The sequence below is a fragment of the Chryseobacterium gwangjuense genome, assembly GCF_021311115.1.
GTDB classification, from domain to species: domain Bacteria; phylum Bacteroidota; class Bacteroidia; order Flavobacteriales; family Weeksellaceae; genus Chryseobacterium; species Chryseobacterium gwangjuense.
On sequence record NZ_JAJTNP010000005.1, the window covers coordinates 173,015 to 230,685 of the forward strand.

General features: G+C 33.9%; 56 protein-coding genes, 2 tRNA genes and 1 riboswitch (2 of these 59 running past the window's edge). Of the genes, 31 read left to right on the forward strand and 27 right to left on the reverse strand.

Features of this window, described 5'->3' with window-relative positions; translation table 11 throughout:
* The 3 genes in view from LV842_RS11375 to LV842_RS11385 are tightly spaced (at most 59 nt apart) and all read right to left on the reverse strand, a layout consistent with a single transcriptional unit that may run on beyond the window.
* On the reverse strand, nt 1–393 hold the 5' portion of the coding sequence (locus tag LV842_RS11375; protein WP_233111579.1) for a uracil-DNA glycosylase. Its footprint begins 249 nt before the window's first position; only the first 393 of its 642 coding nucleotides appear in the window; it begins with the start codon at nt 391–393; the stop codon falls past the left edge of the window.
* A 23-nt stretch (nt 394–416) separates the two neighbouring features.
* Entirely contained in the window at nt 417–1,253 is an 837-nt protein-coding gene (locus tag LV842_RS11380) for a T9SS type A sorting domain-containing protein (protein ID WP_233111580.1), read from the reverse strand.
* Nucleotides 1,254–1,312: 59 nt separating this feature from the next.
* Entirely contained in the window at nt 1,313–1,831 is a 519-nt protein-coding gene (locus tag LV842_RS11385; RefSeq protein WP_233111581.1) for a GNAT family N-acetyltransferase, read from the reverse strand.
* A gap of 246 nt (nt 1,832–2,077) precedes the next feature.
* Between LV842_RS11385 and LV842_RS11390 the strand changes: the two genes are divergently transcribed.
* Nucleotides 2,078–4,225, forward strand: a complete 2,148-nt coding sequence (locus tag LV842_RS11390; RefSeq protein WP_233111582.1) for an endonuclease MutS2 — start codon at nt 2,078–2,080, stop codon at nt 4,223–4,225.
* 6 nt (nt 4,226–4,231) lie between these two features.
* Complete coding sequence (locus LV842_RS11395; protein ID WP_233111583.1) at nt 4,232–4,723, forward strand: YcxB family protein; 492 nt, start codon at nt 4,232–4,234, stop codon at nt 4,721–4,723.
* A 33-nt stretch (nt 4,724–4,756) separates the two neighbouring features.
* Here the strand turns inward: LV842_RS11395 and LV842_RS11400 are convergent, their stop codons facing one another.
* Nucleotides 4,757–5,830: a GEVED domain-containing protein gene (locus tag LV842_RS11400; protein WP_233111584.1), complete on the reverse strand. Its 1,074-nt coding sequence runs from the start codon at nt 5,828–5,830 to the stop codon at nt 4,757–4,759.
* A gap of 85 nt (nt 5,831–5,915) precedes the next feature.
* Nucleotides 5,916–7,469, reverse strand: coding sequence for a T9SS type A sorting domain-containing protein (locus tag LV842_RS11405; RefSeq protein WP_233111585.1), 1,554 nt, complete (start codon nt 7,467–7,469; stop codon nt 5,916–5,918).
* Nucleotides 7,470–7,929: 460 nt separating this feature from the next.
* Between LV842_RS11405 and LV842_RS11410 the strand changes: the two genes are divergently transcribed.
* From LV842_RS11410 to LV842_RS11420, 3 genes are all read left to right on the forward strand, one after another.
* Entirely contained in the window at nt 7,930–8,592 is a 663-nt protein-coding gene (locus LV842_RS11410) for an ATP-binding cassette domain-containing protein (RefSeq protein ID WP_233111586.1), read from the forward strand.
* Between the two features lie 41 nt (nt 8,593–8,633).
* Nucleotides 8,634–9,431 carry a hypothetical protein gene (locus LV842_RS11415; protein ID WP_233111587.1) on the forward strand — a complete coding sequence of 266 codons (798 nt, stop codon included), beginning with the start codon at nt 8,634–8,636 and terminating at the stop codon, nt 9,429–9,431.
* Between the two features lie 43 nt (nt 9,432–9,474).
* Nucleotides 9,475–9,656, forward strand: a riboswitch (cobalamin riboswitch).
* 114 nt (nt 9,657–9,770) lie between these two features.
* Complete coding sequence (locus LV842_RS11420; RefSeq protein ID WP_072952759.1) at nt 9,771–10,154, forward strand: acyl-CoA thioesterase; 384 nt, start codon at nt 9,771–9,773, stop codon at nt 10,152–10,154.
* 144 nt (nt 10,155–10,298) lie between these two features.
* Here the strand turns inward: LV842_RS11420 and LV842_RS11425 are convergent, their stop codons facing one another.
* Nucleotides 10,299–10,889 (reverse strand): HD domain-containing protein, encoded by a 591-nt coding sequence (locus LV842_RS11425; protein ID WP_233111588.1) that lies wholly within the window; start codon nt 10,887–10,889, stop codon nt 10,299–10,301.
* Nucleotides 10,890–11,203: 314 nt separating this feature from the next.
* Here LV842_RS11425 and LV842_RS11430 point away from each other — a divergent pair, with 314 nt between their 5' ends.
* From LV842_RS11430 to LV842_RS11470, 9 genes are all read left to right on the forward strand, one after another.
* Nucleotides 11,204–11,533, forward strand: a complete 330-nt coding sequence (locus LV842_RS11430; RefSeq protein WP_233111589.1) for a PadR family transcriptional regulator — start codon at nt 11,204–11,206, stop codon at nt 11,531–11,533.
* Between the two features lie 11 nt (nt 11,534–11,544).
* Entirely contained in the window at nt 11,545–13,272 is a 1,728-nt protein-coding gene (locus LV842_RS11435) for a PspC domain-containing protein (protein WP_233111590.1), read from the forward strand.
* 312 nt (nt 13,273–13,584) lie between these two features.
* Entirely contained in the window at nt 13,585–14,181 is a 597-nt protein-coding gene (locus tag LV842_RS11440; RefSeq protein ID WP_233111591.1) for a 1-acyl-sn-glycerol-3-phosphate acyltransferase, read from the forward strand.
* Between the two features lie 107 nt (nt 14,182–14,288).
* Entirely contained in the window at nt 14,289–14,723 is a 435-nt protein-coding gene (locus LV842_RS11445) for a PaaI family thioesterase (protein WP_233111592.1), read from the forward strand.
* 115 nt (nt 14,724–14,838) lie between these two features.
* A complete protein-coding gene (locus tag LV842_RS11450) occupies nt 14,839–15,294 on the forward strand; it encodes a hypothetical protein (RefSeq protein ID WP_233111593.1) in 456 nt (151 codons plus the stop codon).
* Nucleotides 15,295–15,355: 61 nt separating this feature from the next.
* Nucleotides 15,356–16,426, forward strand: coding sequence for a hypothetical protein (locus LV842_RS11455; RefSeq protein ID WP_233111594.1), 1,071 nt, complete (start codon nt 15,356–15,358; stop codon nt 16,424–16,426).
* 4 nt (nt 16,427–16,430) lie between these two features.
* Entirely contained in the window at nt 16,431–17,531 is a 1,101-nt protein-coding gene (locus tag LV842_RS11460; RefSeq protein WP_233111595.1) for an RNA polymerase sigma factor, read from the forward strand.
* Between the two features lie 13 nt (nt 17,532–17,544).
* Nucleotides 17,545–18,438 (forward strand): hypothetical protein, encoded by an 894-nt coding sequence (locus LV842_RS11465; RefSeq protein WP_233111596.1) that lies wholly within the window; start codon nt 17,545–17,547, stop codon nt 18,436–18,438.
* Nucleotides 18,439–18,460: 22 nt separating this feature from the next.
* Nucleotides 18,461–19,429: a chorismate-binding protein gene (locus tag LV842_RS11470; RefSeq protein ID WP_233111597.1), complete on the forward strand. Its 969-nt coding sequence runs from the start codon at nt 18,461–18,463 to the stop codon at nt 19,427–19,429.
* Between the two features lie 141 nt (nt 19,430–19,570).
* Here the strand turns inward: LV842_RS11470 and LV842_RS11475 are convergent, their stop codons facing one another.
* The 10 genes from LV842_RS11475 to LV842_RS11520 form a co-directional block, all read right to left on the reverse strand.
* On the reverse strand, nt 19,571–19,765 hold the full coding sequence (locus tag LV842_RS11475) for a hypothetical protein (RefSeq protein ID WP_233111598.1): 195 nt from the start codon (nt 19,763–19,765) through the stop codon (nt 19,571–19,573).
* A gap of 5 nt (nt 19,766–19,770) precedes the next feature.
* Nucleotides 19,771–20,373: a MarC family protein gene (locus LV842_RS11480; protein WP_233111599.1), complete on the reverse strand. Its 603-nt coding sequence runs from the start codon at nt 20,371–20,373 to the stop codon at nt 19,771–19,773.
* 44 nt (nt 20,374–20,417) lie between these two features.
* On the reverse strand, nt 20,418–22,160 hold the full coding sequence (locus LV842_RS11485; RefSeq protein WP_233111600.1) for a BatD family protein: 1,743 nt from the start codon (nt 22,158–22,160) through the stop codon (nt 20,418–20,420).
* Nucleotides 22,160–22,894: a tetratricopeptide repeat protein gene (locus tag LV842_RS11490; protein WP_233111601.1), complete on the reverse strand. Its 735-nt coding sequence runs from the start codon at nt 22,892–22,894 to the stop codon at nt 22,160–22,162. Before LV842_RS11490 ends, LV842_RS11485 begins: the two co-directional genes overlap by 1 nt.
* A gap of 99 nt (nt 22,895–22,993) precedes the next feature.
* A complete protein-coding gene (locus LV842_RS11495; RefSeq protein WP_233111602.1) occupies nt 22,994–24,001 on the reverse strand; it encodes a vWA domain-containing protein in 1,008 nt (335 codons plus the stop codon).
* Nucleotides 24,001–24,993 (reverse strand): VWA domain-containing protein, encoded by a 993-nt coding sequence (locus tag LV842_RS11500; protein WP_233111603.1) that lies wholly within the window; start codon nt 24,991–24,993, stop codon nt 24,001–24,003. The genes LV842_RS11495 and LV842_RS11500 overlap by 1 nt, the downstream gene beginning before the upstream one ends.
* Entirely contained in the window at nt 24,986–25,882 is an 897-nt protein-coding gene (locus tag LV842_RS11505) for a BatD family protein (RefSeq protein ID WP_394801214.1), read from the reverse strand. The genes LV842_RS11500 and LV842_RS11505 overlap by 8 nt, the downstream gene beginning before the upstream one ends.
* Before the next feature lie 118 nt (nt 25,883–26,000).
* Nucleotides 26,001–26,864, reverse strand: coding sequence for a DUF58 domain-containing protein (locus tag LV842_RS11510; protein WP_233111605.1), 864 nt, complete (start codon nt 26,862–26,864; stop codon nt 26,001–26,003).
* A 64-nt stretch (nt 26,865–26,928) separates the two neighbouring features.
* Nucleotides 26,929–27,384 carry a GNAT family N-acetyltransferase gene (locus tag LV842_RS11515; protein WP_233111606.1) on the reverse strand — a complete coding sequence of 152 codons (456 nt, stop codon included), beginning with the start codon at nt 27,382–27,384 and terminating at the stop codon, nt 26,929–26,931.
* A complete protein-coding gene (locus tag LV842_RS11520; protein WP_233111607.1) occupies nt 27,384–28,388 on the reverse strand; it encodes an AAA family ATPase in 1,005 nt (334 codons plus the stop codon). Before LV842_RS11520 ends, LV842_RS11515 begins: the two co-directional genes overlap by 1 nt.
* 251 nt (nt 28,389–28,639) lie before the next feature.
* On the opposite strand from LV842_RS11520, the gene LV842_RS11525 reads away from it, so the two are divergent.
* The 6 genes from LV842_RS11525 (at nt 28,640) to LV842_RS11550 (ending at nt 35,274) form a co-directional block, all read left to right on the forward strand.
* Nucleotides 28,640–29,113, forward strand: coding sequence for a DinB family protein (locus LV842_RS11525; protein ID WP_233111608.1), 474 nt, complete (start codon nt 28,640–28,642; stop codon nt 29,111–29,113).
* Nucleotides 29,114–29,218: 105 nt separating this feature from the next.
* Nucleotides 29,219–29,971, forward strand: a complete 753-nt coding sequence (gene rlmB / locus LV842_RS11530; protein ID WP_233111609.1) for a 23S rRNA (guanosine(2251)-2'-O)-methyltransferase RlmB — start codon at nt 29,219–29,221, stop codon at nt 29,969–29,971.
* A 30-nt stretch (nt 29,972–30,001) separates the two neighbouring features.
* Nucleotides 30,002–31,054 carry a DUF6263 family protein gene (locus LV842_RS11535; protein ID WP_233111610.1) on the forward strand — a complete coding sequence of 351 codons (1,053 nt, stop codon included), beginning with the start codon at nt 30,002–30,004 and terminating at the stop codon, nt 31,052–31,054.
* 67 nt (nt 31,055–31,121) lie between these two features.
* Entirely contained in the window at nt 31,122–31,343 is a 222-nt protein-coding gene (locus LV842_RS11540) for a hypothetical protein (RefSeq protein WP_233111611.1), read from the forward strand.
* 34 nt (nt 31,344–31,377) lie between these two features.
* Complete coding sequence (locus LV842_RS11545; protein ID WP_233111612.1) at nt 31,378–33,909, forward strand: hypothetical protein; 2,532 nt, start codon at nt 31,378–31,380, stop codon at nt 33,907–33,909.
* A gap of 6 nt (nt 33,910–33,915) precedes the next feature.
* Complete coding sequence (locus LV842_RS11550; RefSeq protein ID WP_233111613.1) at nt 33,916–35,274, forward strand: glycosyltransferase; 1,359 nt, start codon at nt 33,916–33,918, stop codon at nt 35,272–35,274.
* A 52-nt stretch (nt 35,275–35,326) separates the two neighbouring features.
* Here LV842_RS11550 and LV842_RS11555 read toward each other — a convergent pair whose 3' ends face one another.
* Nucleotides 35,327–35,965, reverse strand: coding sequence for a hypothetical protein (locus tag LV842_RS11555; RefSeq protein WP_233111614.1), 639 nt, complete (start codon nt 35,963–35,965; stop codon nt 35,327–35,329).
* Nucleotides 35,966–36,113: 148 nt separating this feature from the next.
* On the opposite strand from LV842_RS11555, the gene LV842_RS11560 reads away from it, so the two are divergent.
* Nucleotides 36,114–37,076 (forward strand): YpdA family putative bacillithiol disulfide reductase, encoded by a 963-nt coding sequence (locus LV842_RS11560; protein ID WP_233111615.1) that lies wholly within the window; start codon nt 36,114–36,116, stop codon nt 37,074–37,076.
* 46 nt (nt 37,077–37,122) lie between these two features.
* On the opposite strand, the gene LV842_RS11565 is transcribed toward LV842_RS11560, so the two are convergent.
* The 4 genes from LV842_RS11565 to fbp all read right to left on the reverse strand — a co-directional run bounded on the left by LV842_RS11565 (nt 37,123) and on the right by fbp (nt 42,495).
* Entirely contained in the window at nt 37,123–38,301 is a 1,179-nt protein-coding gene (locus LV842_RS11565) for an MFS transporter (RefSeq protein WP_262909423.1), read from the reverse strand.
* A 154-nt stretch (nt 38,302–38,455) separates the two neighbouring features.
* A complete protein-coding gene (locus tag LV842_RS11570) occupies nt 38,456–40,129 on the reverse strand; it encodes a glutamine--tRNA ligase/YqeY domain fusion protein (protein ID WP_233111617.1) in 1,674 nt (557 codons plus the stop codon).
* A 345-nt stretch (nt 40,130–40,474) separates the two neighbouring features.
* Nucleotides 40,475–41,479, reverse strand: coding sequence for an o-succinylbenzoate synthase (gene menC, locus LV842_RS11575; protein ID WP_233111618.1), 1,005 nt, complete (start codon nt 41,477–41,479; stop codon nt 40,475–40,477).
* Nucleotides 41,479–42,495, reverse strand: coding sequence for a class 1 fructose-bisphosphatase (gene fbp / locus LV842_RS11580; RefSeq protein ID WP_233111619.1), 1,017 nt, complete (start codon nt 42,493–42,495; stop codon nt 41,479–41,481). The genes menC and fbp overlap by 1 nt, the downstream gene beginning before the upstream one ends.
* A gap of 314 nt (nt 42,496–42,809) precedes the next feature.
* Between fbp and LV842_RS11585 the strand changes: the two genes are divergently transcribed.
* From LV842_RS11585 to LV842_RS11615, 7 genes are all read left to right on the forward strand, one after another.
* Nucleotides 42,810–44,048, forward strand: a complete 1,239-nt coding sequence (locus tag LV842_RS11585; protein WP_233111620.1) for an aspartate kinase — start codon at nt 42,810–42,812, stop codon at nt 44,046–44,048.
* A gap of 22 nt (nt 44,049–44,070) precedes the next feature.
* Nucleotides 44,071–45,912, forward strand: coding sequence for a lysophospholipid acyltransferase family protein (locus LV842_RS11590; protein ID WP_233111621.1), 1,842 nt, complete (start codon nt 44,071–44,073; stop codon nt 45,910–45,912).
* Nucleotides 45,913–46,010: 98 nt separating this feature from the next.
* Nucleotides 46,011–46,083: transfer RNA gene (locus LV842_RS11595), tRNA-Phe, on the forward strand.
* Nucleotides 46,084–46,200: 117 nt separating this feature from the next.
* A tRNA-Phe gene (locus tag LV842_RS11600) sits at nt 46,201–46,273 on the forward strand.
* A 103-nt stretch (nt 46,274–46,376) separates the two neighbouring features.
* Nucleotides 46,377–47,552: a thioredoxin family protein gene (locus LV842_RS11605; protein WP_233111622.1), complete on the forward strand. Its 1,176-nt coding sequence runs from the start codon at nt 46,377–46,379 to the stop codon at nt 47,550–47,552.
* 11 nt (nt 47,553–47,563) lie between these two features.
* Nucleotides 47,564–48,220, forward strand: a complete 657-nt coding sequence (locus LV842_RS11610; RefSeq protein ID WP_233111623.1) for a DUF3575 domain-containing protein — start codon at nt 47,564–47,566, stop codon at nt 48,218–48,220.
* A gap of 5 nt (nt 48,221–48,225) precedes the next feature.
* Entirely contained in the window at nt 48,226–48,432 is a 207-nt protein-coding gene (locus tag LV842_RS11615; protein ID WP_233111624.1) for a hypothetical protein, read from the forward strand.
* Between the two features lie 53 nt (nt 48,433–48,485).
* On the opposite strand, the gene LV842_RS11620 is transcribed toward LV842_RS11615, so the two are convergent.
* Nucleotides 48,486–49,682, reverse strand: a complete 1,197-nt coding sequence (locus tag LV842_RS11620) for an exo-beta-N-acetylmuramidase NamZ family protein (protein WP_233111625.1) — start codon at nt 49,680–49,682, stop codon at nt 48,486–48,488.
* A gap of 4 nt (nt 49,683–49,686) precedes the next feature.
* Here LV842_RS11620 and LV842_RS11625 point away from each other — a divergent pair, with 4 nt between their 5' ends.
* A complete protein-coding gene (locus tag LV842_RS11625) occupies nt 49,687–50,916 on the forward strand; it encodes an ABC transporter permease (RefSeq protein ID WP_233111626.1) in 1,230 nt (409 codons plus the stop codon).
* Between the two features lie 68 nt (nt 50,917–50,984).
* Complete coding sequence (locus LV842_RS11630) at nt 50,985–51,968, forward strand: PLP-dependent cysteine synthase family protein (RefSeq protein ID WP_233111627.1); 984 nt, start codon at nt 50,985–50,987, stop codon at nt 51,966–51,968.
* Between the two features lie 55 nt (nt 51,969–52,023).
* On the opposite strand, the gene LV842_RS11635 is transcribed toward LV842_RS11630, so the two are convergent.
* From LV842_RS11635 to LV842_RS11645, 3 genes are all read right to left on the reverse strand, one after another.
* On the reverse strand, nt 52,024–52,551 hold the full coding sequence (locus LV842_RS11635) for a hypothetical protein (RefSeq protein WP_233111628.1): 528 nt from the start codon (nt 52,549–52,551) through the stop codon (nt 52,024–52,026).
* A 193-nt stretch (nt 52,552–52,744) separates the two neighbouring features.
* Nucleotides 52,745–53,047, reverse strand: a complete 303-nt coding sequence (locus LV842_RS11640; RefSeq protein WP_233111629.1) for a chaperone modulator CbpM — start codon at nt 53,045–53,047, stop codon at nt 52,745–52,747.
* Between the two features lie 3 nt (nt 53,048–53,050).
* Nucleotides 53,051–53,971: a DnaJ C-terminal domain-containing protein gene (locus tag LV842_RS11645; RefSeq protein ID WP_233111630.1), complete on the reverse strand. Its 921-nt coding sequence runs from the start codon at nt 53,969–53,971 to the stop codon at nt 53,051–53,053.
* Between the two features lie 94 nt (nt 53,972–54,065).
* Between LV842_RS11645 and LV842_RS11650 the strand changes: the two genes are divergently transcribed.
* Nucleotides 54,066–55,265 carry a dicarboxylate/amino acid:cation symporter gene (locus tag LV842_RS11650; RefSeq protein ID WP_233111631.1) on the forward strand — a complete coding sequence of 400 codons (1,200 nt, stop codon included), beginning with the start codon at nt 54,066–54,068 and terminating at the stop codon, nt 55,263–55,265.
* Between the two features lie 66 nt (nt 55,266–55,331).
* On the opposite strand, the gene LV842_RS11655 is transcribed toward LV842_RS11650, so the two are convergent.
* Both LV842_RS11655 and LV842_RS11660 read right to left on the reverse strand, forming a co-directional pair.
* Nucleotides 55,332–56,660, reverse strand: a complete 1,329-nt coding sequence (locus LV842_RS11655; RefSeq protein WP_233111632.1) for a hydroxymethylglutaryl-CoA synthase family protein — start codon at nt 56,658–56,660, stop codon at nt 55,332–55,334.
* Between the two features lie 211 nt (nt 56,661–56,871).
* Nucleotides 56,872–57,671 carry the end of a M1 family metallopeptidase gene (locus tag LV842_RS11660; RefSeq protein WP_233111633.1) on the reverse strand. 1,714 nt of this gene lie beyond the right edge of the window, so 800 of the gene's 2,514 nt are visible here — the last part of the coding sequence; its start codon lies off the right edge, out of view; it ends in the stop codon at nt 56,872–56,874.

Consider the following 57,671-nt stretch of genomic DNA (forward strand, 5'->3'; position numbering starts at 1 on the left):
ATCTTTATGAGAATTCGGAGTATGTGCACGAACCGTTAAAGTCGCATTTAACAATAAAACGCCCTGTTTTCCCCAGTCATCAAGCTCTTTTGAAATTCTCACCACTCCCAAATCATCTTTCAGTTCAATGAAAATATTTTTAAGAGATGGCGGTGCTGCAACCTGCTCGGAAACAGAGAAACACAAACCATTCGCCTGATAATCGTTATGATAAGGATCTTGCCCGATAATCACCACTTCAATATCTTCGAAAGGAGTGATTTCTAATGCTCTGAAAATTTGATTTTTCGGGGGAAAAACTTTTGTAGTTGTGTATTCTTGTTTTACTTTTTCCCAAAGATTGGTAAAATAGGGAGTACTTTTTATAGGGGCTAGTATTTCTGTCCAGGTCATTTTATTTTGCTAATATCAGATTTCTAATATTTTATTACTTTTTTATTAAATATTTGTCCATCCTTCAGCATATATTTAATTATATATACACCATTAGGTAATTGCGATAAATCCACTCTATCTTCAAACATTTCAATGTCAATTTTCGCTCCATTTAAATTAAACACCTCAATACTTTTTACATTTTTATAGTTAAAAAATACATTTCCTGTTGTAGGATTAGGATATATCTTTAATTCTTTGCTAGCTGGGTTATTTCCTAGATCATTTGTTGCTAAAGCAGATAATGTACAATTCTTAAAAATTGTGAGTTTTGTTTCCTCATTCGAAGAATGCCACGCATTATTATAAAACTTAGATACCCCATCAGCATCTGTTTTAAGAAACATTTCTTGATATACATTTTGATTATTAGCTGTTTTTAATTGATAACCAAACCAAACTTTCCCTCCAAAATTACTGCCTACCAAACTAAATGATAGAGGTATGGTAACTTTATAATAATATCCATACTGACCAGAATTACCTATAGATATTACTGAAGATGGTATTACATCAAAATTCGATATCAAATTTCCGGGAACTCCATTTTGATCTTGATAAAGATATATTTTAGCTTGATTCACAGGTTCCACGATCGAAGGAGTTATCAGCCTTACCTCAAATTCAGCAGAGTCAAAATTAGCTGTTGTGCCATTATCTAAATTCAGATCAATTGCATGTATAACATTATTTACTGCACTGACAGCCATAGAAGTATTTGGTGAGTATGGCGGTGAAAAAACATAATCACACGCATTTGCACTTTGTGAAAAAATAGGAATATAAGTAAGAACAATAAAAAATAACAGTTTTTTCATGGTGTATAAATTTTGATTCTACACAAAATTAATATTTAAATCTAAAGATCATAAAAAAATCACCATAACTCTTTCATTTTCTTCAAACTAAAAACCAAGTTATCAGGAAAACCTTCATCTTCTCTTCCCTCTTCCAATATAAAATCATGTTTTAGAAGAAGATCTTTAGAGTTTTCATTAAACTTATTGGTCATTGCAACAATTTCGTGTAAATGTAAATCATTAAAAGCAAAATCTAAAACGGCTTTCAACGCTTCCGACATGATACCTTGCCTGTGATAATTGGGTAATAATTCGTAACCAACCTCAGCAACAGTTCTGTCTTCAGAAAATTTCCAAAGGCAAATCGTTCCGATCAGATTCGGTTGATCTTTTAAAGAAATCCCCCAATAAAATGTTTGATTATTCTGAGTTCTTTCTTTAATGGTTAAAATAAATTGCAGTGCATCATAATTGTTTTTCGGAGAGTTTCTCTGCACAAATTGATTGATGACTTCATTACTTCGTATTTTCAGAATATCGTCAACGTAGCTTTCGTTGATTTCTTTTAGTTGTAGTCTTTCGGTTTCCAGTTTCATCTCTCAAATTTACTAATTAAACTAATCAATCCTAACCATAAAAAATCACAAAAGATTTTATTGAAAAATAAGTTGATCAAAAGTCCAAAAATCAAAGAGTAAAAAAAACTTTGTCTTCTTAATATTTATAGTTCAAATAAACTCAAATAATTCTCATTTTACTCTTTCGAAACTTTTGTGGTTAAATAAAATGTAAACACACTCACTTTCAAGTTAACATTCACATTTTCTCACTAAATTTGCAATGTGTATATAAATAAAGAAGATTTAAACGAATTAGAGTTTCCGCAATTGCTCGCGGAAATTTCTCCTTTTGCGTATTCTCCGAAAACGAGAGAAAAAATTCTTCAACTTCGTCCGATGGAAATTGACGAGGCAGAATTTTCTTTGAAAAAAACTTCCGAATATTTGTCGAGTTTTGAAAGTTCAAATGCGATTCCGTTTGATGAATATGAGGATATTGAAAGTGAGTTGAAGCTTATGCTGATTGAAAATTACCGTCTGGAAAACAGCGCTTTCATCAAAATCAAAACCCTCACGGAACAAATCGGAAAACTACAGAAATTCTTTCCGACCATGCCAGAAACCTTCCCAACTTTAATCGGAGATGTTTCTGTGTTGGAATTCAAAAAAGAAATTATTGATAAGGTTGATAAAGTTTTTAACCGTTTTGGCGAAGTAAAAAGTGAAGCTTCACCAATTTTAAAAGGACTGAGAACGGAAATTCAGCATGCCAGAAAAGCAATTACAGAAAACTTTAACAGAGCTTTGTTCAATTACGGACAAAGTGATTTTTTGGATGACATTCGTGAAACGATTATTGATGATCAAAGAGTGTTGGCGGTAAAATCTGCTTACAAGAAAAGAGTAGCAGGAAGAGTGTTGGGATTATCAAAAACAGGTTCTATCACTTATATGCAGCCAGATAGTGTTGTTAAGCATTATTTCAAACTTAAAGAAAGCGAAGAAGAGGAGAAAAAAGAAATTGATAAAATTCTGAGGAAATTAACTGCAGAATTAGCAGAATTCCAACCTCAGCTTTGGAGATATCAGCAATATATTTTTGATCTTGATTTAACGAGAGCCAAAGCAAAATTTGCAGAGTTAATCAACGGTGTTTTACCTAAAATCAACCGTCATAAAACGTTAAGATTAAGAGAGGCTTTCCATCCTTTATTATTTTTAAGAAATAAAGCAGAAAACAAAACGATCTTCTCTCAAACTCTGACTTTAACGGATCAGAACAGAATTATCTGTATTTCCGGACCGAATGCAGGAGGAAAGTCCATTACCTTAAAAACTGTCGGATTACTTCAGTTGATGATTCAGAGTGGAATTTTAGTTCCTACTCACCCGAAATCGGAAATGTTTTTCTTTGACAAAATCATGACCGATATTGGGGATAACCAATCCATTGAGAACCATCTTTCGACGTATTCATCAAGATTGAAGAAAATGTCGGGAATCATTCGTGAAGCAGATGCCAATACGCTTTTATTAATCGATGAATTTGGAACAGGTTCCGATCCTGAATTAGGGGGTGCTTTGGCAGAAAGTTTCCTTGAATTTTTCTACGATAAAAAGAGTTTTTCAATCATTACCACCCACTACACCAACATCAAATTGGTGATAGAGCAGCTTCCTCACGCAGAAAATGCGGCAATGTTATTTAATGAAGAAACTTTGGAACCGATGTACAAACTGGAAGTCGGACAAGCAGGAAGTTCATTTACTTTTGAAGTTGCTGAAAAGAACAAAATTCCAAGGTTTATTATTCATTCTGCCAAGAAAAAAGTGGAACATGATATTGTGAATCTGGATAAAACGATTGTAAAGCTTCAACAGGAAAAATTTGAGGTTGAAAAACTGAAATCTGATCTTGCCGAAAGAAAAGAATCCGTTGAAGATAAGCGAGATAATCTGCAAAAACTGAACGACCAGCTTCAACAAAAATTGTATAATTTTCAGAAATTATATGAGGAAGAGCATCGTAAATTACAGTTCGGGAATAAGATTGAGACATTCATCGACAGCTATATAAAAGGAAAATCCAGAAAGGATGTTGTGAAAGATTTTGTGAAGATTCTGGAACAGGAAAAATTCAGAAAAATTGGAGCAGATAAGGATGAAAGTAAACGACTTCAAGTGGTAAAAAGAAAAATCACTCAACAACTGAAGAAAGAGGAAGTCATTGAAAAAATAACTGAAACCAACGAAAAGCTGGAAGAAAAACGCAAAATTGACCGTGCTCTTTGGTTGAAAATCGGACAACGAGTTCGTATTTCCGGAAGTACGAGCGTTGGAACGATTGAAAAGATTTCCAGAAACAAGGTCATTGTGAATTACGGAACGTTCAAAACGACGATAGATGCGGATGAATTGGAAAGAATTTAATGAAGAATGATAACGGTAAAAACTCATATCACTTTTAAAGATTTCTTGATTTTTAATATTAAAAATTCTTTAAGCAGACTTATTATTTTTCCATTGCTGGTTTTGTTGTTTTTTATCTTGAAACAATTCATGGATGGCAGTTCGGAAAGGGATATTTTGCAGTCGGCTTCTATGTGGTTTGCCATTTTATTTTTATTTATTGTTATTCGATCTTTTTTCCGCCTAAGGTTTGCTTTTCATTCGAATAAAAAAATTCAGGAAAGTATTTCTTACACATTCACTCATGAAAAAATTCGCACAGAAGGCGAAACTTTTGACAGCGAGTTTATATGGAGCACAGTTTATAAAGTAAAGGAAAACAAAGATTGGTTTTTAATTTATCAAAGTGCCCAAACCATGAATATGGTTCCGAAAAAATATTTTACACAGGATCAAATTTCAGAGCTTAGAACGATTATTAGAAGTAATCATGTAAAAGCAAAACTTAGAAATGATTAAAAAAAGAGAGCGCCTAAACCGACGCTCTCTTTTTTATTTTTTGATGAATTTTAATTTTACAGAATTTTCTTTTTCCTTTATCTGAATAAAATAAACTCCTTTTATTAAATGACTTACATTTACCGTTTTGTTTTTAGTTCTTCCTTCATTTACTAGTTGTCCGGCTACATTATACATTTCAAAGTCAACATCCGCTGAAAGGTTCGAAAAGTGTAGGAGATCAGCAACAGGATTAGGAAAAATTGCAGTTTCACTTTTACTTACCATATCATCAGTTCCTAATTCGCTCCCTTTTGAAAAATAAACTGCATAATCTTCCACTTCACCGCTACTGAAGTTGCCACAAGCACTATTGATTGGTATTTGTGAATTGATCACTCTCATCACAACAGAACATTGTATATCAGAAATTACAGACCCTGGAACATTAAAAGGAATGGCTTGACAGCATATCGGAGTATTAACATCCACAATCACCTCCTGAGTTTCAAACAGTCCGTTTCCGTTAAAATCTATCCAGGCTTTTACATAACTATGATGGAATGAATTTAAAGAATTATATCCTGTCGTAAAGTTAAAATAATTATTTAGAGATCCTGAAAGAAGCGTAATCTTTCGAAGAGGATCATTTCTGTAATTTGAATAAGTTGATGCTCCGGAACTGCTTGTCATCATCGGAAAACCTCCTTGAGAAGGTACTACCTGAACTTTAAGCAACCAACCTCCACTAGCCTGCGAAGACGATGTGCAATAAGTGGGTTGTGTGGTAAAAAAAATGGATTCGGAAGTATCTCCTGTGAGATTTTCCATTACCTGTACCTCATATGTTGTACAAGCAGACAAAGCCGTAATTCCTTGTGCATTCAGATTGAAAACCGGAAAAAGCATCCACGTAACGGTTCCCTGTTCTCTTATTTTAATAGTAAACTGTGTAGAACCCGGTATTGCGTTCCAAGAAATTTGAGCGGAGCTGAATGTTATATTACTTGCAGCCACATTGGTTGGAATTGTCAATATATTCGTTTCATTCGAATCACTTTTCAGACTGTTACCGAAAATATGGAGAAATGAAAAAAACAACATGAATAGTAATAGATTTTTTTTCATATTTAATAATTTATTTTATGTTACCCTTAGCTGTAATTGTTATTCATATAAAATTAATATAAAAAATTAATACACAACATATATCTTATTTTTTGATGAACTTCTGCTTCTTATCTTTAATTTGAATAAAGTAAATTCCTTTCTGCAGAGCATTAACATATACAGCAGATTGTGAAGTTTTTCCGGTCGTTACTTTTTGTCCGGTCACTGAGTAAATTTCATAGTTTTCATCAAATGAAAGTCCTGAAACAAGAAGCTTATCTGTTACAGGATTTGGATAGATACTAAAGTTTTCTAACTTGGTTTCATTCGTTGACAAAACTTCAGGCCCTAGTTTTACCACCCAAATATCGGGATACGTTGGGATACCATAATGAAAAGAAACATCACCGTCGTTCGAATATGAAGATCCCATTATAATAAAGCCACCATCCGATGTCTGGCTCATAGACTGCCCAAAATCAGCTAAACTGCCTCCCATTGATTTTTGCCAGATCACATTTCCGCTAGTGTCAATTCTTACAATCCAAAAATTTGCTGAACCTGTAGGATTTCCGGCTGCATCTCCGTCATCTGATGAAGAATATCCTGCAAATACATATCCTCCATTTGGTATTTCCTTAATGAAACAGGTAACATCGTTACCTGTTCCTCCTTTAGATTTCTTCCATATAATATTCCCATTTCCATCCAACTTGATTAGCCATGCATCATTAGTATACAAACTCCCATAATGATCATGTACAAGACCGTTGCCCGATCTTGAAAATCCGGCAACCATATATCCTCCATCTGACGTTTGTATTACAGATTGTGCACTATCTGTGCCACTCCCTCCAAAAGTTTTCTGCCATTGTAAATTCCCAGCACTATCTAGTTTTAATACCCAATAGTCATATTCACCATAAAGTTGCGTTACATCACCACTATTAGAATCTGTAGCTCCTGCAACAATATATCCGCCATCAGAGGTTTGTTTGGCATCAAAAGCTACTTCTGAATTATACCCTCCGAATGATTTTTGCCATTGGATATTGCCTGTGCTATTAATTTTTACAATCCAGAGATCAGTATTATTATAAGGTAAATGACCAATAGCATCCCCATCTGTCGATGATGATTGACCTGCTACGATATAGCCTCCATCCGAAGTTTGCCGGATTGAATACGCTATATCTTCACTATTTCCTCCAATTGCTTTTTGCCATTGAATATTACCATTAGTACTTAGCTTAACAACCCAAAAATCAGAATAAACACTCCCATGATATCCGGTCACATCACCGTCGTTGAAGGATTGAGTTCTTCCTGCAACAATATAACCACCATCCAAAGTTTGCTGTATAACATGAGGGTAATCATAGCCACTTCCTCCTAATGATTTCTGCCATTGGATGTTACCATTATTATCCAATTTCACCACCCAATAATCACCACCTCCGTGATTTCCTGTTACATTACCATCTGTTGAAGGAGAATAGCCGACTATAATAGAACCACCATCTGTAGTTTGACAAACTGAGGAACCTTCGTCCCAGTTACTTCCTCCAAGCGTCTTCTTCCATTGAATTGCAGGTGCAGTTTGTGCAGTCATTGAAAGGGAAAACATCAATGCTAAAAGGGAAATTATTCTTTTCATTTTAATTAAGTTGTGGAAATTAGTTTTAAAAAGTTTTTTAATTAATCGAGTGTCAAAAATAAGCCTTTTTTACATTATTACTAAAGACTTTGAAAAGGATCATGATCTGAGGTTGATCATTTTTCAGTAAATTTCATTCAAAAGCGAGAGAATCTTATTTATATATTTGGATCACAAAAATCAAGAATGATAAGAAGCGTAAAGATTTTATGGATTTTCTATTTTAAATTATTAATCCCCACCGTTCTATTTTCTTTACTCATGAATACACAGCTTGGTTTTACCGTTGGTAATTTTGGATTATGTTTTCTTTTATTTTTACCTTCTTTTCATTTTTTGATTTATGAATTAAGATTAAAAGATGAATATTATTTTTATGCTAATTTTGGATTTTCAAGGCTATTCCTCTGGATTTTCACTGCTATATTAAGTTTAATTATAAATATGAGTTGTCAATTTTATGAGTAAATTACATGTAGACAGTCTCACAAAATCTTTTGATGGAAAAAACATCTTAAGAGACATTTATATTGGTTGCGAAACAGGAAAAATCGTTGGAATACTAGGAAGAAATGGGACTGGAAAGTCTACTTTACTCAAAGTAATTTTCGGAACCATGAAAGGAGATTATCAATATGTAAGAGTTGATGATCAAGTTCTTCAAAATCAATGGGACAGAAAAGGTAAGATTGCCTATTTGCCTCAATATTTTTTCCTTCCAAAAGGTATTAAGGTTAAAAAATTAATCCCCATTTTCTGTAATGAGGAAAATTCAAAGAAACTTGCTGAATTGGATATTATTAAACCTTTCCTTAATGAAACTTCAAAAAATCTTTCAGGTGGCGAAAGGAAAATTGTTGAAGCTTTATTGATTATTTTCTCCGGTTCAAAATTTATTTTGCTGGATGAGCCTTTCAACGGATTGTCTCCAAAAATGACAACGGAAATGCAGAAACTTATCAAGGGACAATCAAAAGAGAAGGGAATAATTATTTCAGATCATCGTTATCAGGAAGTACTAGATATTTCGGATGAAATTTACCTTCTTTCAAATTCTTATTTAAGACCTATTAAAGATTTAAAAGAATTGCAACATTATAATTATCTGCCGAAAAGTATTTAAGTATTTAATTTATATATTTGAACTATCAAAAAAATTTTAAGATGATTTCCGTGAATAAAGCATTGTATCTATCTATTTTTAGTCTTTTTTCTATGGCTTTTGTGAATGCACAAAACAAAATTCCTTTTGGGGTGGTAAAAGCAGAAGAAGGCTATGCAATGGTGCGTGTTCATAAAGATGATTATCGAAAAATCGTTGATAAAATCCGCATGAAAACAGGTGATGTGTTTGTCTATGTAAAACCTGCACCGGGTGAAACAGAATGGATATGGATCAAATATCCTGAAAAAGATGATACGGACAAACCTTTCGTAAGATACGACAGCATTACAAAGGAAGGAATGGTCAATAAAAACCGTGTTGTTTTTGTGGATCAATTGCCTAAATTCACTCCTTCTAAGTCTAAAAACGGAAAATCTCTAATTTTCACTGACGATACAAATCCTAAAATACCAGGAAATCAGAGAAGCAAAGTCATTATTGACATTTATCCTTCTTATGCCCATATTAAGAAACAGGAAAAAGATGCGGAAGGAAATATCATTAAAATTGACAAACAAAAAACCTGGGGAATCGGTAAAGAGCTTCCTGAAGGAATGACCGAAATAAAATCTATCCGAGTACAACAACCGGGAAGAGGCTCTGTTTTTGTAAGGGATGCCATAAAAAATTTGTTTCAACCTACCATGGACTTTGATAATGTAGGGGTTACCGCTTTAGATCAGGATCACATCTTCTTATATATGATCAACGGTTCCGGAGAAAACAGATATGTCACATTCTGGTCCATCAAGCAAGGATCAGCCATAAGCCAGATTATTTATAAAAACCCGGAATAATCTCCTAAATATTCTTATTTTTGTCCCGAAAAAGTTTTACAACTTTATTCATCATAGAAATTGGTTCTGCTTAACCGCTGATTAAAAGGGAATCGTGTGAAAATCACGGACTGTCGCGCAACTGTAAGTAACTAAAGTCTTTATTAAAAAATCCACTGTGCAAAAGCATGGGAAGGAAATAGAGATGTTACAAGTCAGGAGACCTGCCTTTTCTTTAAACAAAAAACTTTCGCGATCTGAAGTTTATTGATCTGATGGATTTTAACAGGAATACCTTATGTTCCTGCTATTCTTCTGTTATTTTAATCTATTTCATCTCGCTTTAATTAATAATGAAATATGACTACAGAAGAAAGAATTGAAGCATCGGAGACCAGAATTTTCAAAGCAGTTTTCCCCAACACAACCAATCATTACGATACACTTTTCGGAGGTACAGCGATGCAACTCATGGATGAAGTGGCTTTTATTGCGGCTACACGATTTGCAAGAAAACGTGTGGTAACGGTAAGCAGTGATAAAATTGATTTTAAAAGATCTATTCCTGCAGGAACCATCGTAGAACTCATCGGCAAAGTTTCTCATGTCGGAAAAACAAGTATGAAAGTAAATGTTGAAATCTATACGGAACAAATGTATTCTTACGAGAGAGAAAGAGCTATCGTAGGAGATTTTACTTTTGTAGCCATTGATGAGTTTAAGAAACCAATCTCAATACTATAAAAAGGTTCCGGCGACCTTCGGTCGCCGGAATTCTCTATTTTCAAAGTTTAATTAGATGGTTTCGGCGGGCTTTGCCCGCCGAAATTTTTATTCTATTATGTTGATTACGAGACAACATTAATAAACATACATTCTATATTATAACTATTTCAAAACCTTTTCAGATTCAAGACTAAGATTCAACAAGTGATGAAAAGCTTCACCCATTTCATCAGAAGCCCTTACAATGGCATTCTCCAGCATATTCCTGATTTGTTTTTCAGTAACTCCGGCTTCTGTCCAGCTTTTTCCTGAAGTATGAGAATTCAGAATAAAAGGCATAATTCTATCAATGGCACAAGCAAAAATAGCATCCGGAGTTTTTTCTTCCTCAAATTCTAACCAAAGATTAAAAAATTCGGTTTTTAAAGGTTCATCTAAAATTCCGAAGATTTTTTGAGCAGAAATTTTTTCCCTTTCAAATTTTCCAACCATCGCTGCTTCATCAAATAAAAATGTGTCTCCGGCCTCGATCTCTACCAAGTCATGAATAGAAAGCATTCTGATTACTCTTAGCAAATCAATATCAGTTCTGTTTTTTGCGTACGGGAAAAGAATTTGTGCCAAAATAATAATTTGCCAGGAATGTTCTGCTGTATTTTCTCTTCTGGAATCATCCGCATTATAATTTCTTCTCTGTACATTTTTTAAGGCATCCACCGCCAAAATAAAATCAATCTCCTTCTGTATTTTCATTCTTTATCTTCTTTATTGTATTCGTTTATTCGAATCAATTCATAGAATTTCATCAAAAAATTCTGATCTAAAAGTACGAAAATTTAAAATTTATGAGTCAAAATTGCACTTATCAAAATTACAACGGAAACCCAATTAAAAATTATTTAACTGATTTTCAATTATTTAAATTAAAAATAAAAATAATTTCACTACTTTGTATTGCATAATACCATTTTAATTATATATCTTTGTAATGTAAAATCGAAATAGGATCATCTAGCTAGGTTCCGAACTTCGAAAATTATATAACTAATTAACAAAACTTATTAAAGATGAATACTGAAAATACCAAAGCGCAAATGCGAAAAGGAATTCTGGAATTCTGTATTTTAAGTCTCATCAATCATCGTGAAATGTATGTTTCCGACTTAATAGATGAGCTGAAAAAAGGAAAACTGGACGTAGTAGAAGGAACACTCTACCCACTTTTAACAAGATTAAAAAATGGCGAGTTCCTTTCATACAGATGGGAAGAATCTACCGGAGGACCACCTAGAAAATACTACCAGATTACAGAAAAAGGTAAATTATTTTTAGATGAACTTCAAAATACCTGGAACGAATTAACAGATTCCGTAAACCAAATCACTCAAACACATTAAAAAACAAAGCTATGAACAAGACACTCTCAATAGGACTCGCAGGTTTTTCTTTTACAATAGAAGAACACGCATATATAAAGCTTAGCGATTACCTTAATGCACTGAGAAGCTCACTAGATGCTTCAGAAGCGGAAGAGGTAATGCATGACATAGAAATCAGAATGGTAGAAATCTTCAGAGATTCTTTAGGAAAACGTGAAGTAATAAACGATTCGGATGTAGAAAGAGTAATTGCACAGATCGGAAGCCCTGAAAAAATTGAAGAGCAGGAAGAAGCTTATTATTCTGAAAAAAATACTAAACAATCTTATTCTTCAGGAACTGAGCATACTGATAAAAAACAATTGTTCCGTGATCCTGAAAGACAAAAAATCGCAGGTGTTTGCGCTGGGTTAGCTCATTATGTAGGCATGGATATTACAGCAATGAGAGCCATCTGGTTAGGAATTTTCGTTTTAGGAATTTTCACAGCCGCTGTTTCATCAACGTTAGTTTTCTTGCTTTACGTAATCCTTTGGGCAGTATTACCAAAAGCAGAAACTGCAGCAGATTTCCTGAAAATGAAGGGAAAGCCTATGAACTTCGACAATCTTAAGAATGAGTCTAATAAATTGGTACAGTTCGCCAACGAATCTACTCAGAGGGTCGGAGAAATCTATAACGAAAACAAGCCTTACATCAACAACGCAGGAAGCGGACTTTGGAACATTGTAAGATATGTTTTGGGTGGAATCTTCGCATTCATGTCTTTATCTTGTTTAATCGGAGTATTTGTAGTATTCGGTTTCATGGGAGCAGACAGCGACTTCCCTCCTATCAGCGAAATGAATTTCTATTTCGACAATGACAGCATGAGATACATCATTATGGCATTGATCACTTTAGGAAGTTTAATCCCTGCAATGATCTTCGGATTATTAAGTATCAAATTAATTTCTCCAAAAACGAAATTAAGAAATACAGGTTGGGTAATCGGAGCTCTATTCCTAGCATTGATTTCTTTGGGTACTTATTTCGGATTCAGCATGGCGAAACAAGAAATGTTCTTAAAAGGTCATAAGGAAGATACGGAAGAAATTTCGATCAACACAAATTCAGATACTTTATATGTTGATTTAAAACAAGTAGCTATTCCTCAAAACTTTAAAGGGTACGATAATGATCTTTATTCCGATAAAATTTCAGTATATGAAAAAGATTGGACTCATGTAGACGTAACAAGAAAAGCGGATATCAAAACGCCTTACTTAATCATTAAAAAAGAAGCAAAAGGATATAATCTTCCATTGAATGTAAATATTCCTGTAGAAATTGTTGGTAATAAAGTAATTCTTCCTAATTACATTAAATATCCATACGAACACAGATTCAGAGACTACAGCATCGATTACGAATTGGTAATTCCTCAAAATACTATAGTAATCCCAGCTAAGAAAGACGGAATTAATTTCGACGGAGATTTGAACAACGACGGAATCAATGATAACGATCAGGAAAGAGATGAAGACGGAAATATCAAAATCGAAAAGAACAAAATCACAGTAAACGGTTCTACTATCGAATACAGTTCTGATGATAAAGACAGCGACAGCATAATCATCAACGGTAAAAAAGTTCCTAGTAACCAAGCAGATAAAGTAATTGACTCTATGAAACACAGCATCAAAAAAATGAAAGGCGGTAACGTAGATATCAAAGTAAACGAAGATAAAAACGAAATTTCCATACAAACTAAATAATTAACTGCAGAGAGTGGCAGAAGGTGTGAATGGATGGCAACAGTTTGAAATTCACACTCTTCTTCTCTCAAAAAGATTAAAAAAATTAACTTTTTAGCTTGTTTATCAAAAAAATAGCATACCTTCGTGAAGTTATTTTAATCCCCAAATCAATAACAAAAATATTTTTTAACCATGGTACAAGTAGCATTAGAAATTGTAATGAAAATCGTAGATTTAATCAGCGGTTTGTTTTAAGAGCGATAATATTTCAATATATTTGTAAAGTATAACCAATATTTGGTTATACTTTTTTGTTTTAATACGAAGATTATGAAAAAACTAATTGGCAAACTGATGCTGAAAATCTTAGGCTGGAAAGTCGTTTTACAAGGCGATAAAAGCAGCTTAGACAGGTGTATTCTTGTGGTAGCACCTCACACCCACAATATGGAATATATTTTGGGAAATCTTGCCTATTGGTCTTTAGAAAAACCGTTGAAAGTAATTATTAAAGATTCTCATACAAAAGCTTGGTATGGTGGAATTGTAAGAGGTTTGGGCGGAATCGGAATCGACAGAAGCCAGAAGAATGATCTAGTGAATTTCGTAGCAAAACAGTTTGAAAAAGATAATTTCAGTTTGGTCATCACTCCAGAAGGTACAAGAAGCTGGGTTCCTAAATGGAGAAAAGGATTCTATCATATGGCTTTGGCAGCAAAAGTTCCTATCGTATTAGCAGCAGGAGACTTTAAAAGAAATATAGTTTATTTAGGGTATACAATACCTTACGAAAGAATTGCCTCTGTTCCTTTTTCAGAAATTATGGAAGAAATCCAGAATTATTATATCAAAAACGATATCGGACCAAAAATTCCTGCAAACTGGAATCCCAATATTATGGGGAATGATTCAGAAGTTAGAAGTTAGAAGTTAGAAGTTAGAAGTTAGAAGTTAGAAGTTAGAAGCAAAATTACTTTTTACTTTTTACTTTTTACTTTTTACTTTTTATCAACAAAAAAATTACTCATCTCACTATGTACACGAAAGATAAAACCAAAGAAGAAATATTAGCATTCATCAATAACTGGGGTGGCGAAACATTTGCAAAAACGCTGGAAATAAAATTCACAGATATTGATCTTGAAAATGAAACATTAACGGCAACAATGCCCGTTTTACCTAGAATACATCAGCCATTCGGAATTATGCACGGCGGAGCCAGCTGTGTTTTGGCTGAAACAATGGGTTCTAGCCTGTCTAATATTTTTATTGATGGTGAAAAATACTATGGCGTTGGCACCAATATCAATACCAACCATTTAAGAAGTAAAAAAGACGGTATCGTAACAGCTGTTGCACGTTTTATTAGAAAAGGAAGATCTATGCATGTTTCTGAAATCGAAATTCGAGATGAAAAAGGTCAGCTGATAAGTCATACCACAATGACGAATAACATTATCAATAGATAAAATTTTATATCATCAAATATGATAAGACTCAAAAAATTGGGTCTTTTTTTATATACATAGTGCAACCTTTTTAATTTTCTGCATCATATAGATATAAAACTTTAAATTTATCTGTATGAAAAAAATTCTACTTTTAACAGTTATAAGCTCATTGCTTGTCATGTTTTCTTGTCATGAAAGTGAAGAAAATGCTGTCGCAAGCATTCCTATCAATATGCAGCTTATAGGAAAAGGTGTGATATCCTCTCATTCTATGCCCCAACAGAATATAGCGATCACCAACACCACACAATGGAATAGCTTCCTTACCTCACTAGACAACCCTTACAACGTTTCGGGAAGTTTTACAGAAATTAATATCGATTTTAATCAGTATATGCTGATTGTAGCTTTTGATCAGGTTTATAATAATGGAGGACATTCCATAGATATCATGACGATAGATGAATCTTCTCAAAGTATCAATGTAGATGTAGAAAAACTATTGCAGGGAAACACTACTTCGGTTATAACACAGCCCTATCACATCGTGAAAATTCCTAAAATTGCAAAACCTGTCGTATTTTATTAATTTTTTTACTTTTTACTTTTTACTTTTTACTTTTTACTTTTTACTTTTTATAACAAAAACCATGAGAAACTTAATTTTACCCTTTATTTTATTGTTGACATTTGTGATTTCTTGTAGTGATGATAGTAATACTGGCGAGGAACTTGAAAAAAAGAATACTTCTTACGATTTATACATCGCAGGTAGAGAGAATAGTAAAGCTTGCTATTGGAAAAACAACGTAAAAACGGATCTTACGAATGGAGACAATATAAATCCTTTAGAAATTTTAGTTCAAAACAACAATATATATGTAACAGGAAGTAATGGATCAACTCCAACTTCACTCAAACCAATTCATTATTTTTGGAAAAATGGAACGAGATATGAAATTAAGCAATATCTCAATCTTCCTAATACTGGTTTACATGACATTACGGGTTTTACAGTAAACAATGGAGATATTTATTTCTCTGGATATATTGAAAATCCAGCAGCTACTAGCACTTTTGATAAATATGAACTTTGCTATTGGAAAAACGGTGTAAAAACGATTCTTTATAAAAGTCAGTATACACCTGCAGCAGAGGGGATAGCAGTAACCAACTCAACAACAGGAACAGATGTTTATGTGTCTGCCAGAATTACTGACAATAATCAAAACACAGATCGAGGTTATTTCAAGAATATGACCTTCAATTCTCTAAATCAGTCAACTTATGTATTTAATTTTACAAAAAACACTGACGGATTACACATTTTATTTCAAAAAAATGCTAGTTTTTATTCTAAAAACATATCTACCAATGTAGAAACATCAATCGGATATTATATTCATCCGGTCCCTATTTTTGGTAAAATTACAGGCGATATTCATACTAGTGATTTATATACAATATACTACAACCAAGGAAACAATTATTATAAAAATACAACAACAGTTACTCCTAGTTTCTCTTCTTTAGCCTATATTCAGGATGTATTTGCATTAGACAATAATATCTATATAATTAAATATAATAACACAAATAATACCGCTTATACAGGAAAAGTATTTGCAAACGGTATCGAAGTACAAACTATTACGAGTACACAAAACAGTTCTCAAAACTTCACAGGAACTTTCAATGCAATCTATGTAGTAGAAAATTAAATCAATGTCAAAAACAAAGCTCAACTGGCAAAAAATCTATCTCGACCATTCCCCAAAACTCTTGGGGATTTGTCGCAGATATATTACAGATCTTCAGACTGCAGAAGATATTCTTCAGGACAGTTTTATCATGGCCATACAAAAAAATCATCAGTTGAAAGATGAAAAGGCCGTTTTTGCATGGCTGAAAAAAATTGTAGTTAATAATGCGTTACAATCTATCCGTAAAACCACTAAAGATCCTTTGATCAATATCGAACCATCAGAAATCCCAGATCCATTTACCGAAATGACAACATCTGCAATTGACGAAACAAAACACATTTTAGCATACAATTTCACAAGAGAAGAGCTCTTACAATCTATCGACAGCTTGCCTCCCCATCACAAATCGGTTTTCAACCTCTATTATATTGAAAACTATTCTCATGCAGAGATTTCAAGCTTATTAAAAATTCCTGTCAATACTTCGAAGTCCCATTTAATGAGGGCGAAAAAATTTGTTCAGAATTATTTGCTCACCCATTTCGTTAGTAAAGAAACTCAGAAAAACAAAACTGCTCAGCTTTTAGTGTTCTTAGGATTTGGAGGTTTATTGTGGGCACAAACATTTCAAAGTAAATTTTCAGATTTTTCAATTTCGCCATCTAAAAAATTTGAAATTCCTGCTGATTTTCCGATCAATACAATCACATTTTCCCCAAACAATTTCTGGAAACAAAAAATTGTCATCGGATCTACCCTTTTCATTATTATTGTCGGATCTCTTTTATTATTTAATCCAAAAAGCTCTTTAATTACAACATTTAATTCTAACACCTCAGATTCAAAATCAGAAGAAAAACACTTCTCAACTCATGAAGCTAAAACAGATAACGAAAAGAAGCTCTATCCGGAGGAAGCTTTAAAAGATGTATCAATTTCGCAGCAATCAGATTCAGAAACCAAGAAAAATTCAGAAACAGATAATCCCTCTTCTTTCAAAACAAAAAACTTAGTATCTTCAAAAACTATAATCAAAAAAGATTCTGCTGAATCCAGTTCTCACAAAGTGATTGTCGTGAAAAAGATTATTCAGAGAGACACCATTTATATTGAAAGATAAAACTGATCAAACCATGTTTTTAAAAAAGGTATTTTTACTCTTTTTCTGCATTTTAATTAACTTTTCATTCGCACAAAAAAAGAGAAAAGTTGATACGGTGTATGTTTATGAAAAAGTAGTTGTTTATGACACGGTGTATGTAGAAAAATCAATACCATTAAAACCTGCCAATCTACAAATCTCTTCTTTGGAAATTAAAGAAAAGGAAATCAAAGATTTGAAACACCAGAATATTGATACAAAAGAACTTGAAAAAAAACTAAAAAAACTTTCAAATACAAGGTTTCAATACGGAATTCAGGGCGGAATTGGTTTAAAAAATGTAAGCTGGGCAGAAAATATATCAGAGAAAAAACAACAATTCGGAGAAAATCTGGGAATCTGGATTTCAAGAAACGTTTTCACTCCTCAATTGTCATTATTATTTTCTGCAAATGTTTTTTATTGGCATTCCTCCTTCGATCTTGATGCTAATAAAGAAGACACTGCTTTCAACGGATTTTACTTCACTCAAGACCGGCTGCCGTTGCTTTTTCAAAGATTTAATAATAAACACTTTGAATACGTTTTGCAGTTAAAAGCACTCTATGAATGGAAAAAATTCCGCCCGTTTATAGGTTTTTTGGTTAATAAAAACACCTACAAAATGCAGTTTTTAGTTCCGGAAAATGCAGTTTTAAACAAACTGGATGACTTTAAAAGCGATCAGATCAATTTCGGTTTTTCATTGGGCCTGCAATATCGAATTTTCAGCCGTTTCCTGATTAATTTAGAATATCAACATTATAAAATCAACAATTTTACACTAAAAAACAAGTCGTTTGATTTTGACATTTTTAAGACTAATAATACCTTTGTAGAAAGCAAAATCAGCTTCGGGATTTCTTATCTTATTTCCAAGCCCTGATTTTTGAAAAAGCAGTATAATAATGATCTATTTCAAATTCCCCTTCGACGAAAGGCTGTATTCAACAGATGAAAATTCAGGTGAAAACAATATCAATTTTTATTCTTTTGATGGTTTAAGTCAAATTGATTTCAATGGGAAAATTATTGAAATAGATCCGGAAAAATTTAATCCGGTAACTATTTCAAGTCAATCCTTAGCCGAAGATAAAAATGGCTTTATTACAGAAACAAAAGAGGAATATTTGAATACTTTGTGCAAAGTCATTGAAGTGATCAAAAATAATCAGCTTCCTAAACTGGTTTATTCCAGAAGAAAAATTTTCACTGACTTTAATCAAATTGACCTTAAAGAAAGCTTTAAAAGCCTCTGCAATTCGTATCCAAATGCTTTCAGATATATCTTTGTTGATAACGAGAATTCTTGGATGGGCGCTTTCTCAGAAGTATTGGGAAAATTCAATAAAAAAACACATACTTTTGAAACGATGAGCCTTGCAGGAACACTTCCTGTTTCAGAACACTGGTCTGAAAAAGAAATTGAAGAGCAAAAACCGGTTTCCAGCTATATCAGAAATATTTTAAAGAACTATTCTGAAACCCTTGACGAATCAGAATCCTATGATCATATTTCCGGAAATATTAAGCATCTCAGAACAGATTTTAAGATCAAAATCCAACCGGAAGATTTAGATCAAATCATTAAGGAATTACACCCTACCCCTGCTGTTTGTGGGATTCCTAAAGCATTTTGTAAAGAGAACATTCAGCAACTGGAAAAATTTCCGCGCGAATTGTATGCAGGCTACATCAAAATAGAAACTGAAGAAAGCATTCAGTACTTTGTTAATCTTCGTTGTTCCAAGCTTTATAAAAATGCGGTACATCTTTTTGTAGGAGGCGGAATTACCGCTCAAAGCAGCCCCGAAAAAGAATGGATTGAAACTGAACTGAAATCTGAAGCGGTTTTAAAGAATCTTGTGGTTTCTTAAATTCACACTTTTATACAGCTGAATAAAGAGATTCTTCACTTCATTCAGAATGACAAGCATACTATTTTAGCTATAATGAAAAAATAAAAAACCTCCTTCAAAATTGAAAGAGGTTTATATTTGATAGTATAATTAAAACTATTATTTTCTTACTCCGATTTTACTCCAGGTATTCATTACAAAAAGCAATATTAATCCTATAATACCTGCTGCAATAGAGAATACAAACTTCAGATTGTCCTCAGATAAAAGATCTGTGTTAAAATCTATTGCATACACATTGATTCCGATAATGATAACGAAAACGACCAAAAATACTTTATAAAACTTCTGCATAATTTTTAAAAATTAATATAATTCTGCACCAATTGGGCAAAGTTTGCGGTAAATAATTTGATTGAAATTGCTAATAGAATAATTCCAAAAACTTTCTGTAAAATAGCCAATGTAGCTTCCCCCATTTTCTTTTCCAGCCAAGTCGCAGATTTCAGCACCAAATATACGAAAATTGTATTGAGAATGATTCCAAAAATAATATTAATATCATGAAATTCAGCTTTTAAAGATAGTGTAGTCGTTAAAGTTCCTGCTCCAGCTACCAATGGAAAAGCAATAGGAACAATAGATGCTGATTTCGCTTCTGAAGTTTTGTTGATCTCGATTCCTAAGATCATTTCCAAAGCGATAATGAAAATTACAAATGCCCCTGCAATTGCAAAGGAATTGACATCTACTCCAATGAACTTTAGTATCTTATTCCCTACAAAAAGGAAAACAAGCATAATTCCACCTGCTGTAAGGGATGCTTTTCTGGCTTCAATCTGTCCAAATTTTTGCTGCAGACTTACCACGATAGGAACGGAACCTATAATATCGATCACGGCAAAGAGAACCATAAAACAGGTAATGATCTCTTTTAAAGAAAAATGTTCAAATATTTCCATTATATTGCAATTAAGAATTTCGCAAAAATATGAAAAATAATTAATTATTTGCTAATACGAGAATATAAATTAACAATTGTATTGAAGAGTTCATCAATTCCCTCTTCAGATTTTACAGGAGTATATTTTTCAATCTGAATTTTCTGAGCCAGATTTCTATATTCTTCCGCAATATGTAAGCCTTTATAATTCTCTAAAAATACGTTGAAATCCTTTGATGAACTTTGAAAATATTGGTTTCTGACTTCAGAATCAAGCTCTTCTACGGTTTCAAAAAATTTGAAATACTCATTATTTTCTTTCAGATTTTTTAAATAGTTAAAATAGTCTGTAATATCCGTTTTCAGAGTAGCTCTGATTTCTTTTTCAGTTTCTGCAACAGAACCTAAAGAGTGGGGAGATACCGTTTTTTTAACCAAAGAACGTTTTTTTTGCCAATTTCTGAATACTAGATAAGTGATGACTAAACTTAATAGAATCGCAATATTCACAAACAACACATTCCAGTTAAACTTATTTTTTTCTTTTACTTTAAATGAAGTCGTTTTTAAAACCGGCGTATTTACCGTTTCCAGGAAATTATTTGTGTATTCGTTTACTTTTTCTACCGTTGTACGGGATTCTAATACCTGCTCATGAGAAAATGCATGAATACTTAATTGCTCAACAGGAACATCTATATATTCTTTTTCTTCAGGATCAAAAAATGAAAAATCTTCAGTTTTAATTACAATGTCCCCTCGTTTTTTTGGAACGACAATATAATTCGCAAAAATCTCACCCTTCATCCCTACTTTTCCCGGATAAACTTTTGAGGTAATTTTTGGAGTGAAAAATTCATAATCCGGAGAAGCTTCAATACCTGGAAGTATCATATCAGTAATATTCCCTTCTCCTGAAACTTTTACAACAACATGTATTGGTTTCTCTATTTCAGCTTTTTCTTTTGTCTCGCAATACACATCTACCTTAAAGTTCCCAACAGCATTTTTAAAGCTTTCAGGAGATCCTTCCGGAAGTTTTTTAACATTAAGCTTTACTTTATTTGAAAGTATTTTATTTTTATGAGCAAGCGTGTTTACAGAAGCTGAAACAGCAGGGACTTCTATATATCCGGCTTCATTAGGAAAAACCATAAAGACCGCAACCACCTGTGAAGCCATATTCCCTCCCATATCTGAAGGGTCTATCTCCGATTTTCTGAAATGTACCGGATGTACATTAATATTGTCTTGTTGAGGAAGCTGTATGTTTCTAACCTTTCTTAAATTATCTATATTTCTGGAATATACTTTTAATACAGCAATGGTAGGCTGATCCTGATAGATTTCCCTATCTTCAATTTCCATGTTCAGATAAACTTCATTCAGCGTTGTATTATGAGCAGAAGATTTTTTCTCGATATCTTTTACTAAAATATCAAAAGGCTCAGTTTTGTAGATTCTATTGCTAACTGTAACGAGAACCGAACCGATTTTAATTTTCCCTTTCTTTTTAGGCTCAAGTGCTAATCTTGTAATTTTTTCAGTAATCACTGTATTGGTAACAGGATCCATGAAACTGTTAGTCACTGAACCGCTACCTATTAGATTAAATTTAGAAAGATCTGGTAATTGGAATCCTGTTTGCTGCATTAATTCACTACCATTCAATTCCAACACGATAGTAAGATTTACAATTTCTCTTCCGTTATACTCAGTTTTATCAGGTTCCAGAGAAAGACTTACCTGTCCATAAGAAATTATGGAAATAAACAGTAATAATATGTAGATAAGCTTTTGCTTCATCACCAATCTTTCTCGTTGCTTTGCGGCATCGAATAAGAATTCTTGTTTAAAATTCTTCTGGCGGTTTCCTTTTCTTTTTCGCTTACTTTGTTTAATATGGCATTTTCAAGATCTTTTGGAATTTTGCCTTCATTATTCTGATTTTGATCAGGGTTGTTTCCTTCCCCTTTATTTTGTTGGCCTTTTCCTTGATCCTGTTTTTGATCTTTAGGATTTCCTTTCTGATCATCATTTTGTTTTTGGTTGTCACCGCCGCCTCCTTTGCCTTTATTCTGCTGGTTTTTCTTTTGTTGGTTTTCTTTTTCCTTCAGCTTAGCAATTTCAAAATTTTTTCTTGTTGCTTCACTTCTCGGATTCTGTTTTAGGGATTGCTTATAATAATCTGCAGCTTTTTCGGGCTGATTCATCTGCATATAAGTATTTCCTAAATTATGAAGAGCTGCTGCTTTATCCGGAAGAGTTTGAGAAAGCGATTGGGCTTTTTCAAATTCGGCTTTTGCCTCTTCATATTTTTTGCTCTTATACAATGCATTCCCCATATTATAATGAGCTGTAAAGTCTTTTTTATTTTGCTTTACCGCTTCCATATATTTAGAAGACGCACCGTCATAGTTTTTATCGTCAAATTTTCGATTGCCTTCATACACCAACGTCCTGTAGCTTTCCTGCCCGAATAAACAGCCTGAAAACATAAAAGCAAATATAAACGATAAAAAAATGACTTTAGTATTCATCCAATGCAAAATTATTCCTTTATATGTTAATAAACAGATTCAAATTTGTTAAAATTCGGTTAAAGTATGTTTTAAAATCCTGAGACACAATAAAGAAAATTAAACATTAAAATCTCTTTTAGGATTAAATATATAAATCAAAAAGAAAAATAAAATTGAAAAAACCAAGAAATACTGATAATAATGATTAGCATTTTGTGATTTCACCGTTGTCTCTGAAGAGAAAGATTTTTTACTCAAAATATCAAGTATCTTATCCGGAGTTTCATTGATATTATTTCCGTCGATATAATCTCCTCCTGTTGATTCTGCTATTTTATGCAACGCTTCTGTTTGTCGTTTAGAGATTACCGTTTCTCCGTTCGCATCAGATTTATATCCCATTAACTGTCCATAAGAGTATTCAGGAATAGGAGCTCCTTCTTCTGTCCCGATTCCTACAGTCGTTACCACAATTCCTTCTTTGTTTGCCAATCGTATTGCTGCGGCATCATTTCCTTCATTATCTTCTCCATCACTTAGCAAAACCACTTTTCTGGCTCCTTTATTTACATTCTTAAACTTTTCTGCAGCCACTTCCATCGCTTTTAAAAAGTCCGTTCCCTGAATCTGCACAGAACTTGTTTCAATCCCGTTAATATAAGTTTCCGCAGAAGAATAATCCGTCGTCAAAGGCATAATAGAAGTTGCTTCACCGGCAAAGATCACCACTCCTACTTTATCACTTTTCATTTTCTGCATCGTGTTTATCATCACATTTTTAGCCTCCATTAAACGATTCGGCTCAACATCTTCCACATTCATTGAATTAGAAACATCCAGCATAAAAATCACATTATTGAGCTTTTGTTTGGTCTGAACTTCATTCGAACCACTCAGAAGATCTATAATGGAAAAGATCAGAAACAAAGTTCCCAAAAGATATAATGCAGGGAAAAATTTTGTAAACCCCGAACTTTTTTCAAATAATTGTTCATGGAACTGATGTTCTGCAAATGCCTCTCTCCTTTTCTTTTTCCATTTAAAAAAACGGATCAGCAATACTGCCAGAAACGGTAAAAGTAACAGCAACAACAAATACCAGTAATTTCCTAAATACCAATCCATCAGCTTAAAAATTTATAAAACACCCATCTCAACAGAGCATCAAAAACAAGCATTCCTAATGCAATCCAAAGAAAAATTTTAAAGTATTCTTCGTAGTTGTATAATTTGGAAACCTTGATGTCTGATTTCTCCAGTTGATTAATCTCATCATATACTTCTTCCAGACTGCTGTTTGAGGTTGCTCTGAAATATTTACCTCCTGTCATCTGTGCAACATCTCTCAATACAGGCTCATCAATCTTAACTTCCGTTTCCGTAAAAACCAAATCTCCAAAAATATCCGTTTGTGTAGGCATTAAAGCATAGCCATTGGTTCCGATCCCGATAGAATATACTTTTATATTATTATTTTTAGCCAGTTCGGCAGCAATTTGAGGCGGCATCGCATTTTCAATGGTATTTACTCCATCTGTCATTAAAATAATGATCTTACTCTTTGCCTTGCTATTTTTAAGGTGATTCACCGCTACAGACAATCCTTCTCCAATCGCAGTTCCCGGTTGAAGCTCCATCGGATTTAAATTTTTCAGCTCGTCAATAACAACCTGATGATCAGAAGTTACAGGAACTTTTGTAAAAGCTTCTCCGGAATACGCAACCAAACCAATTCTATCGTTCGGGCGTTTTTGAACGAATTTAACTGCAATATCCTTTAAAGCCGTTAAACGATCCGGTGTTAAATCTTTTGCCAACATACTCAATGAAACATCCACAGAAAGCATAATATCTATTCCTTTTGTATCGTCTCTGTCCTGAGAAATGGTAAAACTTCTGGGTCTTGCCATGGCAATAATCAAAGCCGAAAGAATAATATACTTTGATATTTTCAGCAAAAAGAGAACCGGCAGAATACCACTGTTGCTGCCCATATTTTTAACCGTAGGAACTTTAATTCCTTTTCTTTTCTGCTTACTGAAGTCTTTAAACAAAAGAGGAATAAACAGTAAAAAAAGAAGCAAAAACCACGGACTATACAATTCAAAATCAAGCATCCTTTCTCAAGTTTTCAAATTCCAAATCTTTTGATGATCTTTTTACAAACTCTTTGATGTCCGTAAAATCTTTTTCCATAGCCTCTTGATCCGGAAACGTTTTGGCAAATTTCACCAAATCTCCACGTAAGAAGACCTCTTCCACTACTTTTTCGTTTTCCTGAGAAATGGTATTATTTTTTTTCATCAAATCAATTAAATCATCCGTTAACAAAACATCTGCCGGCAAATGATACTGTCTGGAAATAAATTTTCTGGAAATATCGATTAATTCAACATAAAACGAACGATAATCTCCACTTTCCACATATTTTTTCTTTTTCAGGGAATCCAGTTCCTTTAAAGTCTGATTCGTTGCAACTACAGGTGAATTTTTAGCTTTCCTGCCCCATTTAACAAACATGATGATCGCAATAATTAAGGCAATCACCGATAAGGCGGCTAAAATATACCATTTATAGAGCTCCCAGTAATCTTTTACTTCCAGCTTCACCTCCTTATTGTTCATAATATCATTAATCTGATCGCCTTTTTGGGCTGTGTTAATGACATCAAGCTCATAAGGAATTGTTTTTAAAACCTTCCCGCCTACTTTAAACTCCAGTTCAGGAATCGTAAACTTTCCTTCTTCATACACCGCAAATTCAATTCTTCTATAATAGATATCAGGATTTTGTGCGATACTGTCTTTTATTTCTTCAAAATGGAAAGGCAGCAATTCATTTTCTGCAGCAGCAGAAACCTTTTCATTACGTAAATTATTAATGGTAATAACAATATGATTCACTTCTCCCAAAGCAATGGTTTTCTTCTCAATACTGGAAGAAAGTATCTGTGAAAAAGCGGTTGCACAGATCAAAAAGCAAAATATAAATAGTAGTTTTTTCAATTTTATCATTAAATTTTAACCTCAGTTTATCATTCTGACGAAAGAAGAATCTGTAACAAAACAATAGATTCTTCATTTCGCTTACACTACATTCAGAATGACAAAAGAACGTTTATTTTTATTTTTTCTGAAAATAGTTATACAATAATTTTGAGTAATCCGAACCTGTATTAATATTCATAAAACTTGCCGAACTATTGGCAAAATCTTCTTCCAAAGCTCTCAGCTTCTGTTTCTGAGCTTCTGCAAAAGTATATCTCCATCTTGCACTTGAAGTATTTGCCCAAACTTGCTTTCCTGTTTCAGCATCATACAATAAAGTGTATCCAACGTCCGGAATTTCATTGTCTTTTTCATCAAAAATCCTCATTCCCAACAGCTGATGTTTTTTTGAAGCCACTCTCAGCATTTTAGAATCATATTCATCTTCAAAGTCCGAAAAAAGAAATACCAGAGATTTTCTTTTAAAAATCCCCATCATATATTCCATCGCTTTATCAATTTTTGAGATAGCAGGAATGTAATCTGCCGTCAGAATATTACTGATAATCGAAAGAATATGCTTTCTTCCTTTTTGTGGCGGAATTACTTTATATACTTTATCGGCAAATAAAATCAAACCTACTTTATCATTATTCCCGGCCGCTGAAAAGCCTAAGCTTGCCGCAATTTCAGCAACATATTCTCTTTTCAGCTGAGTTTTTGTCCCATAGTCCATCGAAGCGGAAATATCTACCAGCAACATCATCGTCAATTCCCTTTCCTCTTCCATTACTTTCACGAACGGCTCGCGGAAACGTGCCGTTTTATTCCAGTCGATTCTACGGATTTCGTCACCAAACTGATACGGACGAACCTCTGAGAAAGTCATTCCCTGTCCTTTAAAAGCGCTGTGATATTGCCCCATCAAAGTAGCTTCCGTCTTCTTACGAGTACGGATTTCTATTTGCTTGACTTTTTTAACAATATCTTTTATCTGCATAAATTATTTTTAAGGTTGAAACTAAGATTGAGCTTTAAAAATTCACAACTCATCCATTTTCAATCTATTTAAATTCTATTGAAACATTAAACCATTCATCATCAAATTTCGGACTGTATTTTTTATAGAAATTAATCGCCGGTTCGTTCCAGTTTAGCACCTGGAAGACCATTCCACTGTATTGCTTAGATTTTCCGTGTTCCATGGTTGCTTCAAATAATTTCTTTCCGATTTGCTTGCCTCTCAATTTTTCTGTTACTACCAAATCTTCCAGATACAATCTTCTGCCTTTCCAGGTCGAATATCTGTCATAATACAATGAGATTCCAACAATTCTTCCTTCAAATTCAGCCACAAAAGCTCCCCAAACAGGTGAATTCCCGAATCCATCTTCAATAAATTGCTCTAAAGTTAAAGTAACTTCATGCAAAGCTTTTTCATAATCAGCCAATTCTTTAATCAACTCCAACATGGGAGCACAATCTTCCTGAACTGCTTTTCTAATCATTACTTCACTCATTATGGAGCCTGAATTTTCGCTAAAATTCTATTGATAATTTCTTCTGTTGAGATCTCTTCCGCTTCTGCTTCAAAGGTTAAACCAATTCTATGTCTCAATACATCTTTTGCCAACTCTTTTACATCTTCAGGAATCACAAACGCTCTTCCTTTTAAGAATGCATATGCTCTGGAAGCAATCGCAAGGTTGATAGATGCTCTCGGTGAAGCTCCGAAACCAATATAATTTTTAAGTTCCGAAAGACCGTAATTTTCAGGAAAACGGGTCGCAAAAACCATATCCAGAATATATTTTTCAATCTTTTCGTCAAGATAAATCTGATTGATGAGTTCTTTAGCATCCAAAATATCTTGTAAGGAAATCACAGGCTTTACTGTAGGTTGATGTGCTGTTGAAACCATTCTCATAACGGTTCTTTCATCTTCAAATTTCGGATAATCAATGGTACATTTCAGCATGAAACGGTCGCTTTGAGCCTCCGGTAAAAGATAGGTACCTTCCTGATCAATCGGGTTCTGCGTTGCCAATACCAGGAAAGGTTTTGGAAGTTTCATGGTTTCATCACCAATGGTCACCTGCTTTTCCTGCATTACTTCCAACAAAGCCGATTGTACTTTAGCCGGCGCACGGTTGATCTCATCCGCTAATACAAAATTTGCAAATACAGGACCTCTTTTTATTGAAAAATCGTTGTCTTTAACATTATAAATCATGGTTCCGACAACATCCGCAGGCAACAAATCCGGGGTAAACTGAATTCTTGAAAAATCACCGTGAACAGCATCTGCCAATGTTTTTATCGCCAATGTTTTTGCCAAGCCCGGAACTCCTTCCAAAAGAACGTGACCATTCCCCAGAAGCCCGACTAAAAGACGGTCTATCATATATTCCTGGCCGATAATCACTTTGCTGATTTCCTGTCTCAGAAGAGAAAATAAGTAGTTTTTTTCTTTTACTTTTTCCGTCAATTGGCGGATATCTTCTGCTTGATATGTATCTGACATAACTTAATTTAAAATAATTGGTAAATTTCTAATAAATACTTGCATTAATCAACACAACAGATGCCATATTTGAGTTAAAGTTTGTTAAATATTCCAGCACCGATGCGAGATCCAAAATAGTTGAAACCTTAAAACTCAATACAATTATTCTGTTTTTTCATAAAAATATATAAATTTTGCTTCAATCTACCGTTCAAAAATTGTCATTTCCAGTTTATTAAACTATTTTTGGTGATTAAAATTTTTGCAAAATGAATTATCATTTTCAAGCTCACAGACAAGTAAGAAAAAACCTTTTAGAAATTCTACAAAACACTTCTCACGAAGACCTTTTGCTTATTCCTGATGGTTTCAACAATAACATCTATTGGAACATTGCACATACCGTTGCTACACAGCAGCTTTTGCATTATTACTTAAGCGGAAACCCTTTTAGAATAGATAAATACTGGATTGAAACCTACAAAAAAGGAACATTACCGAACCTTGATGTACAAAAATCAGAAGTAGAAGATTTGGAGTTTTTATTGACCGAAACTTCAAAGATTTTGATGAAAGATTACGACAGTGATTTCTTTTCAGATTACACACCTTACACCACAAGTTTTGGAATGGATTTAAAAAGCATTCAGGATGCCATCATTTTTAACAATATGCACGAAACCTTGCATTATGGCTATGTAATGGCACAAAAAAGAGCAATTTTAGGAGAAAAAGGAAGATAGTTAAAAAATTAATTTTGCTACATAAGTCAATTGTATTTTTAGCACTACAACTTTGACTTACGAAGTACAATTGACCATTAACATTTCAATATTTAAATTATCAAAATGACAGATAAAAAAGACGATTTTATTTTCGGGCTACGTCCCGTAATTGAAGCAATTGAAGCGGGAAAAACGATTGACAAGGTTTTTGTGCAGAATGCATTACAAGGACCCATTTATGCTGAATTAAAAGCAATTTTAGCTAAAAATAAAATCCGTCCCAACTACGTTCCGGTTGAAAAACTAAACCGTTTTACAAGAAAAAACCACCAAGGTGTTGTCGCTTTTATTTCGGATGTTCCGTTCCATAAAATCGAAGATATTGTTCCTCAGTTATTTGAAGAAGGAAAAACTCCGTTTTTATTGATTTTGGATCGTTTAACAGATGTCAGAAATTTCGGAGCTATTTGCAGAACTGCAGAGTGTGTGGGAGTTGACGCGGTTATTATTCCTGAAAAAGGAGCTGCCCCGATTAATTCTGATGCGATAAAAACTTCTGCAGGAGCGCTTTATAACGTAAAAATCTGCAAAGAGCCTAATTTAGCTCACGTGGTAGACTTCCTTCAGCAAAGTGGAATTTCCGTATATGCAGCAAGCGAAAAAGCACAGAAGCTGATTTACGATGTTAATTTCAATGAACCATGCGCCATTGTCATGGGGAATGAAGAAACAGGAATTTCTAAAGAAGTTCTTCATCATGCAGATGACAAAATAAAGCTACCTATTGAAGGAAAAACACAGTCTCTGAATGTTTCCGTTGCTTGTGGAGCGATTTTATATGAAGCCGTGAGACAGAAATTCACGAAAGCCAATTAATTCTCAACCAACACTTAAAAAAATCTGAAAATGAAAAACGTAGCAGCATTAGCGCTAATTTCAACTATAGCATTGGTTTCTTGTAATAAAAAAGAAACTGCAACCATCACAAAAGTAGATCCAAAAACAGGTAAAACGATTACTGTAGAAGTTCCTGCAGATTCTGTGGCAAAAGTAGAAGCCAATCCTGCGATTAAAGATTCATTAGGAATCTTCAAACAATCTTTTAAATTAGAAAAAGGAAAAACGTATCCGCTTACCACTTACCAAAGAGATGTAAAGACGATGACCGACCCACAAGGAAAGTCTATCACTGCAACCAGCGAATCTACTGACGAAATGAATTTTGTAGTGAATGATATCAAAGGAAATGTATATGACATGACCCTAAATCTTGTGGCTAAAAGAAATTCTCAGTCGGCTCAAGGTAAAACATTGGTGATCGACACCAAACTTCCGGTTCCTAAAGAAGAAGATCTTAAAATGATGTGGACCATCAACAAAGCTCTTACCAGCAATAAGCTGAATGTAAAAATGGACACCAAAGGAAATGTAATTTCAATTACAGGTTTTGAACCCATTTATACCAAAGTTGCCAATGCAGTAGGAACCATTGTAAAAGATGCTACTCAGAAAGCTAGTGTTGTAGCGAGTTTAAAAGAAAGCTTCAATGAAAAGATCTTAAAAGACCAACTTTCCAAAAACCTTAGTCTTATTCCTAAAAAAGGAGCAAAAATTGGTGAAAAATGGGCGAACAGTGAAAATGCAGATCCAAGCGGTAAAGTAAAAGTAACGTCTAATTACACGTTAAAAAGCGCAGGGAATGGCATCGTGGAAGTTTCCATCACAGGAGGAATTCCTAAAAAAACGGAAAAGCAGGCTCAAGGTCCTATTACTCATAGTATGAGCAGCGAGTTGGTTCAGAACGGAACAATTAAGTTTGATCAAAATACAGGGTGGATTACCAATCAGAACATCAACGTAAAAACATCACAGATTGAAACCATTTCCGACGGAAAACAGTCTCAGTCTATGAAAAGTATTTCAAACTCTTCTGTAATGGTAAATCCTTCTGCTAAATAAGAAAAAAGAAGTTTGGGAATAACTGATTGTTTACTCATGATGTTTAAACTTTAAAAATCAAAAAATTATGAAGTACATTCTTGAATTAGTACTTACTGCTATTATTATTTTCTTTGTCTGGAATATTCTGAAAAGAATTTTCTTTAAGACATTTTACAGTTATAGGTTTAATAACAATAATAACTCAAACAACAAGCAGGACATTCATAGTTCAAATAAAGGAAAGCAAAATCTAAAGTGGGATGCAGAAACCGTAGATTTTGAAGAAGTAAAGGAAAATAAAAAGTAATAATTCCGAAAAATAAAAGATAATAACCATCAACATGGCGAAAAATAAAAACTTAATTTATATTGCAATTTCATTAGTTGTCTTTATAGTTTTAGCATTTTTATACTCCACTCCTGTATTTACGGGAAAACAGCTTTTTCAGCATGATATTGTGCAATACAGAGGAGGCGCAAAAGAGCTTTTGGATTATAGAGCTGACACAGGAAATGAAACCTATTGGAGTGATTCCATGTTCGGAGGAATGCCTACTTACCAAATGGGGAGTAGATTTAATGGCGATATCATTAAGAAAGTTGATAGCTATCTGAACATTCTTCCACGACCTGTTAATTATCTTTTTCTTCTTTTTTCAGGATTTTTCCTTTTAGGAATGGTGGCCGTCAGAAACTGGAAATATGCTCTTTTGGGGGCTACTTTTTTCGGACTTTCAACCTACTTTTACATAGCTATTGCGGCAGGACACAACGGTAAAATCAATACCATTGAGTATTTTGCACCGCTTTTAGCCGGAATCTTACTCGTTTATATCCGAAAACAATACATTTGGGGATTCATTGTCACTACCCTTTTCATGGGGCTTCAGATTGCGGCAAACCACCCTCAGATGACCTATTATTTATTCATAGCCCTAGGTTTCTTGTTTATCTCAGAATTAATAAGAGTTATTCAGAAGAAAACTGAAGTTAAACATTTTCTGATCTCTTCAGGAATCGTTGCCGCATCTTGTCTAATCGGTGTTGGTATGAATTCTCAAAGAATCATGGCCAACTCAGAATACATCAAAGAAACTGTTCGTGGAAAACAAATTTTAACGAATGACAGTCATACCGGAGGAAATTCCGGAATGGATAAGGAAAGTATGCTAATGTGGAGCTATGGAAAACTGGAAACCTTAAACCTTTTCATCCCAAGATTAATGGGTGGTGGAAGCCAGGAACCGGAAGGCAAAGAAATGATGGCTAAAATCCAAGAGCTGGTTCAGCAAAATGTAGATTCTCAGGCTGAGTACGACAGAATTTCCAAAGGATTCGGAAGCCTTACCTATTGGGGAGATCAACCAGGAACTTCCGGACCTGCTTATCAGGGAGCTATTGTTTGTTTCTTAGCTCTTTTAGGATTCTTTTTCGCTTCTAAGAAATACCGTTACTGGATTTTAGGAGCTTCAATCCTTACCATATTCTTAGCTTGGGGAAGCAATTTTATGGCACTTTCAGATTTCTTTATAGACTTTGTGCCGTTTTACAATAAATTCAGAGCACCATCCTCTATTTTGGTGGTGGTTGAATTGTTATTCCCATTAATTGCCATTATCGGATTGTACCAATTCTTTACAGATGAAAAGCTTACAGAAGAATACAAACAAAAGATTCTTACTTATGTAGGTGGAGGAACTTTAGGATTGATCTTAATTCTGCTTATTTTCGGTAAATCCCTACTAGGATTCCATACAGAAAACGAACAGGCTTATTTACCTCCTTTCTTATTGGATTATTTAACTGATGAACGTTTTAAACTATTTAAAATAGACGCTATTAAAGCATTTATCTATATTGCAATTACCGTTATTGCCCTGTTCTTAAGTTTAAAGAAAAAATTAAATCAAAATATTGTTTTAATCATTATAGGAGCCGTAAGTTTATTTGATCTTTGGTCTGTCAACAAGCGTTATTTAAATGACGAAAATTATGTAGACAAGATCTTTGCTGAAAACCCTTTCCAAACCGAAAGTTCAGATCTTCTAGCTGAAAAGGTTCAGGGAAATCCTAACTTAGAATCGATTATTGCCAATGTAAATGTCAACAAAACATTAGAGACCATTGCAGAAAAAGATAAAACACATTACAGAATTTTCAATAATATTTTAGGAACATTCAGCGAAACAAACACCTCTTATTTCAAATCTTCAATCGGAGGTTACCACGCCGTGAAACTGAGAAGATATGATGATGTAATCAACGAGTATTTCCAGGTAATGGATTCTGTAAAAGTTCCGAATATTCTGAACCTGTTGAATGCTAAATATTGGGTAGGAGGAAATCCTGAACAACCTCAGGCAATTCCAAATCCTACAGCAAACGGAAATGCATGGTTTGTAAGTGATTTAAAATTTGTAAATACTCCGAATGAAGAGATCAAATCTATCGGAGTTATCAATAATAAAAAAACAGCGGTAATCGCATCTTCTGATAAGGAATATTTTAATAATAAACCTGTTCAGGCAGATTCTACAGCAACAATCAGTTTAACAGGATACCAGCCGAACGAACTTGAATTTAAATCAAAATCAAGAACTCCTCAGTTAGCAGTTTTCTCAGAAATTTATTATCCTCATGGATGGAAAATGTTCGTAGATGAAAAAGAAGTTCCTTATATCAAAGCGGATTATTTGCTTCGTGCGGTTCACGTTCCTGCAGGAAATCATAATATAAGAATGATCTTTGAACCGGAAGTTATTGAAAAAGGAAAATGGATCTCGCTTCTTTGTTTCGGTCTATTCATTGTCTTAAGCGGACTTGGAATTTTCATGATGAATAAAAAGAAGAAAGAAATTATTGAAACTGTTTAAGCTTTAATGGAACAGAAAAAAATATTGATCATCACCTATTACTGGCCTCCTGCGGGAGGTCCTGGTGTTCAAAGGTGGCTGAAGTTTGCAAAATATTTACCCGATTTCGGATGGAAGCCCATCATTTATACTCCGGAAAATCCGAGTTATCCTTTACTGGATGAAAGCTTGTTAAAAGATGTTCCTGAGAATATTGAAATTGTAAAGACAAAGATCTGGGAACCTTATCAACTGGCGGAAAAATTGAATAAAAGCAATAAAAAATTCAAAGCCGGACAGTTTGATGTGGGTAAAAACCAAAGTTGGAAATCAAAACTTTCCATTTGGGTAAGAGGAAATTTTTTCATTCCCGATGCGCGAGTTTTTTGGGTAAAACCTTCAGTACAATTTCTTGAACAGTATTTAAAAGAAAATAAAATTGATGTAGTTGTCACTTCAGGGCCACCACATTCTTTGCATCTGATAGGTTTAGATCTAAAGAAAAAGCTTCCGCATTTAAAATGGATTGCCGATTTCCGTGATCCTTGGACTGAGATTTCTTATTATAAACATTTAAAATTAACCCAAAGTTCAGATAAAAAACATCGACAGCTAGAAAGTGATGTTTTCAAAACTGCTGATATTACTCTGGCTACAAGCTATACCGACGCTGAGAACTTCAGGAAAAACGGAGCTAATTCGGTTTGTATTACCAATGGATTTGATGTTGAATTAAACGTGAAGTCGTTAAATCGTGAAGATGTTCAATCGTCTATTGAAAATTCAACAACTCAACAACTCAACAACTTAACAACTCAACAACTTAACAATACAACCAAATTCACATTAAGCTACATCGGTGTTTTAGAACAATTGAGAAACCCTGAAAATCTTTGGAAAGCTCTTGATAATCTGGTAAAAACTAACTCAGATTTTGCTGAAAACTTTAGTTTAAAATTTGCAGGAAGAGTTGATGATAAAATCTTACATGAAATTGAAAATTCCGGTTTAAAAAAACACATTTCAAACCTAGGTTATCTGTCTCATGACAAAGCCATTGAGGAAATGGCGAATTCATCGCTTTTATTAATCACGAACTTTCCTAACGAATCATCTAAAGGAATTATTCCCGGAAAGATTTTCGAATATCTAGCGACAGGAAAACAAATTATTTCGTTTGGACCGAATGATGCAGATGTTTCAAAAATTTTGGATGAAACCCAAGCAGGAAAACATTTTAGCTATAATGATTCGGAAAGTATCAAAGACTTTATTTTAGAAAAGTTTGAACTGTGGAAAAACGGAAATCTTTCTGAAAACACTCAAAATATTGAGCAGTTCTCAAGAAAGAACCTGACCAAAAAATTAGCTGAAATACTAGACTAAGAATATTTATAACGCAAAGATTTATACAGATTAAATCTTTGCGTTATCATTTTTATATTGTCCATTGGTCATTCACTACCGCAACCAGATAATACTTCCCCTGAAGCTCTTCAAAAACCAAACGAAGGCTTTTCCAATCCATTTCAGCATTGGCTTCCGAGCCTTTGATATAGTTTTCTGTAAAATCAGTATTTGGATACATCTCCTTTAAATTATTTAACGAATTACCTTTACCTAAAAATTCATTAAAAGCGACTTGCCCTGTCGCAAAATCTTTTGAATACACCCATTTGGTAAGATAATCATTAATGGTTGCTTTATACACATCTCCAGAACCATCCATTGTTCCCCATGTGAAAATGGTTTTAGTCGGTTCATATTTTGTAAAATCGGTTTTTGAAAAGCTTTTATCTTCTTTAGGATTTACAAATGCGTACATTGAAAAGCGCACTCCTTTTTCCGGATGAATAAACTCAGCCATTTTTTTATAATTTTTATCCTTTAAAGCCTGAACAATTTCTTCATTGAGCTGTTGTAAAGCTTTATCTTTACTGATCTCAATCGGGCTCACACTTGTATCGTCAGTTTTTACCTGACTGGTAGAATCTGTTTTATCATTGATAAATTTTTCAGGATTTTTCTTACAGGCAATCACACTTAGAATGAGCAATGAAACAATTAGTTTTTTCATATTTTTTAATGTTTGATATAAAAATTCACCAAAAGCAATGCCATATTTGAATGTTGAAATGTATGAGATACGGATTGATGATTACCTCTATAGTTTTTTTGTATATCGCTGAAAGCACTTCGCGCCATGTTTTTTGTACTTTTGTTACATGGAAATTTTGGATATTCTTATTATCGGAGGTGGACCAATCGGATTGAATTGTGCACTGGAGGCTCAAAAAAATAATCTTACCTATTTAATTATTGAAAAAGGAACTATTGTCAACTCTTTGTACAATTATCCTTTATATATGCGTTTTTTCTCAACTGCCGAAAAGCTGGAAATTGATACTATTCCTTTTATTTCAACCGCTCCAAAACCCGGAAGACAAGAAGCGTTAGAATACTACCAAGGAATTGCAAGACAGCGAAATATGAACATCAATCTATATGAAAAGGTTGAAAAAGTTTCCAAAGAAAATGAAATCTTCACAATTACAACTTCAAAAGGAGAATATCGTGCTAAACATGTGATCATCTCAACCGGATTTTATGACATCCCCAATCTGATGAATATTCCAGGAGAAGGTTTACCAAAAGTAAAACATTATTATACAGAACCATATCCTTACGCAAAACAGAAAATTATTGTTGTGGGCTCAAGTAATTCCGCTGTAGATGCAGCATTAGAAACCTTCAGAAAAGGAGCGGAAGTTACCATGATTGTCCGTCATTCCGAAATTTCTAAAAGTGTAAAATATTGGGTAAAACCGGATATTGAAAACAGAATTGCAGAAGGAAGCATTAAAGCTTTTTTTAATTCCGAAATGATTGAGATTAAGGAACATTCTGTAATTTTTAAAGATGAGAAAGGAACAATACATGAGATAGAAAATGATTTCGTTCTGGCGATGACCGGCTATCTTCCCGATTTTAATTTCCTGAAAAATTCAGGAATAGAATTGCAAGGTGATTGCCTGAATCCGCTTTACAATGCAGAAACCATGGAAACCAATATTTCTAATTTGTATCTTGCCGGTGTTGTTTGCGGAGGCAAAGATACCCATCTTTGGTTTATTGAAAATTCAAGAATTCATGCAGAAATGATTATGAAAAATATTCTTTCAAAATAGAAGATATAAAACAGGAAGCTAAAAAATATAGCTTCCTGTTTTTATTTTATTCTCTAATTTCTAAATCCTTTTTATCCTTAATCAGCCAAGGAACAATAAAATAAAAGGCGATGGCAATAAAGGTCGCCAAAATTCCCGTTCCGATCCACAATGTAGTAAATCCGAATTTCTCGGCAATTAAGGTTCCTAGATATGGAGTAATGATAAATGCAATGGAAAATGAAATTCCATTCAGTCCCATATAAGCGCCTTTATTATTTTCTCCGGATCTCAACGCTGTAATTGTAGACATAAAAGGTAATGTCCAGATTTCACCGATACAAAGGATCGTCATTGAAATTATCAACGTAACCATACTATAATCAAACGCCATCATTGCATAAGAAAATCCACAGATAAAAGTTCCTAAAAGCATTGTAATAGCTAAATTAAAATACTTTTCAGCAATTTGTACGAATCCCATTTCAAGCAAAACAATTAAAAAGCCGCTGTAACCTAAAATATATCCGATATTCTGCTGGCTCAATTTTGCCGTATCTTTATAAAATATAGTTAACGTACTGAATAACTGAAAGAAACAGATAGAGAACAGCATACAAAAGAAACAGTAAATCAGGAATTTACCATCACGATACGGCGAATTTTCTTTTTTTATTTCAATTGCTTCTTTTACCTTTTTCGCTTTCAGTTTGGCAAGTTTATTACGTTTTCTAAAAAATATAATATAGAGAATTCCCGCTGACAAAGCTGCAAAAGCATTCGTAAAAAATAAAAACTCATACGAAATAGCAGATAAAATACCTCCTAAAGCAGGACCTATGGAAAACCCTAAATTAACCGCCATTCGGTTTAATGAAAATGCTCTTGTAATATTTTCAGGTTTTGCATATTTTGTAATAGCCACCGAGTTTGCAGGACGAAACGCATCACTTACAATACTCTGCAGTAAAATAATTGTTGCTACTCCAACTTCTGTTTTGAAAATAGGAATTAAGCAAAACAAAGGAACGCTCAATAGCAAACTGATGTACTGAACCTTATATTCTCCAATTTTATCTGTAATATAACCTCCCAACCACGATCCTATTACTGATCCTATTCCAAAAAAGCTGAGAACAATTCCCGTATTTTCTATACTGAATTTCAAATGATCGGTCATATAAACTCCCAAAAAAGGAAGTACCATTGAGCCTGCACGATTGATAAGCATTACCAGTGCAAGCATCCAGCTTTCGTTCGAAAGCCCTTTGAATGAGTTGGTATATAAATGTATAATTTTCACAATTTCTAATATTTTTTTATGATTTGATGATGTTTTAAACAAAAAACAGGACTTAAAAAATTAAGCCCTGTCTCATTTATACTATATAAATAAATTTTTACTCCGGCTTATAAGAGTCTTTTAAGGTCACAGTTCTATTGAACACAAAATTTGTATCCGTAGAATCCTGATCCTTCGTGAAATAGCCAATTCTCTGGAATTGAAGAGGTTCTCCAACTGCCACATCTTTTAAGCTAGGTTCAGCAAATCCTTGAATTGTTGTTACCGATTCCGGATTAATGAAGTTTAGGAAGTCTACATCTTTTTCAGCATCAGGCTGTTCCACAGTGAATAATTTCTCGTAATTTCTTACTTCCACAGAAATCGCGTGTTTCGCAGAAACCCAGTGAATAGTCCCTTTTACTTTTCTCAGACTTTCCTCAGTTCCGCTTCCAGACTTAGATTTTTCATCATAAGTAGCGTAAATTGTTGTGATGTTTCCATTTTCGTCCTTCTCTACTCTTTCACCTTTAATAATGTAAGCAGATTTTAAACGAACTTCACCTCCTAATCTCAATCTAAAGAACTTATTTCCAGCCTCTTCCTTAAAATCTTCACGCTCAATATATAATTCTCTAGAGAACGGAATTTCTCTTGTTCCTGCATCTTCCTGTTCATTATTATTTTCTGTAGTTAGCCATTCTTCCTGCCCTTCCGGATAGTTTTCAATGACTAATTTAATAGGATCTACAACGGCCATTACACGTTTCGCAACTTTATTCAAATCCTCACGAACGCAGAAATCCAATAACTGAATTTCAATTAAATTTTCTCTTTTTGCAACCCCAACTTTATCAATAAAATTTCTGATTGCATTGGCTGTAAAGCCTTTCCTTCTCATTCCGGAAATCGTAGGCATCCTTGGATCATCCCAACCATTCACTACATTTTCAGCAATCAGCCTTTGTAGTTTTCTTTTGGAAGTAATCATATAGGAAACATTCATCCTTGCAAATTCTCTTTGCTTGTTTTTCACCTTACCTTCTTCATATACCTGATCTAAATACCAGTTATACAATGGTCTGTGGTTTTCAAACTCTAAAGAACATAGTGAGTGCGAAATTTGTTCGATATAATCAGATTCACCATGAGCCCAATCGTACATAGGATATATCTTCCATGCCGTTCCTGTTCTGTGGTGAGGCTTATTCAAAATTCTGTACATAACAGGGTCACGCATATTCATATTTGGCGAAACCATATCAATTTTTGCACGAAGAGACATTGAACCACTTTCAAATTCCCCGTTTTTCATCCTTTCGAATAAGTCTAAAGATTCTTCAACAGGGCGATTTCTGAACGGAGATTCAATTCCCGGTTCTGCAGGATTTTTTCTTTGCTCAGTAATCACTTCAGACGGTTGCTCATCTACATAAGCTTTTCCTTCTTTAATTAACTGAACCGCCCAATCGTAAAGTTGCTGGAAGTAATCGGATGCGTACAAAACTTTATCCCATTTGAAACCTAACCATTCAACGTCTTTCATAATAGAATCTACGAATTCCTGTTCTTCTTTCTCAGGATTCGTATCGTCGAAACGAAGGTTTACGGGAGCATTGTATTTTTCACCCAAACCGAAGTTGATGCAGATCGCTTTTGTATGACCTACATGCAGATAACCGTTTGGTTCAGGCGGAAAACGGAAACGGATCTGATCATTTTTCAGACCGTTTGCCAAATCATCTTCGATAATTTGCTCAATAAAATTGAGTGATTTTTTTTCTTCTTCCATTAAATTCGCTTTAAGATGTCGAATACTACGACAATTTGCAAATTTAAGAAAATTTAAGGGGTAAAAAAAATAGATCGTCTTTACATGAAACTTAAAAAACTCACCAATTTGTTACTTTTTTTCATATTATAGATAAAAAACGTCAAATAATTGATAAAGTAAAGATTTTTAATGTTATTTTTGTAGCAGACTAATAACACTAACGAGGTAGTAAAATTTTTAAAAAAAATATCACTATACCATGAAAAAAGTAAAATCCATATTCTCAGACTTTGTTAATTATATCAAAAAAGTCATTTTTGTAGAAAATGTAGTTTGATTTTTTTTTGTGAACTTTTTAGGTGTTTAAATTCTAAAGTAAAGCTCTTCTCCTTTAAGTTCTAACTGAGTAGCAAAGTTATTAGTAAACAATCCACCAGTACCTAAACCTTGTGGCATTTTATTATTTTTGATAAATGTATACTGAGCAATGGCATTCAGTCCGATATTACTTTCTAATGCCGAGGTAATCCACCAACCGATATTTAGTTGTTCAGCAAGAGAAATCCACTCATCACAACCTTCAAAACCACCCACTAAAGCAGGTTTCAAGATAATATATTGTGGTTTTATGGTTTCCAGTAATTTTTTCTTTTCGCTGAAATCAATAATTCCTATTAACTCTTCATCCAAAGCAATCGGAGTCGGAGTTTCAGCACACAATTCTGCCATTTCGCTCCAGTTTCCAGCTTTAATAGGCTGTTCAATAGAATGGATATTTAGATCTGCCAATTGCTGTAAAACGGTTTTCGCTTCTTCTTTAGTAAATCCGCCATTGGCATCAACGCGAAGCTCTAATCTTTCTTTTGAAAATTTTTGTCTTAATTTTTGGAGAACTTCATGCTCAGATTTCCAATTGACCCCTATTTTTAATTTAATACAATGAAATCCCTTTTCCAGTTTATCCTGAATCTGTTCTTCCATATAATGAATATCTCCCATCCAAATCAACCCGTTGATAGTAATCGGAGTTTTCCCAGCTGTAAAATCACTTGGAAAATAGAGATTCTCTCCATGTTTTAGATTGGAGACAGCTTGCTCATATCCAAACCAAATAGAAGGAAATAATTTTAATTTTGTTTTTAGAAATTCAGAATCTTTATTAATATTTTCACAAAGCCATTGCAGCTTTTCTTCATACTCCGGTTTGTCATCGAAGCTCAATCCTCTGAAAATTGCACATTCCCCTATTCCTTTTTTCCCGTTTTCAGAAATTTCCAGAATAAAGGTTTCCTTTTCATACAAAACGCCGCGAGATGTTCCACTCGGGCGTTTGAATTCTAATAAATATCTTGAATATTTTGCTGTCATTATTTTACGCTATCAATTCGCATAAATTCTTCTGCTTTTTCTACCATTTCGATACTTCCGCAGAAAAAAGGAATTCTTTGATGTAATTCTGTCGGTTCAATTTCTAAAATTCTTCTGAAGCCGTCTGTCGCTTTACCACCCGCTTGTTCAGCCAGGAAAGACATTGGATTACATTCATATAGCAATCTCAACTTTCCGTTTGGAGCTTGTGAATAAGATGGATAAATATAAATTCCACCTTTTAGCATATTTCTATGGAAATCAGCCACCAATGAACCAATATATCTTGAAGTATAAGGTCTGTCCCCTTCTTCCATCTGACAATATTTAAGGTAGTTTTTTACACCTTGAGGGAATTTGATATAATTTCCTTCATTAATAGAATAAATTTTACCTGTTTTTGGAAACTGCATATTTGGATGAGAAAGGTAATAAGTACCCAAAGACGGATCTAATGTAAATCCGTTCACTCCATTTCCGGTAGTATACACAATCATTGTTGAAGAACCATAGATTACATAACCTGCTGCAATCTGATTAACTCCTTTTTGTAAAAAGTCTTCCAGCTGAACCGGAGTTCCTGGTTCCGTAACTCTTCTGTAAATTGAAAAAATTGTTCCCACTGAAACATTGACATCAATATTTGAAGAACCGTCTAAAGGATCAATCAGTACAACATATTTACTCAAATGTCCGTTTTCTCCGCATTTAATATCAATAAAATCATCATTTTCCTCTGAAGCAATCCCACAAACAACCTCTCTTTGAGACAAAGCCGTAATAAAAATCTCATTGGCAATCACATCCAGCTTCTGTTGTTCTTCACCCTGAACATTTTGGTTTCCGGCAGCACCTGTAATATCTACAATTCCTGCTTTGTTTACTTCTCTGTTTACCACTTTTGAAGCCAATCTTATTGCGCTTAGAAGACGGGAAAACTCCCCTGTAGAATACTGAAAATCTTCCTGTTTATCAATAAGAAACTCTCCTAAAGTCTGTAATGGTTGCTCTGACATATTTTTCTTTTTACGTTTTCCCCAAATTTCGTAAAATTTATCGCAATTAAAAAACATTCTTAATAAAAGACATTAAATACTGTTTATCAATATAATACAAAAAAAATTTCACCATTAACAAAAAAATCTATCCCAAAAAATTCTCCCGTTTTATTGAAGCAATACGAAAAGTTGACTCTAATTTATGATTTTAATAAAATCTTAAGCCTATCCGATAATCAGGCTATTTCATATCTCGCTGTAAATTTATAATTTTGACACCCGTAAAAAACTCTCATAAATTTTTATCTAACAATTTTATTATTAACAATTTAATGAAAATTTTCAAGTTTGGTGGAGCATCAGTAAAGGATGCCGAAAGTGTGAAAAATGTATCTATGGTCTTAGAAAGCCAGGGGTTTGCAAAATGTTTGCTGGTAATTTCAGCAATGGGCAAAACAACTAATGAACTGGAAAAAGTTGTAGAACTTTATTTCAAGAAGGACAACTATCAAACGGAAATTGAAAAGATAAAACTAAAACACATTGAGATTGCTGAAGGTTTATTTCCTGAAGGTCATGCTGTTTTTGCAGAAATCAATTTATTTTTTGATGATATAGATTCTTTTTTAAGAAGAAATAAATCGCCAAACTACAGTTTTGTTTACGATCAGGTAGTGAGCTGTGGAGAAATGATTTCTACAAAAATCGTAAGTGAATATTTAAACGAAATTCAGTTTACCAACCAATGGTTGGATGCCAGAGACTATGTAAAAACAGACAATTCTTACAGAGAAGGAATTGTAGACTGGGCAAAAACTGAAGAATTCATTTCTCATCTGAATAAAGAAATGTGCTATGTAACTCAGGGTTTCATTGGCTCTGATGAAAACAACTTCACGGTAACATTAGGAAGAGAGGGTTCGGATTACTCTGCCGCAATCTTTGCCTACTGCTTAAATGCAGATGCAATGACAATCTGGAAAGATGTTCCCGGAGTAATGACCGGTGACCCAAGAAAATTTCAGGATGTAACTTTGCTTTCCAATATATCTTATGAAGAAGCCATAGAAATGGCTTATTATGGAGCAAGCGTTATTCACCCGAAAACATTGCAGCCACTTCAGCAAAAAAATATTCCTTTCTATGTAAAATCTTTCGTAGATCCTACAAAAGAAGGAACAAAGGTGGGAGCATCTGAACAAAATCAACACGAAGAATCTTATATATTAAAAGAAAATCAAACTTTATTGAAAATCTCTACCAGAGACTTCTCTTTTATTGCAGAAGATCATATGAGTTTAATTTTCGGATATTTATCTAAATATAAAATCAAAGTTTCATTGATGCAGAATTCGGCAATTTCACTAGCTTTATGTTTGGAAGACAAATTTAATACTATTGATGAGCTTAATAACGAACTGCAAAAAGTATTTGAAACAGAAGTTGTAAAAAATGTATCTTTATTTACCGTAAGAAATGCGAAGATGGGGAACATTGATAAATTCTACCAAGAAAAAAGTGTATTATTGGAGCAGATTTCGAAGAATACACTTCAAATGGTAACAAAATAACACAAATTGCATCGAAACACACATGAGTTTAATATCGAAAAACGATTTGATAAAAGCTTCCGGCTTAAATAAAATGGGATTTCTAAAGAATCCTATTGCTGCTGCAGTAATGAGCATTGCAAAAATAAATGAAGTCAATAAATTATATGACAAACTAAAAGATAAGGAAGATAAAGACTTTTTCGATTCATTTGTAAGAGAAAGAAATCTAAGCTATATTGCTTTTGAAGAGGATTTGGCAAAAATTCCGAAGACGGGTCCGTTTATCTTGGTATCTAATCATCCACTGGGTGCAATAGACGGGATTTTAATGTGCAAAATCTTATCAGAAGTCCGTCCGGATTTTAAGGTGATGGGTAATTTCCTTTTGGAAAAAATCAAACCTATGGAACCATATGTGATTTCTGTAAATCCTTTTGAAAACAGAAAAGACGCTTACAGCAGCTCATCCGGAATGCGCGAAACATTAAAGCATTTACAAAACGGCGGTTGTATAGGTATTTTCCCTGCAGGAGAAGTTTCGAATAAGAACAATCCTTACGGTGAAATTCTAGATAAAGAATGGGAAAAACCGGCATTAAAGCTTATTAAAATGGCGAAAGTTCCGGTAGTTCCTATGTATTTTCATGCGAAAAACAGCAGGCTTTTTTATCAGGTTGCAAAACTTCATCCAAGTTTACAAACATTGATGCTTCCTGCAGAAATGATGAATGATAGAGAAAAACCTATCAGAATCAGAATTGGAAGACCCATCACTGTAAAAGCAATGGATGATATGGAAACCACCGAGGAATTGGGAGAATTCTTAAAACGTAAGGTTTATATGATGAAATCTTACTACGAAAAAAGAAAATCTTTGGCCCAAAGTATTAATCTTCAAAATTTATCGGTAAAATTCCCTTTACTCAGAGAAGAAAATATCGTTCAGAATATCATCGACGAAACTCCGAAAGAAGACATTCTTAAAGACATCAGTAAACTGAAAGGCACAGACAAAATGTTTTTCAGTAACGGAAATTATGAAGTATATTTTACTTCCTATGAAGAAATCCCTTCTATTATGAGGGAAATCGGGCGTCAGAGAGAACTTACGTTCCGCGCAGTTGGTGAAGGAAGTAACCTCCCTTTTGATTTAGATGAATACGACAAACATTATCATCACCTTTTCCTTTGGGACAATGCTGAAGAAAAACTGGTAGGATCTTACCGAATGGCTTTAGGGAAAGACGTCATGAAAAAATTCGGGATAAAAGGGTTTTACACCAGTTCTTTGTTTGAATTTGAGCAGGACATCCACCCTTTCTTCAAAAAAGTGATTGAAATGGGACGTGCTTATATCTGTCAGGAATATCAGCAGAAACCACTTCCGCTTTTCCTTTTATGGCGAGGAATTGTACATGTCTGCTTAAGAAACCCGGATCATAAATTTTTGATGGGAGGTGTAAGTATTTCCAATAAGTTTTCTGAGTTTTCAAAATCTTTGATGATTGAGTTCATGCGTTCAAACTATTATGATTCTGCTGTAGCTCAATACATTACCCCAAGAAACGAATATAAAGTAAAGCTCAGAGATAGAGATAAGAATCTTTTCTTTGATGAAATGGAATCTGATCTGAACAAATTAGATAAAATCATCGATGATTTAGAACCGGAACTTAGATTACCTGTTTTAATCAAAAAATATATCAAGCAAAACGCAAAAGTGATTGCCTTCAATGTAGATCCCAACTTCAATGATGCCATTGATGGATTGATGTACATTCGAATCAGTGATCTTCCTGAAAACACGATAAAGCCTGTATTAGAGGAAATGAGCGAGCAAATAAGGAAAGAACAGGAAAATAATTCGGCTGAAAATCAATAGGTTTTTAAGTTTTGTTAAAAAAAGTAGGATGAATACTTGTTTCATATACCAAAACTTACTACTTTTGCATCACTTTAAAACAACGAAGTAAAAAGAATGGTTTCTTAGCTCAGTTGGTAGAGCAATGGATTGAAAATCCATGTGTCCCTGGTTCGATTCCTGGAGAAACCACTTAAAAACCACCTGTAAAAAGGTGGTTTTCTTTTCAAAACTGTTTTAAAATAAAATTTGCAGGATTTAATAATTATTATTACTTTTGCACCACTTCAAAAACGAAGTAAAACCAATGGTTTCTTAGCTCAGTTGGTAGAGCAATGGATTGAAAATCCATGTGTCCCTGGTTCGATTCCTGGAGAAACCACTTAAAACCATCTCAATTGAGATGGTTTTTTTGTTTTTAAACTGAGTCAGTTTACATTCATTTAAAAATAAGTATCTTCGCTTCTTTAAATTTCAGATTGAAAATGAAAAGTATCATTTCCGGGTTATTTGTATTTATTTCTCTTTTCACCTTCGCTCAGGACGGAATTCAGTTCCAAGATATTCCTTTTAAAGATTTAGTGGCAAAAGCAAAAAAAGAAAAAAAACTAGTTTTCATAGATGCTTACGCTTCCTGGTGTGGTCCTTGCAAAATGATGGAAAAGAACGTTTTTGTTCAAAAATCAATAGGGGATTTTTTCAACAAAAGTTTTGTCAATGCCCGAATTGATATGGAAAAAGGAGAAGGGAGGGAAATTGCCGTAAAATTTGGCGTTCGCTCCTATCCTACTTACCTTTTCTTAAACGGTGAAGGAGAATTGGTTTCTCAAAACTACGGATATATGGAAGCGGGGATGTTCTTGCTTATGGCACAAGACATCAACTCTCCCAACAATGCTAAAGGTTCTTTAAAAGAACGATTTGCTAAAGGAGAAAAAGATCCTGAATTTTTGATCAATATCATTAAATTAAACTCATCTTCAGATTTTGAATTTGCTAAAAAGGCTTCCGAAAGATATTTTGAAAACAAAAACAAAGCAGAAGAACTAACCAAAGACGATATTGGATATTTACTTTACTTCTTAAAGTCTACAGAAGATCCTAATTATAAAGTCTTTGTTTCAAGAAAGTCGGAAATTATTAAATTCTTACCTGAAAAAATGTATTCAGACTTTGATCATCAACTCATTTTATCTAAAGTTGTTGCACAATCCATTGATGAAAAAAGCAAAAAGATCAATGATGATTATTTCATGAAAACTGCCGAACCTTTGGTTGGTAAAGAAGAAGCAAAAACGAAGCTGAACCAAACCAAACTGGCCTATTACGAGCAAAACGCCAACTTTCCGGAATACGAAAAAACGGCTTTAGAATATTATAAAAAAACAGATTCGTTTGAACCGAACGAACTTTTAAAAGCAGCATGGATTTTTTCTGAGCATGTAAAAACAGTCTCTTCTTTAAAAAAAGCAGCTGAATGGGCAGAACAATCTGTAATGCGTGGCGAAAATTCTGAAAACACCTACATTTTAGCTAAGCTGTATTTCTTGACCGGAAATAAAGAAAATGCCAAAAACTTTGCTGAAATGTCTCGAAATATTGCAGTCCAAAACAACAAAGACGCTAGTCTTGCAGAAGAATTATTAAAACAAATCAAATAAATAGTAAAACTTTGAAAAATAAAATTTTATTATCCTTATTAGGATTATTTGCATTAAACACAATAAACGCACAAACCGCAGAACCTACTCAGGAAGAATCTGAGAAAAAAGTATATGTAAAAGGCAATGCTTTACTTATCCCTGTTGGTATTGTAAATGTGGGAATTGAGCATCAATTAAGCAAAAACTTCACTTTACAAGGTGATGTACTTATCTCTCCTTGGAAATCCTTTGCAGGAAAACATGCACAAGCTTATTTGTTAGGTTTTGACGGAAGATATTATTTTAGTAAAGCTTTCGAAAAATTCTATATCGGAGCCAATATTTCCGGAGGCGCTTTCAACATACAGAAATGGAACTACTGGAATGATGATCTTTATACTCATAAAAATGGCGAAGTAACCCCTTATGTACAATCCAATCTTTATCAAAAAGGATTTACGTATATTATAGGAGCAGTAGGCGGATATCAGTTCAAATGGAAAGAAAGATGGAACATAGATGTTTATCTTGGTATAGGAACCATGCAAAGTTTTTACAAAGGATATGATAAAGTAAGTGGTGATCGTTATGATAACCTAGAAGACAGAAAGGGACGTGAGTGGGACAGAAGTGGAGAATGGCTACCTTACCGTGGCGGTGTAATGATCTCTTATCAATTAAAATAATTTCTATGAAATTATTCGGAAGAAATCATATTCTAGTTTGCGTTTTCACCTTTGCAATTTTATTTTTAATGAATTACTTAGGCAATGAAGAGGCAGATAAAATGGAGAGAGCCTTAATGACTGCGGCGGCAGGAGTAATTGGATTAACAGTCGGTCTTTTTATTATGAATAAAGGCAAAAACGATAAAAACCCGCCTCAACATTTTGATTAAAATAGAAAAGAGTCAATTGTAAAATTACAATTGACTCTTTTTTTTAAGATTAATTAATCTTTATAAAGAATATACTTACTTCTTATTTTTTCAAAATCTTCCAGATCAGACTTCCATGATGTTTTGATTTCCTGGAATGATTTTCCTGCAATGATTTGTTTTCGTAGCTTATTTGTTCCCGCTAAAGTATCAAACCATAAATTTTTCAGAAAAAAATCTAATTGAGGATTATTATAATTTTGGTATGCCTTAATTACCCATTCTAAGTTCAATGCTCTCAAATCGGTTTTATAATCAGAAAGATTTTCACCATAACACAACTTCCCGTTTAAGAACGGATCTTTTGCGCCAAAATTAGGTTTTGGAGTAAATTGATAAGGTAAATTCATTGTCCAGGGTGAGCCATAAATCTGGAATGGCAAATCTGTTCCTCTTCCCACAGAAACTTGTGTTCCTTCAAAAAAACATAAGCTTGGATATAGATTAATCGCTTTATCATTCGGTAAATTCGGTGAAGGCTTATCCAAAATAGGATAACGTAATTTTTTGTGATAATCCCTCATAGGAATTACTGTATATTTTGCCTGAACTTCATTTTTTAACCACTTCTCACCATTCACCATTTTCCCATACTCTCCTATTGTTAAACCATACACAACAGGAACTTCATGCATGCCTACAAAACTTGCCCATTTTTTCTTTAAAACCGGACCATCTGTATAACCATCATGCGGATTGGGTCTGTCCAAAACCATAATTTCTACATTGTTTTCTGCTCCGGCTTCCATTAAATAAGTTAACGTTGAAATATAAGTGTAAAACCTCACTCCAACATCCTGAATATCAAAAACGACGATATCAATTCCTTTCAACTGTTCAGGTTTAGGCTTTTTATTGTTTCCGTATAAAGAGACAATTGGGATTCCGGTTTTTACATCTACTCCATTTTTTACTTTTTCACCAGCATCAGCATCGCCCCGAAAACCATGTTCAGGAGCAAAAATAGATTGAATTTTAATACCATTTTTAACCAAAAAATCTACCAAATGTGTCCTGTCACTCATAAGCCCGGTCTGATTAGTAACCACTCCAATTGTTTTGTTTTTTAACATTGGAAGGTAAAGTTCCGGCTGGTCTGCTCCGGTTCTGAAATCAATTTTATCTTGGGTCTGAGAAGAATATTGATTGAATACTCCTAAAAAAATTAGGCAAATAAGAAGTAAATTTTTAATTTTGAAATCTAAATTCATAAGCTTGAAATTTCCTTTATATTTCTCTAGAAAAATAGCGTTTTCCAAAGATAACAAAAATAATCTCTCAAGGGTTATCATCTTCATCGGCAGACTTTCTGTAGCTTTAGGGATCATTGTTTCTCTCATTACAGTTTCTACAGGCTTCGGCTCAAAGAAAGCGATTAAGGAAAGATTGGCCGATTTCAGTGGGCATATTACCATAAAGTCTACAAAATCCAATTCATCTTATAATACTTCAATTCTTGATAATCAGGGATTAGAGCTTCAGAAGATAAAGGATCTTCCTGATGTAGCAAGCATACAAAAATATGCAACTGTAACAGGTATTATGCGGAATGAGCATAATTTTGCAGGCATTATTTTTAAAGGGGTCGGAAAAGATTTTGACAGTTTACGTTTCAAAAAGTTTTTAATTGAAGGACGAACTCCCATCGTAACAGAAGTAGGTTATAATCATGGAGTTACTATTTCACAAAAAATTGCTAACGATCTTCATCTTAAAGTAAAAGACAGCATCGTTACGATCTTTTCTAAAATTGACCAGCAACCTATTTACAGAAAATTTGAAGTTGTAGGAATTTATAAAACTGATATTAAAATGATTGATGAGCAATTTGTTATTGGAGGCATCAATCATGTAAGAAAAATTCAGGATATGAAACCCGATGAAGTAGGTGGTATAGATATTTTCCTGAAAAATGTAAATGACATTGATAAAGACTATCCTGAAATTGAACAATTGATCGGTTATAAAAACTATGCAGAAAAAGCTACTGATAAGTTTCCACAGATTACCGACTGGATAAGCATTTATGATACCAATATTGCTCTTATTATCATTATCATGCTGATCGTGGTCATTATCAATATTATCATGGTTCTCTTGATTCTTATTATTGAAAGAACAAACTCTATCGGATTGCTTAAAACTTTAGGAGCAAGTAATTCTCAGATCAGAGCTACTTTTATCAACTATACATTAATTATTATGATTCCAGGTCTTTTGTATGGAAATGCAATTGGTCTCGGATTGATTTTAATTCAGAAGTTTTTCGGCGTGATCAAACTTAATCCTGAAAACTATTATGTAAGCACGGTTCCTGTAGATCTGAACCCGATTGCGATCATCTCGATTTCTCTGGGAATCCTGATTATCTCCGGACTTGCTTTAATCATTCCTAGTTATCTGATCAGTAAAATTTCGCCCGTAAAAGTGATTAAATACAACTAATCAATTGTTCTTACTGAGCCGTTCTTTACAATTTAAAATCTTATCTTTGCAGAGCTTATAAAACAGTTATGAAATACGCAAAAAATATTCTTGAAACTATCGGAAATACGCCATTAGTAAAGCTTAATAAAGTTTTAGGAGAAGACTTTCCGGCATTAGTTTTAGCAAAAGTAGAGACCTTCAATCCGGGCAACTCTGTGAAAGACAGAATGGCGCTGAAAATGATTGAAGATGCTGAAAAAGACGGAAGATTGAAACCTGGAGGAACGATTATCGAGGGAACTTCCGGAAATACAGGAATGGGATTAGCTCTTGCAGCGATCATCAAAGGGTACAAATGTATTTTCGTAACCAATGCAAAACAGTCAAAAGAAAAATGTGATATTCTACGTGCAGTAGGTGCTGAAGTAATCGTTTGTCCTACAGATGTGAAGCCTACTGATCCGCGTTCTTACTATTCTGTTTCAAAAAGATTAGCAAAAGAAACGGAAAACGGATGGTACGTAAATCAATATGATAATTTATCGAACAGAGCGGCTCACTACGAGTCTACAGCTCCTGAGATCTGGGAACAAACAGAAGGAAAACTGACTCATTTTGTAGTTGGAGCCGGAACAGGAGGTACGATTACAGGTTGTGGAAAATTCTTCAAAGAAAAAAATGCTGATATCAAAGTAATTGGTGTTGACACTTACGGTTCTATTTTGAAGGAAATTCACGAGACAGGAGAAATTAACTTAGGAAACGCTTACACTTATATCACAGAAGGTATTGGTGAAGATATTCTTCCTGAAAACTATGATATGTCTGTGATCGATCATTTTGAGAAAGTAACAGATAAAGACGGTGCTGTTTATGCTAGAAAACTAGCTAAAGAGGAAGGAATTTTCTGTGGATATTCTGCGGGAAGTGCTATTGCTTCTTTGGTTCAGATGAAAGATCAGTTCACAAAAGATGATGTGATTGTTGTTCTTCTTCATGACCACGGTTCAAGATACGTTGGAAAAATCTATAACGATGAATGGATGAAAGAAATGGGTTGGTTGGATTAATCAACTTTTCATTATAAAAATAAAACTCAGAGTATTTTGCTCTGAGTTTTTTATTTTATTCCGTAATATTTTTCTTTAAAACCTGTTTCAATAAGCTATAGTCTTTCTCACTCATTGATTTTCTCGGAAACATATAATTGTATTTTCCTTCCAGGGTAATAAACTCATTATTACTGTCGAAATATTCAAAATCTTTCCATTCACTGGTTTCTTTTTCGTCGTCAATGTTTACAATGAAGAAACTTTGGTCGAATGTAATTTCGTAAATATTGCAGTTTTCAAGCTTAGTTAAATAGCCATTCACCTGTTTTTTCCATCGTGAAACTTTATTGATACTTACCGAAAGAAAAACTGCACAAAGCAAAAACAGAAAACTCACAAAATATAAAATCCCAAATTTTTCTTTGGTAAAATCATCTTTAAAGAAAAGCATTATTAATAAAATCAGCCCTACAACTGCTGTAGTAATTGTTTTCCCTCTCGTAGTGGACGAAAAAAACAAACTTCCCTGATCTCCACTAAAATATATTTCTTCGAAATCTTTTCTTTTAGGTTTTAGAACAATAACCTTTTCTTCATTCATATGTATTAATTTATTCTCACAGCCTACAAAGCTAAAAGAAATAGTCTGAATTTCGAATAAAACATCTTAAAAACTCCCTATTTTTCCAACCATCCCCAAAACCTCTCACTTCTCACTTCTCACTTCTCACTTCTCACTTCTCACTTCTCACTTCTCACTTCTTACTTCTTACTTCTTACTTCTTACTTCTTCACTAAAGATCTTCATACCCGCCACTCATCGCTGAAAGCTTATTCATCAGCTCACGGTTTTTCTGTCTTAAATGTTCCATTTTTTTCAACATATCATGAATAACTTCCAATCCGGGAAGATTAATTTCCAAATCATAATGCCAGTTGGCAAACTTTTCAAAAACCGGAAGATCTTCATACATCAGATAACGGGTTTCATTTTCGGTCTGAATATTCAACAGTCCGGAATCCACCAGTTCATCAAAAAAAGTGATTTCGATATTGTATATTTTTACGAGTTCTTCTCGTGATATTCTTTCACTCATGGCTTATGAATTTTTAAGTTGTTCAAAAAATTCTTTCTGCTTTTCCGTAAGATTCGTGGGGAGCTTCACTTCGTACGTCACAAATAAATCTCCGAATTCGCCGTCTTTTTTGTACATCGGAAAACCTTTTCCTTTCAATCTTACCGTGGTTCCGTTCTGCGTTTCGGGTTTCACTTTCAGATTAACGCTTCCAACCAACGTATTCACTTTTACATCTCCGCCTAAAACGGCTGTATATAAATCAATGGAAACCTTTGTTTTTAAATCATTATCAATTCTTTCAAAATTCGGGTCAGATGCAATATTGAAAGTAATATATAAATCTCCGCTTGGACCGCCATTGAAGCCTTGGTTTCCATGACCTTTCAACTTAATTTGTTGTCCGTCATAAACTCCCGCAGGAATCGTGATTCTTACTTTCTTCCCATTAATTTCAAAAGTCTGCGGATGTGTAGTGGCAGCATCTTTTAAACTTAAATTCAATTCCGCGTGTACATCCTGCCCTTTAAATTTTCCGGAAGCACTCCCTCTCGAACTTCTTCCGAAACCACCTCCTGTTCCACCAAACATATTCTGGAAAAAATCTGAGAAATCCTCTCCTTCTCCAAAATCAGCCCCGGAAAATCCTCCGCCGAAATTTCCTGATTGACTTTGATATTGTCTTTGTTCCTGTTGTTGGGATTTTTCATATTCCTCACCATGCTTCCAATGTTCGCCGTATTTGTCATACTTTGCACGGTTTTCTGCATTGCTCAGAACTTCATTGGCTTCGTTGAGCTCTTTGAATTTTTTTTCCGCTTCCTTATCATTAGGATTAAGGTCCGGATGCAGTTTTCTTGCTAATTTCCGATATGCTTTTTTGATATCTTCCTGGGTTGCGCTCTTGTCTAAGCCTAAAATTTTATAGTAATCTATATAAGCCATAGAAACGATATTTACTCAAATTTAAGGATTTTATGACTGAATTTTATACAACAGAATGTTAAAAATTAAGCTATCTTTGATCAAAAAGCACAACATGACAGAAGTGTTGAAAAACTACTCCGGTATTTTACTTTTACTCTTGGGAATCACTATTGGAAGCATCATCGGAATTGCTGCACCCAATCTTGTAAATTACTTAAAACCTTTAGGTGACATCTTTCTTAACCTTCTTTTTGTAAGTGTTGTTCCGTTGGTATTTTTTGCAGTTTCCAATTCCATTGCATCATTAGAACAGCAGTCTAAGTTTGGAAAAATCATGCTTATCATGGCTTTAACGTTTCTGTTTTTCATTTTAACAGCAGCTATTTTCACTATTTGTGCGGTGTACCTGTTCCCTGTTTCAGGAGTCTCAGGAAGTAAGGAAATTGTGGAAGAAGCAACGAATAATGACAGTTGGGGCAATAGAATTGTAGGATTTTTTACCGTTGGCGAATTTACCCAGCTTTTTTCAAGACAAAATATGTTGGCTCTTTTAATTTTTGCTTTTATGACAGGGTTTTCGGCAAGAAAAGCAGGAGAAAAAGGACAGCCATTCAGAATATTTATTGCTTCCGGATATGAAGTTATGAAAGAATTACTTCTATTAATCATGAAAGTAGCACCGATTGGTTTGGGTGCTTACTTTGCTTATCAAGTTGCAACATTAGGACCTCAGCTTTTCGGATTTTATGCTAAACCTTTAGGATTATATTATATTGCAGGAATCGTTTATTTCTTCGTATTTTATTCATTGTATGCATTTATGGCTAAGGGTAGAAACGGGATAAAAAGTTTTTGGACCAATGCAGCTTTTCCGACATTAACCGCTTTAAGTACATGCAGCAGCTTTGCAACAATGCCTGCAAATTTACAGGCTGCAGCAAAAATTGGAATTCCAAGCCAGATTTCAAATATTGTGATTCCGATTGGAACAACGTTGCATAAAAACGGTTCTTCGATGTCTTCCATTATTAAAATTTATGTAGCTTTTTTAATTATCGGAAGAGATTTTTTTGATCCGATGAACTTACTGCTGGCTTTAGGAATTACTGTTTTTGTAAGCATCGTTGCCGGTGGAATTCCAAATGGAGGTTATATCGGTGAAATGCTGATGATTTCCGTTTATAAGTTACCACAGGAAGCCATTCCAGCAGTGATGATTATCGGAACTTTGGTTGATCCTTTAGCGACCGTTTTAAATGCAGTCGGCCAATTGGTTGCATCCATGTTTGTGAGTCGGTTTGTGAAAGTTTGATTTCAAATAGCTCTTTAGTTTAGAATTAAAACAAAGCATCCCAAAATGAGATGCCTTATTTATTATTTACTTTTGATAATCATAATACCTCGCTCCTTTCAAAACAGGATTTTCCAGTTCCATCGATTTCAATCCAAAACCTTTGCAATTTTCATTAACAGAATGTTTCAATTGTTTTCTGTGAAGTTTTTCATACGTATCGAAATCTACTGCCGTTCTGTTTTTCAACTCTTCAAACAAATTCCATTTTGCCACCACATTCTTCCAGTTTTCAGAAATTTTTCCGGCAAAAACTTTAGATTTTGAGCCACTTCCATATCCTAAAAACCCGATTTTTTGTCCTGCCAATTCTTCATTGTCGTTAAAAGAAGTCTGTAATGCAGAAAGCAGCGCCATAAAAATTGAAGCGGTGTACATATTTCCGATTTCTGAAGAGGCTCTTTGTGATTTTTCAATTTTATCATTAATAAACTGAATATATTCTTCAGATTTAGCAACCGCTTTTTGCTCTTCAGGAGTTTCGTAAGATAAGCCGTTTTCTAAGCTGTAAATTTCCGTGAACACTCTTTTCCCGTGGAAAGCATAAGGAAGATGAAAAATAAGGTATTTCCATGCTTCATACGGTTTCTTTTCTCCGGTAATCTCTTTATAATGATCATACGCCTCTCTGATTCTATCCTGATAACATTGATTAGAGTAGTGACCATCAAAAACAGGTTCATCTGTAAAAATTTCAATATTCTCAGGGAAGTCTTCAGGGGCATTCGTTAAATCTTCTTTTTTGAAATGCCTTCTTGGTTTGAAAAAATCAAAAACACTTTCCGTAGCAATGCCCCAATTGTTTTCAATTTCAATTAAATCAGGTTTTGAAGAGACCAAAACAGCTACGGCACCTCCTCCCTGTGTATATTCTCCTGAAGAAGCCAACTCATATTTGGCATAATCACTTGCAATAACCACTGCTTTTTTCTCAGGATTCACCCTTACAAAATCTACAGCATTGTGCAACGCATCTACTGCTCCGATACAGGCAAAAGTCATATCTACCACATCACAATTTTTGAAAACTCTTGCTCCAAATTCTGCTTCCAGCGTTTTTTCTACCATTTGCATGGCATAAGAAGCTGTTGGTTTTGCAGCATCCAAAGCACTTTCTGTTCCTAAATAAATTCTTGATATTTCTTTTGGGTCGATATTATAATCTTTAATCAGTTTCAATAAAGCTTCCGCTGCAAAAGTTGCCGCATCTTCATGTACATCAGGAAGCCCCATTTTATGTAATCCCAAACCTTTTTCCAGCTTTGCCGGTTCAATTCCCCTTTTTTCTGCCAAATCTCTAATTTCCAAATACAAAGAAGGCACATAATAACTTGCTGCCTCAATTCCAACTGCCATATAACTTATTTTTATTACGAATTTAAAAAATGTAAATGTTTACTTAAATATGATTTTTATAAAATCTTTACAAAAATTGAGTAAAAATATTTTGCATCAAGAATAGTGCAAATTTGTTCCAATACACAATTAAATAAGTGTTGTATTCATAAAAATAACCGTTGCAAAAACAACGGTTATTCTATTTCTAATACACTATTTTGATTGAAATTTATTTAAAATCTTCAATGGCTTTATTGATCGCATCGATCTGTTTATTAATACTTGCAGCACTTTGAGGGTTTTGTTTTAAAAGTTCCATTTTCTTATTTAACCCATCTTTTAGCATCTGAGTGATCATCATTTTTGCCTGAGGATTATCTCCCATCTGTCCTTTTGCACGACCCAACATTTTTGTGATGCTTTCTGTTGCTTTCAGATTATCAGAGCTCATAATCCAGTTGTATCCCTCTTCCGCAGATTTTCCTAATTCAGGATTCTGGAATTTAACAAAAGGATAGAAAGCCGCAACCTGAGCAATATTTGACATTTGAGAAGTCACTTTATTTTTCACAATAATCGGCAACAGTTTCTCCAATAAATTGTCCGGAGCACCTTCCAAATCAATTTTATCTGCTAGTGTACTTGCTTTAGATGGATCAATTCCGACGATTGCACTTACAGAGCTTGCTTTTACAGCGTTGGAAACAGCATTCACTCCTTTTTCCATAATCGGAAGATATTTTTTATCCTTTGTTTTTGCCAACGCTAAAATTGCCGCTGCCTGAACCAAAGTTTTCGGATCGTTTGCAGCCAGTTTTTCAGCATCAGCTCCCATTGCTTTGAATTGTTCCGGGTTGGATAAATCCATCAGCTTTAAAGCTCTCATTCTTACTCTGAAGAAAGGATCTTTAACGGCTGCTGCCAATAATTTTGTTGCTGCAGGATTTTTTCCTACCTGATCTTTAATTCCGTTCAATGCAGCAAATCTGCTTTTAAATTCTTTAGAACCTAAAAACTGCATTAAATTTT

Coding starts and splice junctions, on each gene's coding strand:
- LV842_RS11380 (WP_233111580.1), bottom strand. CDS start 1,253: ATGAAAAAACTGTTATTTTTTATTGTTCTTACTTATATTCCTATTTTT.
- LV842_RS11385 (WP_233111581.1), bottom strand. CDS start 1,831: ATGAAACTGGAAACCGAAAGACTACAACTAAAAGAAATCAACGAAAGC.
- LV842_RS11395 (WP_233111583.1), top strand. CDS start 4,232: ATGATAACGGTAAAAACTCATATCACTTTTAAAGATTTCTTGATTTTT.
- LV842_RS11400 (WP_233111584.1), bottom strand. CDS start 5,830: ATGAAAAAAAATCTATTACTATTCATGTTGTTTTTTTCATTTCTCCAT.
- LV842_RS11405 (WP_233111585.1), bottom strand. CDS start 7,469: ATGAAAAGAATAATTTCCCTTTTAGCATTGATGTTTTCCCTTTCAATG.
- LV842_RS11410 (WP_233111586.1), top strand. CDS start 7,930: ATGAGTAAATTACATGTAGACAGTCTCACAAAATCTTTTGATGGAAAA.
- LV842_RS11415 (WP_233111587.1), top strand. CDS start 8,634: ATGATTTCCGTGAATAAAGCATTGTATCTATCTATTTTTAGTCTTTTT.
- LV842_RS11420 (WP_072952759.1), top strand. CDS start 9,771: ATGACTACAGAAGAAAGAATTGAAGCATCGGAGACCAGAATTTTCAAA.
- LV842_RS11425 (WP_233111588.1), bottom strand. CDS start 10,889: ATGAAAATACAGAAGGAGATTGATTTTATTTTGGCGGTGGATGCCTTA.
- LV842_RS11430 (WP_233111589.1), top strand. CDS start 11,204: ATGAATACTGAAAATACCAAAGCGCAAATGCGAAAAGGAATTCTGGAA.
- LV842_RS11435 (WP_233111590.1), top strand. CDS start 11,545: ATGAACAAGACACTCTCAATAGGACTCGCAGGTTTTTCTTTTACAATA.
- LV842_RS11440 (WP_233111591.1), top strand. CDS start 13,585: ATGAAAAAACTAATTGGCAAACTGATGCTGAAAATCTTAGGCTGGAAA.
- LV842_RS11445 (WP_233111592.1), top strand. CDS start 14,289: ATGTACACGAAAGATAAAACCAAAGAAGAAATATTAGCATTCATCAAT.
- LV842_RS11450 (WP_233111593.1), top strand. CDS start 14,839: ATGAAAAAAATTCTACTTTTAACAGTTATAAGCTCATTGCTTGTCATG.
- LV842_RS11455 (WP_233111594.1), top strand. CDS start 15,356: ATGAGAAACTTAATTTTACCCTTTATTTTATTGTTGACATTTGTGATT.
- LV842_RS11460 (WP_233111595.1), top strand. CDS start 16,431: ATGTCAAAAACAAAGCTCAACTGGCAAAAAATCTATCTCGACCATTCC.
- LV842_RS11465 (WP_233111596.1), top strand. CDS start 17,545: ATGTTTTTAAAAAAGGTATTTTTACTCTTTTTCTGCATTTTAATTAAC.
- LV842_RS11470 (WP_233111597.1), top strand. CDS start 18,461: ATGATCTATTTCAAATTCCCCTTCGACGAAAGGCTGTATTCAACAGAT.
- LV842_RS11475 (WP_233111598.1), bottom strand. CDS start 19,765: ATGCAGAAGTTTTATAAAGTATTTTTGGTCGTTTTCGTTATCATTATC.
- LV842_RS11480 (WP_233111599.1), bottom strand. CDS start 20,373: ATGGAAATATTTGAACATTTTTCTTTAAAAGAGATCATTACCTGTTTT.
- LV842_RS11485 (WP_233111600.1), bottom strand. CDS start 22,160: ATGAAGCAAAAGCTTATCTACATATTATTACTGTTTATTTCCATAATT.
- LV842_RS11490 (WP_233111601.1), bottom strand. CDS start 22,894: ATGAATACTAAAGTCATTTTTTTATCGTTTATATTTGCTTTTATGTTT.
- LV842_RS11495 (WP_233111602.1), bottom strand. CDS start 24,001: ATGGATTGGTATTTAGGAAATTACTGGTATTTGTTGTTGCTGTTACTT.
- LV842_RS11500 (WP_233111603.1), bottom strand. CDS start 24,993: ATGCTTGATTTTGAATTGTATAGTCCGTGGTTTTTGCTTCTTTTTTTA.
- LV842_RS11510 (WP_233111605.1), bottom strand. CDS start 26,864: ATGCAGATAAAAGATATTGTTAAAAAAGTCAAGCAAATAGAAATCCGT.
- LV842_RS11515 (WP_233111606.1), bottom strand. CDS start 27,384: ATGAGTGAAGTAATGATTAGAAAAGCAGTTCAGGAAGATTGTGCTCCC.
- LV842_RS11520 (WP_233111607.1), bottom strand. CDS start 28,388: ATGTCAGATACATATCAAGCAGAAGATATCCGCCAATTGACGGAAAAA.
- LV842_RS11525 (WP_233111608.1), top strand. CDS start 28,640: ATGAATTATCATTTTCAAGCTCACAGACAAGTAAGAAAAAACCTTTTA.
- rlmB (WP_233111609.1), top strand. CDS start 29,219: ATGACAGATAAAAAAGACGATTTTATTTTCGGGCTACGTCCCGTAATT.
- LV842_RS11535 (WP_233111610.1), top strand. CDS start 30,002: ATGAAAAACGTAGCAGCATTAGCGCTAATTTCAACTATAGCATTGGTT.
- LV842_RS11540 (WP_233111611.1), top strand. CDS start 31,122: ATGAAGTACATTCTTGAATTAGTACTTACTGCTATTATTATTTTCTTT.
- LV842_RS11545 (WP_233111612.1), top strand. CDS start 31,378: ATGGCGAAAAATAAAAACTTAATTTATATTGCAATTTCATTAGTTGTC.
- LV842_RS11550 (WP_233111613.1), top strand. CDS start 33,916: ATGGAACAGAAAAAAATATTGATCATCACCTATTACTGGCCTCCTGCG.
- LV842_RS11555 (WP_233111614.1), bottom strand. CDS start 35,965: ATGAAAAAACTAATTGTTTCATTGCTCATTCTAAGTGTGATTGCCTGT.
- LV842_RS11560 (WP_233111615.1), top strand. CDS start 36,114: ATGGAAATTTTGGATATTCTTATTATCGGAGGTGGACCAATCGGATTG.
- LV842_RS11565 (WP_262909423.1), bottom strand. CDS start 38,301: ATGCTTGCACTGGTAATGCTTATCAATCGTGCAGGCTCAATGGTACTT.
- LV842_RS11570 (WP_233111617.1), bottom strand. CDS start 40,129: ATGGAAGAAGAAAAAAAATCACTCAATTTTATTGAGCAAATTATCGAA.
- menC (WP_233111618.1), bottom strand. CDS start 41,479: ATGACAGCAAAATATTCAAGATATTTATTAGAATTCAAACGCCCGAGT.
- fbp (WP_233111619.1), bottom strand. CDS start 42,495: ATGTCAGAGCAACCATTACAGACTTTAGGAGAGTTTCTTATTGATAAA.
- LV842_RS11585 (WP_233111620.1), top strand. CDS start 42,810: ATGAAAATTTTCAAGTTTGGTGGAGCATCAGTAAAGGATGCCGAAAGT.
- LV842_RS11590 (WP_233111621.1), top strand. CDS start 44,071: ATGAGTTTAATATCGAAAAACGATTTGATAAAAGCTTCCGGCTTAAAT.
- LV842_RS11605 (WP_233111622.1), top strand. CDS start 46,377: ATGAAAAGTATCATTTCCGGGTTATTTGTATTTATTTCTCTTTTCACC.
- LV842_RS11615 (WP_233111624.1), top strand. CDS start 48,226: ATGAAATTATTCGGAAGAAATCATATTCTAGTTTGCGTTTTCACCTTT.
- LV842_RS11620 (WP_233111625.1), bottom strand. CDS start 49,682: ATGAATTTAGATTTCAAAATTAAAAATTTACTTCTTATTTGCCTAATT.
- LV842_RS11630 (WP_233111627.1), top strand. CDS start 50,985: ATGAAATACGCAAAAAATATTCTTGAAACTATCGGAAATACGCCATTA.
- LV842_RS11635 (WP_233111628.1), bottom strand. CDS start 52,551: ATGAATGAAGAAAAGGTTATTGTTCTAAAACCTAAAAGAAAAGATTTC.
- LV842_RS11640 (WP_233111629.1), bottom strand. CDS start 53,047: ATGAGTGAAAGAATATCACGAGAAGAACTCGTAAAAATATACAATATC.
- LV842_RS11645 (WP_233111630.1), bottom strand. CDS start 53,971: ATGGCTTATATAGATTACTATAAAATTTTAGGCTTAGACAAGAGCGCA.
- LV842_RS11650 (WP_233111631.1), top strand. CDS start 54,066: ATGACAGAAGTGTTGAAAAACTACTCCGGTATTTTACTTTTACTCTTG.
- LV842_RS11655 (WP_233111632.1), bottom strand. CDS start 56,660: ATGGCAGTTGGAATTGAGGCAGCAAGTTATTATGTGCCTTCTTTGTAT.